Raw genomic sequence first — 57671 nt, 5'->3', positions numbered from 1 at the left:
GAGGGCTACTGGACTGAGGGAGAAATGTATCCTGCCAGTGTTGTTAGTGGTGGGTTCGTTCTGGTAGGCGATGACGATGCGCCTAACGGCGAAGGCTGGAGTGCAGCGCCGATGGAATATCGGGAAGACGGTTCGATCGTTTATCAGATTGGTGGCATTGAGGGTGAGGTTTTATTCGAAGAGGCCGCCCAATGACAGCACTTAACAAACAGGAGTGCGCAGCATGACAGTGCATACAATTAAGCAATGCCGTCCTGACCAGAAAGAAACCGAGTATTTCTGGAAGTTGTTTCATGCGGCACAACGCAATGACGCTCGCTGGCACGGTAGTGAAAGCAGCATTATCGCTGATGAACTATCCCGAACGGATTTAGACCGTAACCAAAAACTGTTTCTTCTCCGCGCCTGGCAAGTGCTTGTAGACGACAAAGGTGGATTCGGGCGCTTTATGGGTGCCTTTGATACTTACGTCTACAACATGCAGGACCCGGATGATGACTGCGTAGCGTGGAAGCCTGAACTTAGCAAACTGCTGTGTGACGGGCAATTGTTGGACGTGGTTATCGATGCTTATCAGTCTGCTCGGCAGCGCATAGCAGAACTGGAGGCGCGGACGGTTGCAGTAAAGCAATTCGATGACTTCCAGATTGTCCACTATGGCGGTTCTGAGGATTACGCGAAAGGTTATATCGACTGCCAAAACAACTACAACAAAGCTCTGACCGCCGCTGGCATTGGCGTGAAGGGGGAATGAGATGGATAAATTAATCAAACCTACCACCAAAGGTAAACATGACGGCTCATGTGATTATCTTTGCTCGGACGATGCGCGATTTATTGTTATGCGCGGCGATTATACGGAAGCGGAAATAATTCAGGCTTCGGTGTCACAAGATGTAATCGACCCGGATGGTGCGGCTGATTTTGCAAGTAGCGCCCGCTATTACCAGTGCTGGTACAAAGTTAGCCCAATTGGTGGTCAGGATGGGTATTCGGGCTGGCATCATCCTCGTGACACGCCGTGTCGCGGTGCATATTTCGCATCAGTTTTGCAATGGGATTAAGGAGACTAACCCATGACGAAATCACCGATGAAACTCATGCTGCGGGCATGGAATAAAGAGCTTAAAAATCCAGAATGGGGCATGGGCAATCGTAAACACCGCAAAGCCTGCGCTCGTGATTTTGCAGGAGCCAGCATAGAAACCGATGCTGATATTCCTAACCAAGCCGAAGCAGATGACCGCCTGGCGGAAGAACTTACTTACTGGACGGACTAACCCATGACAACTAACCACCCGGCGCACGGTCATGTATCACTCGATCGCCTGCACCAGATACGCGAAACACTCAGCAAAGCAGCAGCACAAAGCGACGGCGGTAATCTCGGCTACGCAATGGCTGATGCTGTGAAGGTGATTGACGGGGTTCTGGAGTCGATAGTCCGTGAACAAGTACGCCGTGAACATGCAGCATGGTCACTGGCTACTTTCGGCGATGTCGGTCCAGTTGGTCCGCTGAAGCACCTTTCCAAAGAAGCGCTCGAGGCCGCTGCTGAACCTGGCGACCTTAGCGAATGGGCTGACATGCAATTCCTGTTATGGGATGCGCAACGTCGTGCCGGTATCAGTGATGAGCAGATTACCCTAGCGATGGTAGAGAAGTTGGCGGTTAACAAACAGCGCGAATGGCCTGAGCCGAAAGATGGTGAGCCGCGTTTGCACATTAAATCTGATCATCAGCCAGAGACAGAACGAAAAAAGTAGAGCGCTGCGATACCTGTACTGAAGGCGCTCGCGGCGGATGTGGAACATGTATTTTTAACGGTAATTTTTGATGAGGTGCTCATGACTACTACCGATTTTATGGAAGAACAGGAAGTATTTAACCTGCTTGGAAAAAAGAAAACCGCGGTATGGCGTTTACGTAAAGACCATGGTTTCCCTATGCCTGTTTTGACATATCCAACACGCTACAGTCGTAAGGCCGTAACGCGTTGGTTAGAAGATGGGGGAATTAATAAATCTAGCTAAGTTAGTACAGTTCACATCAACTATGTATTAGTTTGATCTTCAAGCATTTTTTGCAACTCTGGGTTGTCGTTCGCTTGAGTTGCTCTGTGTGAATTGTACTCTTCAAGAGTTTCATTACGTTCTTTTAATTTTTGAGTGTAGGTATTGCTTATAATATCGTGGCGATCTTGTAACACCTGTTCAAGTTGCTTACAGAAATCGGCAATCTTCTCTTTAGAGATAATGTCTTTATACTTTTCAATATTTTTTCTAAGGAGTTTTTCTTTTCTTTTATTAATACTTAATAATTGTCTATTTACACTGCCTAGTGACCATTTGAACCCAAGCGTTTTAATCCAATGAGACAAAAACATTGCCAAGCATGGGAGTGCAAGTAATATCCATGACTTAAGCGATGATAAATCTGAATCTATAAACGATAAATGACCATCCCAAGATGCTACAACTAAGGTAACAGCCCCAGTCAAGCCACTAGCAACAGCATTCGAAATAAGAGGTACTTTTTCGTAACTTTCAGGTGTTGATTTTTCAGTCACCTGCACCTCCTTTGACTGCTTTTCCGTCACGGATTGCAGCCATAGCTACTTCATAGAACTCATCATCAGTTGAAACATCAACAAACTGTTCATGGCTAACACCCTCATCATCAACGTATTCTAACAACAACCTATGCTGTGGAGTGCACATGTAGCGTATACGATCAAAGAGAATCTTGAAGGCCCAGTATAGCACGGGGAGGACGCTGAAAAAGGCCAGCCAGAAAGCAAAAGCTGTCATGATCCCCCCCTAATTTAACTTGGTTATAAAAGTTCGTTCACTCTATCAACTATGTAGGTTTTGTCCAGAGAATTCAAGTTTTCCCGAACAAGCAGGTCAACGTAGTAAACATCGCTAAAAATCCTTGATTCTCGGCCTGTACGAACCCGTTGCAAGAAGTCTTCATCTTCTATTGTAACTGTTACAGTTTCGTCTTCATAATTCGCGCGCCATCCGGTATTTTTGTCCTTGTGAATAGTAAGGAAGGTAATTGGTACATCGTCGAATTTTTGTTCAGAATATGACTGTTCCACAGGAACTCTGCGATATCTAAACGGCTCAGCTTCTTTTTCGTTAACTACCACAAAGTCCTTACCTTGAGAGTTAGAAATTTTGAATGTTTCATACCCCTCTTTTTGTAATGGGTTGTGTATTATTTTAGATAACGCCTTCCGTATACTAGGTGATGACAGTAATGGCCTAAAGTACGACGGAGCGACAATCTCTTGCCCATCTTCAAGAATAATTTTGCAATCGCCATCTGCTGTTAAAGCTATTTTTTGAATTTGCCGCCCACTAATAGAACGGATTATTTCAATTAAAGTACTTCCAGCTGCGACTACGCCAGTTCCTCCTATTCCTATGATGCTTAAAATATCTAAATATTGTGTTGGGTTTTGTATTACATCAATTAAATATTCAAATGACCCTTCGCGAAATGGCTCAACATCAACATTGAGGTTCTCACTGGTACCATTGACAATTAAGTTGACCTCTTTAAGTAAATTATTTAATCCGTTAAGAGATTCAGTTAAAACATCAAGGTCTATCTTATGATTCTTTAGAGCTTCACCATCATATTTAACTACCAACTTATCAACTACTTCGCCTTCATCCGTTACATTTCTTTTATTTTTCATAATAACAATTCCTATTTAAGAAATAAATATGACTTCTGTTGACTCTAAACATTTTCGTTCTAAAAATATACACTAACATACAGCTAAAAAATTAACATATTTGCTTAATATGCCAGAAGATTTTGTCTGCATACAACTCATATGCCTCTTTCTGCTCCACCAGCCAATCGTGTTTGTTATAAACCGCCATCACCCCTCCCAGTTCATGCCCCAGCATCTTTTCGGTGACATGGGGCATAACCCCTTCTCCTGACAAATTGGTTACCAACGACCGCCTGAAGTCGTGCGTTCGCCATTCTGGTATATCAATTTTATCCCTTAACTTTTTCATGTAGAGATTTGCTGACGAACGATCTATGGCCTTGTCCAGTTCCTGCCCGGGGAAGAGAACATCGTTACCTGAATTAAGCAGCCTTTCCACGAATGGATTTACTTGGTCGAAAACAGGCCTGCGAATCACATTTCCCATCTTGGAGTGCTCTGATGGAGTTGTCCAAATCAAATCATCCATATTGAACTCGCTGGCGGTAGCAAGGCGAAGTTCCGACAACCTTGCCCCCCAAAGCAACAGAAGCTGATGAAGTACCTTGTTAGAGGTAACGATCTTGTTGTTTTCCAGCGCTAACCATATTTTTGCCAACTCGGTATAGGTGAGAACCCGGCTACCAACATCAGGTTTCTTTCCTATGTTCTTAACACTGAGCTTCAAGACTTCGCATGAAGCGATCAACTGTCGGCTTATACACCAGTTCATTACAGATCGGAGCTGGAGAAGCAGCACTCTGGCCTTTTTTCCGTTTTTCTTTTCCTGCTTGTCGAAGAACCTTACCCAGGCTGAAACAGGAATATTTACAACCGGTGCATCCGGGAATTCTGTGTACATGGTGTTGTACACAACAGACTTGTACAACGTTTGCGTATTTGGTTTCAGCGTTTCAACATACTTGCTCCACCACTGATCCAGACACTCTTTAAGTGTTAGCTCACCATCTTCTTTAGCAAAATAATTTTTAGGGTTTAGTCCCTTGAGGTACAATTCGCGCATCTCACCCACGATGACACGAGCATCTTTCAGAGGCATTGCCGGATAGCGCCCTATAGTAAGGCGCACTGGCTTACCGTTCCAACGGTAGCGATGTTGAAACGTAATCGTTCCTGTCGGGGTTATGCGTACACTTAGACCGTCACCATCTGTCACTTCGGGTGCGCCGTTGTAGGGCTTAGCATTGATGCTGCGAAGTTTGGTATCACTGAGGGCCACGGCTCTGTATCCTGTACACACTGAATTTCAGCATTCTGTACTCAATCTGTACGCAATGGCAAGTGAACGAAGTGATTTTCTAAGCGGAAGAATGAGAAAGGATAGGAAATAAAAGGAATGAAATGCTTGATGATACGGGGAATGATAGGATAACATGCGACTCAAGCTGAATGCTTGAAAATCAGTTAGATATATGTCCCCTTAGTTAAATGGATATAACGAGCCCCTCCTAAGGGCTAGTTGCAGGTTCGATTCCTGCAGGGGACACCATTAAGTCATTTCACATCACTTCAGCTCACTTCAAAAAACCAGCAACACCAAGCCTCTCAGCAAACTTAAGCTTTAAATAGCTCTCATATCTCTTCATGACATTACAGCATCATGATGGTATAAGTGATGGTACTCACCAGTTCGATATCCAGATACCATCAATTACCTCTCAAGGGGTGCCACTTATGGCTATAAACGAGCTTTCACCCAAACAGATCGAGAATGCCAAACCACAGAATACCGATTACAAGTTATCCGATGGTGGCAGCTTGTACCTATTGATCAAAAAGACAGGAGGTAAATACTGGCGTATGAATTATCGCTTTGCTGGGAAGCAGGCGACATTAGCGTTAGGTGTTTATCCAGATGTGCCGCTTGCAACAGCTCGTAAACGCCGAGATGAAGCCAGGCAAGTGCTGGCCGATGGCAAAGATCCACGCGAGCTAAAAAAAGCTGAAAGCAATGAGGCAACTTCACCGTCATTTGAAACTATCGCTCGCGAGTGGCATCGTGGATCTATGGGCCATCCAGAGTGGAAAGAGATCACCCGTAATAAAATTTTGAGGGAAATGGAAAACCACATATTTCCTCTAATCGGTAGCAAACCCATCGACAGCTTAAAAACACGGGATCTATTGCCTTTGCTTATCAGCATGAACGAACAAGGCATCGGTGCTACGACGGGGAGAGTTAAGACAACGATGAGTAGCGTTTTCCGCTATGCGGTCCAACGTGGAGTTGTCGAGTACAATCCAGCCCATGATCTGAAAGGCGCTTTAACGAGTCCCAAAATTAAACACCGCCCTGCCCTTGCCCTGGATCGTCTACCTGAATTGATAGCTAAAACTGAAACGTATACCGGCAGACCACTCACCAGACTCGCAGTGTTACTTTCACTTCATACATTTGTCCGTTCGAGCGAACTTCGTCACGCTCGCTGGGACGAGATAAATTTTGAAACTGCAATGTGGACAATCCCTGGCCAGCGAGAAGAAATTGCAGGTGTAAAATTCTCTGAACGTGGGGCTAAAATGGGCAGTGCGCATTTTGTGCCGCTATCATCGCAGGCGATGGACGTATTGAAGTCGATCAAATTCATTAGCGGTGAATACACGCTGATTTTTCCTGGTGATAGCAATCCTTATAAACCTATGAGCGAGAATACGGTTAACAAAGCGCTCCGTACTATGGGCTATGATACTCAGGCTGACGTTTGTCTACATGGTTTCCGGGCAATGGCCTGTTCAGCTTTAACCGAATCAGGATTATGGTCAAGGGATGCAGTAGAACGACAAATGAGCCATCAGGAACGTAACGAAGTACGGGCGGCTTATATTCATCTGGCGCAGCACATGCAGGAACGCCGCCGAATGATGCAATGGTGGTCAGACTATCTTGAAGCAAACTCTGATAAACATGTTGCACCATACGACATGAAGAAATTGCGGGTAGTTGGTAGCTAATGAATAAAACTGGGGCTAGCCCGGCCAGGCGAAAAGCAATGACACCTGCTGCCCACCTCAGTGTTGATCAGGTGAACGTATAGGTGACGTGATGACTAAAAAAGTACCTGTTCCTCTAAAGAATCATGAAGAAGCCAGCATTTGGGAGATAAATAATCTACCGGCACTAGAATATTGTGATCTTCACCGTGCAGCCAAATTACTCGATTGCAAAGTGGATGACTTACTTCATTGGGCTGAAATTGGGGCTATCGAATTATGCTTAAAATTCAATGGATTTAGAGCATCAATAAAATCTTTTGAACTCAATACTAAGTATCGAAATAATCCTAATAGCTGGATTAAAGAAAAGATTGATTCTGGCATTTTAAACAAATACATAATAAATAATTACAAGCAACTTAGTTTATTACAATTAATCCCTGATCCAATAAAAATTGGCAATGATGGTAATATTGAGCAGGAATACTGCATTGAAAGTTCATTTCCTTCCCCAATATGTCATATTTTTGGTTTATGGGGTCTGATATCAAACCCACATGATAATTTATTTTCAGTATTACAATCATCAAAAAAAGCACAAGTTACTGCATTAAACTTACAGTTAAAAGCAGCAGATGAAGAATTAACAGCAGACTCAATCCGAGTACAACCTGTTTGGTCTGAACTGTATGATAACTTTACTGAATTAGGTAATCCTATTGGACCAGCACCTATTATTTTTATAATTACTCCTTCGGATTTATTTATCACCAGAAAGCATATTGAGCAAATTGGCCGCTATCGTGGGAAATTAATTCCTAGCTACATAAATGGCGGAGTGTATCGTCCAGAGTCGGAAGACTCCATCAAAGAACATGGGAATGTCGAAGCCTCTGCAGCGAAGAGAGAGGCGGTCTATCAAGCGGCGATTTACTGGTTAAAACATGATCCATCGGCTTGCAAAGGTAAGCGTGGCGACTTGACTATTGAGGCTTGGGCAGAAAAAATCATCTCTGAAAAAAACAATCCTAAAGCTAAGATTGAGCTTGGAATAGATAAGGTAAAACAATGTCTTAGAATAGCCATTTCAGGGAAAAACTAATGTGGTGATAATTTATTCCACAATAAAAACAAAATGCTGCCACTGATACACGCGCATTAATCTTGCCATCATCTACCTGTCGATTACACAAGCTACATAACATGACAGGTAGGAACCTATGATTACACAACCATATCCTCACTCCGGACACGCTCGCCCACGAGCTACTGCTGACTTTTTAAAAGTCAGTACCGTCACCCTTTGGCGTTGGGAAACAAGCAAGCCTGATTTTCCAAAATCTATTCGCCTCTCTGAACGTGTCACTGTCTACGATGCAGCAGAGATCCGTTCCTGGCTGGAAGCTAAGAAACACAACTAACCCCCCGGAGTAAAACCATGAAATTAAAAAATTCTGGCTTAACTGCCAGCGACCAAACTCACGCTAAAAATAGTGATGCCCTAATTATCAAACACAACAAAGGAGCATCCGATGCGTAATATCGACCTTATCCACGAAGTGACTCGTATCGCTGCTGGGCAATGGCCTTTCGTACTGGCAGGCCTCAATATCGATGTCCCTGATTCACCGCGTAAGCACACCTCATGCCCTGCTTGCGGTGGCAAAGATCGCTTTCGATTCGACGATAACGGACGTGGTTCGCATATTTGCGGTCAGTGTGGCGCAGGAGATGGTTTAGACCTGATCCAGAAAGTAAACAACTGCGACACCACACTGGCCGCACGCCTTGCGGCTGATGTACTGGGTATTGATTACCAGGCAACGGAAACAGACCCGACGACAGCCAGCCTGAGACGGAAGCGGCTGGGAGCCGAACAGCAGCAGCGCAAACAGGAATGCCAGAAACAAGCCGTAGAGGACGCAAAACAGCGCCGAGATATGTTTGTCCGTCTGTATACCGGAATACACCAGCAAGCTGTGCAGGGTGAATCTGATTATCTGCGATCAAAAGGACTGGGTGGGTTCACTTTCCCCATACTGACCGATGGTTCAATCCTCCTGCCGCTGGTGGATGAATCTGGGGCTGTTGTGGCAGCACAGACCATCACTCCACAAGGAGAAAAACGCCTTGTGTCGGGGTCGGCAAAGCGTGGGGCATATCACATCGTAAACACACCAGAGCAATCGCAGGAAGTGATTATTGCCGAAGGGCTAGCAACAGCCCTTTCTGTCCATCTGATGCGCCCTGACGCATTGACGGTGTGCGCTATTGACGCCGGGAATCTATTACCCGTGGCAGAAGCCATGCGCCGGAGCCACCCAATACTGCAAATTATCATCGCCGCCGATAACGACTATCACGACGACAGCCAGCCGAACATCGGGAAGATAGCCGCTGAGAAAGCAGCTCTGTCCGTGGCGGGCTGGATTGCTTTACCTCCGACGGAGGAAAAGACCGACTGGAACGACTACCACCAGCAAAAAAAACTGAAAGCCGCTACCGCAGCATTTACCGATTCGATGTATCAATCACTGGAGGAAGACGTGACAGCTGAACTCAAACCTATTGAAGGCAATAACCCGCGCCGTAAAACTGACAGCGGCGATATTTCGCAGATGGCGGTCAGCCAGAAGGCAAAACTTCTCGCCGGACGTTGGGAAATACTGGCCGTCAATCCTAACAGCGGGACTGTTTATTGCTACATGGCAGGGATATGGGAAAAGCTAGCAGATAGTGAGCTTGAGCGCGTCATGGTGTCAATTTTTGAAGAACACAAAGCCCATTACACTGAAAAGGGGATTAAATCCGTCGTAGCGACAATGAAACTACAGCTTGCAGTTATTGGTGATCAGCGCGGTGATTTGATTGGGTTCGAGAATGGTGTTTATGACCTGATTCGACAGACATTCCGCAATCACGGTCCGGAAAACTGGTTAATGAATCACAACGGGATCATCTATACCCCACCGGTGCCCAGTGAGAATCTCACGACTCACGCACCGAACTTTAGTCGCTGGCTGACCCATGCTACCGCAAACGACAGCCAGAAAGCTGATCGGATAAAAGCGGCGTTGTTTATGGTACTGGCGAAACGGCACGACTGGCAGCTATTCATTGAGATTACGGGGGAAGGTGGCAGCGGAAAATCAGTATTCAGCAGCATCGCTACTGCTCTGGCGGGCGAACACAACACCGCTAGCGGAAGCATGAGCACGTTAGATCTCGCCCGAGGGCGTGCGCAGTTTGTCGGAAAAAGTCTGATTATTATGCCAGACCAGACACGCTACGTGGGTGAAGGAGCCGGGATTAAGGCCATTACAGGTGGTGACCCGGTAGAGATTGACGGTAAATATGAGAAGCAGTTTACAGCCGTTTTAAATGCCGTAGTACTGGCAACCAATAACGAACCTATGACCTTCACAGAGCGTAACGGAGGCATTGCCCGCAGGCGCGTTATATTCCCATTCAACCACACGGTGTCAGATGCCGATAAAGACCCGGACTTAACCGCGAAGATCCGCCGTGAAATCCCTATCATTATTCGTCACCTGCTAAAAGCATTTACTGACCAGAACAGTGCAAAGAGATTACTCATCGAGCAGCGTGATTCACTGGAGGCACTGGATGTGAAGCGTGGTACTGATCCGGTAATCGATATGTGTGCTGCACTGTATTTCATGAATGAGCCTAAAGGGTTGATGATGGGTGGCGGCACATGGACAGGCCAGCCAGAACCTCGTAAATATCTGTATCACCTTTATCTGGCTTTTATTGAATATCACGGGCTGGGCAAGCCGCTTTCTGTTAATAAATTCTCACGCGCTATCAAATCAGCCGCCAGAGAATATCGAGCCACCTACCAGACGCGAAGTATTAATGGCAGAGCACAAACCAACGTGGGATTTACAGGACTGGCAGAGGAATTTATCCCCCGCGCTTTTGGTGTATCTCCACCTCATGAAAATGAGTGAGAATTTTACGACAGGACTTATCCCTACCACTCTACCAAAATGAAGATTAAGCCAGCAATCACAAGGTTTTAGGCATGGTAGATATATCTATATTTATCCCTACTTATCCTCATATACCCCTACTAAGTAATTTACTCCGTGTGGTAGGCTTTCGGCATTTGGTAGGGTTATGTAGGGTCATGAAAATATTAGCCTACAAGTCTGAAACTAGCGTTATTACTGGGTTTGTTCAGTTTGGTAGGGCAAGTAGGGATATACATGCTGCAAAAAAATTCACAGGAGGTGTAAACATCCTGATTCAGCTACAGATAAGTACCACAACTGGCAGACGCCGCGCAGGTGAGTTACGGGTATCGATGCCCTCAATACGCGAACGCTCAGCAAAATTTTATAGACTAAGCCCCATCAACCCCCACGCATCTTTCCAATTAGCAATGCGTTTTGCTGAAATAGCATGATGAGTCGACTCATCATTTTGCGCACGGTGCCCACCGTGTTTCTCCAGATAACCCATAAATGCCGTATAAATATCATTCCTGATCCACGATAGCGGCGTGACATAGAAAGTATTCGGTTCTCGACCAAGATCTATAAATACCCAAAACTCATTATCATTTTTATCAAGGGTACACTGGGCAGCATAGTTTGTTGAGGTTTGCCAGGTCCCTGACGTTTTCGCTCTGGTGGTAACTTTATACGTTTTACCGTTTGGGGCATCAAATGTGATGGATGACCTGTTGCCCTCTTTCTGGACGATGGCATTACTGGCACCAAGGCTCGTGAGTTTCTGCAATACCATTAACTGCCCTAATTCTGCTGTAGTCATATTTCCCCCTGAGCTGTTTAAAACAAATTAAGCGATCACATCAAATTTGAAGCGATGAAATAATCCCGTGAAAAATAGCAAAACAACGCCCAATGATTACTAAAAAAAGCATCATAAGGAACGTGGAGAAATCGACCAAACAGTTTGCAGCCAAGTTAACCGCTGTTGCAATTGTGGGATGAACTCATTGAGCCAAAACAGGGAAGCAACATAACCCGAAGATCCGCCACCACGACTGAATCGCTCGACGTAAAAGTCGTTGCCGCCCACCCGATTGATTAACGACTTCCCCGTCAGTGACTGAAATGCTGCCGAAATAATATTCGCTAACTCATCTTTATCTTCCGGGATACAAACCTGACATAAGGCTTGTCGCATCTCCAGCCACAAGAACAAACTCCCTCTCAATCCCCATTGCGTCGGAGCAGGTTCAAACAAGTCTGATACAACGGCCCACTCACGTTCCGGAAAGCTAATCTTTTTTGCCGCTGCTTGATGTACCAGCGGGAAAAATTTCAGTCTGAAAAACTCAGCTTCTACCGTAAATGTAAAACCTTCAGCTACTTCAAAGTGAATGGTATCAGCCGTTGATATCGCTTTCCCCATCAACGCAAAAAAGAGGTGATTTAGCCTGGTATCCAGTTCGTTAAGGTCATCAGGACATTGCTCAACACCGCAAGCCGCAATCATTTTATCGACCAAAATTTGGTTGCCATCATAATCAGTGAACAATTGCCGCTCAGTGGAAACCACTTTTCTGAAAATTTGTGCGATGGTCAATTTTTGCGGGAACAGAAGAAATTGCAGATCAGACCGTTTATGCCTTTCAACGACGATATCATAAGCAGTGTGCCGCTTAGCATTTGTTGTCGCACTTCGGTCAGCGCCAAGAGTTAACAGTTCTCCAATAACCGACAAATTAGCCCCATGCCATGCAGCCTGATGCAGCGGGGTATAACCTTTAGGTTCACTGGGGTGATTTACCAGATCAGGATAATCACGAAGAATAGGTAAAAGCGTATTCCATTCGCCCTGGAAGGCGAGTTTCAATACTTTATCGCTAACAGACATCATTCCAGCCTCTCTTATTCTGCCCGTTCAGTGTCCCAGCGTAAAAAAATACGCTTTAGCTTATCGACTGTGTGCCGCCATTTTGGTGTGGTCGGTTTGCATACCGTATTCTGATTGCCAAAGAAGCCAATCTCATTAACCGCTTCTTGTTCGCTGCGGGTTTCCAGCCACTTCACAGGGACAAAATACTCTGATTTGTCAGGGTCATCAGCATTTTGGCGGTACAGTTCGCCATGTTTAAGCATATCCATAGCCAGCTCTTCGCCGTCATCAGTGTTGATGGTGAAGCTACTGGCAGGCTCAACGGCACTCTGCACTATGCCGACACCGACATAACCCTTGGCCGGGATTTTTGCCCAAATTCGGTCACCCGGCTGAAGCTGTTTTAAGGTCTGGCTGTACCAGCTTCCGCCACCAGCACTGATAAACCCGTAGCGACGAGCCTCTTCCCAGTTGCGGCTCTGCGGGTCACCAAACGAAACATAGTACTCACCGTTCCAGGGTTCTTTTGCGTTGGCATTTATGGCAGTGGCCTGTGCGGCATTAGTTTGCGTTTCGCTTGGGTCGAGAAGCCAGGCGCGACTTAAGAACTGCTCATCACCGTGTTGGAAAACTTTGAAGAACAGAACGTTAATCGAGATGCCGTTCTTACTGAGGTAATCGACGATGCGTTCGGTGGACGGGTCCAGTTCCGCTGCAACAATGATAATTTGATGCGACTGGTTGATGGACTCTTCTTCCAGTTCAGTATTGAAGCGTTGTTTGAACGCCTCACCCAAATTGCCACCACCGGAGAATTTCTCATAAATCTGCGACAGACGATCGGCGGTTAAGTCATCCACCCAGGAGGCGTAATCCAGCGCCTGCGCGACCACTTCACGCGGTGTGCGATCACGCTTCAGCTCAATCAGGATCAGCGAGGCATCCGGCGCGATAGCCAGCAGATCGATACGCCCTTTATCGAGCGTATTTTCCTGATGGCCGATAATCATCCACTGGTCAGAAAGAATGGTGGGATCGTTTAAGATCATCTTCTCCAACAGTTGCTCGCTGGCGAGTTTGCTGATGGTTAGCGGCTGAGGATTCTCCCCCACCCGCCAGATAGCATGACGAACCGGCATTGTCTGTCCTTAGCTCAAGGCATCGTCAGTGAGGGCGTCCGCCAGGTGAAGTTTGGTTTGTTGGGCGGATTGCAGGCGGGACTTGAGGTGTTCACATAGTAAATCCAATGCATTTATTTTATCAATAATGCGAAATTGCTCACTCATTGGAGGCAAAGGAAATATCAGTTTTTTAAGTAAGCCTAAATTCAGAACATGCATTGTTGAGCCATGACTCTCGTGGAACAATTCATCTTGAATTAATTTACTTGCTAAAACAGCTTGAATGTAGTTCCTACAAACATCTTTAAATAAGCTTATTTTTACCAATCGAGGATTAATTATTCCCTCTTGGCATTTATTTGATAAGACGAGTACTTTCCCTATAGTACCTACCAAGCTAATAAGCATATCTCCAGGCTGGACCTTGCATGAAATGAGTGACTCATATTTTTCTCGGTCAACATAATAGTCCCCAAGATTTTCATCACCAGAAATAACCTGCTCTTGACCATAGATCTTATAACCCGTTGGAACATACATTGATTTTTTCAATGCTGAGCCAAAAGGACCTGCCTTAAGTGCATTTGCTTCATTTTTAGCAATATGATCAAACTGACACCACACCCACCCCACCGGTAACTCAAACGGCTTTTCTTCATCACTCACTTTCGGCAACGGTTTTTGTTTTTTAATTTTGCCTTCTTTCACCAGTTGCGCTTTTTCCTGCTCAATACGTTTAAGCAGTTCAGAGGCGGGTTCATCATTCGGGTCTTGCGGCACCAGTTTACCCATTACCGCCAGTTGCAGAATGGTTTGCTTAAGCGCGTCGATACTCGCTTCGGTGGTAAATAGCGTGTCGAAATGCTGGCTGATTCGCGCCCAATTTTCGGCGAGTTCTTCGGCATTTTGGCTAGCGGTCAGCGTTGCCAGTAGCGTTTCAACAAGCTGAGAATGCGTATCCAGACTGGTCAGAGATTGCTGTTCCAGTTGATCGCAAAGGGACATAAGATCATTGACCTTTACAACAATTCTCAACTGCTCATTACTTGATGGTACTGGTATTAAAAATGGCTCTATATCACTTTTTGATACAGCTGAAAATGTTGTACCTGTTGCTAATTGTTCAAGCCTAGATTGAAGTGCGCGGAAAACAAATAATAAATAATAATGGGAAAATTCATTGAGGCAACGTATTGCAGCTAATCCACGCCCGATACAGCATTGATATGGAGATAAATTTGTCGGACCTACAGGAGCCCTAACAGATAATAATATGTCATTTTTCTCTGATAATTTCGTAGGCAACGTACACCAATATCGAGCCGTAGGGAAAACATCTCCAAAATCAGCTTTCCCTTGGAAGAAAGGTAAGCCAACTTTTGATTGATTGTAATGTGATGATGAAGGACTTTGCCCCATTTCCAAATAACAAGCCTCAGCTAACCGCACCCACTCCCACCCACTCGGCAATTCGAAAGGCTTCTCCTCTTCGCTAATCTCCGGCAGCGACTTCTGCTTTTTAATCTTCCCCTGCTTAACAAGTTCAGCTTTTTCAGCAGCAATACGCTTTAACAACTCAGACGCCGGTTCATCATTCGGATCTTGCGGTACCAGTTTGCCGCGCACTGCCAGTTCTAAGATCAGCTCGCGCAGTTTCTTAATGCCGTACAAGTCGATTTTACCATTGCTGCCACGCCCGGCGGTTGAGCGGGTTTTCAGAGCGGAAGTCCAGGTATCGATATGTTGGGTGATCAGTTGTTCAACAGCCATCAGTTTGCCCCTTTGCCTGCCAGTGCCGCGCCGAGAATATCGCGCAGTTGGTTGCGCAGTTCGCTGATTTCCGCCTGTTGCGTCTGATACTGCGCCAACAGTTCGTCCGGGTCGTGGCTGATGGTTTCGCCCTGGTACGGGTTTTTGATGTCGAGGTTAAAGTTCCGGGCGATGATGTCGTCGATGCTGACTTTCCACGCCTGGTTGTTCTCTTCGCGGCTGGCAAAGCCGTCGGCTTCACTGCCCCACCAGTCGATCTCGGTCTGGAACTCTTCAAACTTCATCGGTTTGGTTTTGCTGTAGTTCTTTACGCCATCCGGGTACGGATGCTCATAGAACCAGATGTCTTTGGTTGGCTGGCCTTTGGTGAAGAACAGAATATTGGTTTTGATGCCGGTGTACGGGTTAAACACACCGTTTGGCAGACGCACGATGGTGTGCAGGTTGCACTCTTCAGTCAGCAGTTTTTTGATTTTGGTTTTCACGCCTTCGCCAAATAGCGTGCCGTCTGGCAATACCACTGCCGCACGGCCTTTATCGGCCAGCACTTCAATAATCATTTGCAGGAACAGGTCGGCGGTTTCGCGGGTCTGCATTTCTGCCGGGAAGTTTTTCTCGATGCCGTCTTCTTCGGTGCCGCCAAACGGTGGGTTGGTAACAATCACATCAAGCTGCTCATCCCAGGAAGAAAGCGGTTTGTTAAGCGTGTTGTCGTGGCGGATTTGTACTGGTACTTCAATGCCATGCAGCAGCATGTTAGTAGTACACAGCAGGTGTGGGAGCTGTTTTTTCTCGACGCCGAAAATCTGTTTTTGCAGCGTTTTATGGTCTTCTGTGGTTTTAACGTAGTGCTCTTTCACATGGTCGAATGAACACGCCAGGAAACCGCCCGTACCGCAGGCCGGGTCCATAATCGACTCGCCCAGTTTCGGGTCAATGCGGTTGACCATAAAGCGCGTCACCGCACGCGGGGTATAGAACTCGCCCGCATTGCCCGCATTTTGCAAGTCACGCAGGATTTGTTCGTAGATGTCACCAAACAGATGGCGCTCAGAGCTGCTGCTAAAGTCGATTTCGTTAAGTTTGTTGATCACCTGGCGCAGCAGCGTGCCATTTTTCATGTAGTTATAGGCATCGCTAAACGCTTGTTTCACCACAAAACCGCGTGGGTTTTTATCGATTGGCGCAATCATGCTTTTCAGGGTTGGGAAGAGATCGTCGTTAACGAACTCCAGCAGTTCGTCGCCGGTCATCCCTTCGCTGTTTGCCGCCCAGGTGCGCCATAGGTAGCGTTTAGGGATCGGCAACTGGTAATCATCCTGCTCCAGTTCCAGCTCCTCTTCCTGAGTGTCAAAAATTTTCAGGAACAGCAGCCAGGAGAGCTGGCCTAAGCGTTGGGCATCGCCGTCCACGCCTGCGTCTTTGCGCATGATGTCCTGGAGGGATTTTATGACTGAGCTGATCGACATGTTTTCTTTCCGTTTTTATTAAAAAATCCCCTCACCCTTGCCCTCTCCCTAAAGGGGCGAGGGAATAAGTCAAAACCGGATGAGAGTGTTGGTTGGGTTATCAGGCGGAGCGTGGTGGCAACTGGTAGATTTCGTTTTCCAGTTCGTTCACTGCCTCTTCGTAAGCCTGCTTGTTACCAAAGCTGCTTTTGATAATTTCCAGCGGGCGACCCAGCGTGTCGAACGGTTTGAGCTTCAACACCTGAATATCTTCGATTTCCTGCACGCCTTCGTCAGCGTATTTATCCAGAAGTGTGTTTAACACGTTCTGCGCAGGCGCGGAATATTTGGTGAAGTAGTTACGCTTACGCACGTTGTTGGCACGTTCCTGGCGCGTGAGCGGCGGCTGGCCATAAACCACATGGCAAAGCAAATCGAACGGGTCGAGATCTTTACCCACCTCTTCGGCTAACACATCCCAAAGCACGCCTAACTGTTGCAACTCTTCGATGATCACCTGCTTGCGGTCGGCAGATTGCCATTTACGGGTGAAGTCATCAAGTGATGCGTAGTCTTTATCTTTTAGCAACGTTTTGCGGGTGTAATCCTGGAAGGATTCCGTGACCAATTTGCCGTCGGCATCGTAATACTGAACGCGTTTCGCCAGCACTTTGACCGCAACGCCGTTAACGTGGAATTTGCGGATTTTGTTTTCGTCGTCTTCTTCGAAAGCGCCAGTTCCATCGCCTGATGTCGGGTCATACGTTGCAGGTGTTTCTTCCATCCCAGTAAACACGTCAGGCAATTCGCTCTCTGCCGTGTCGTCTTCCAGTTGCTCGTCAAAATCAGAGTCCGGATCAGTAATCTCTTCTGCCGTGGTACGAATCACTTTTTCCGGAACGCCATCAAAACGTTCATCGGCAAACAGTTCGGTCGCTTTTTTGAAATCAAGAATGGTGAACCACAGCTTGCCGTGTTTTTCGTTGATACGCGTTCCGCGCCCGATGATTTGCTTAAATTTGGTCATCGACTGAATGTTTTGATCCAGTACCACCAGCTTGCAGGTTTGGGCATCGACGCCCGTGCTCATCAGTTCAGACGTGGTTGCAATTACCGGGTAAGGCTTTTTAGGATTGATGAAGTTATCCAGTTGCCCTTTGCCGATCTCGTCATCGCCGGTGATTTTCATCACATACTTTTCGTTCTTCTTCACCTGTTCCGGGTTCAGGTTGACCAGCGCCCGGCGCATTCTGTCGGCATGGTCGATGTCGTTACAAAAAACGATGGTTTTATCCATCGGGTTGGTGCGTTTTAAATAGTCGGTGATGGTTTGCGCCACCAGCAGGGTGCGCTCATCAATGACCATGGTGCGGTCGAAATCTTTCTGGTTATAAATACGGTCTTCAATCAATTCGCCGTGTTTATCCACCTGCCCTTTGGTCGGACGCCAGCCTTGTAAATCCACGTCGATATCCACACGCACCACTTTGTAAGGGGCGAGGAAGCCATCTTCGATGCCTTCTTTCAGGGAATAGGTATAGACCGGTTCACCAAAGTAGTCGGTACTGGAGACTTCTTCGGTTTCTTTCGGCGTGGCGGTGAGGCCAATCTGGGTGGCACTGCTGAAGTATTCGAGGATTTCACGCCAGGCGCTGTCTTCCGACGCGCTGCCACGGTGGCATTCGTCGATAACAATCAGGTCAAAGAAATCGGGCGCGACTTGTTTAAACGCTTTCTGATGTTCTTCTGGCCCGGTAATGGCCTGATACAGCGCCAACTGGATTTCATATGCCGGGTCGATGGTGCGCCCGGTGATTTTTGTCATCGCGCTGCCGAAAGGTTGGAAATCGTTAGTTTTGGTCTGATCAACCAGGATATTGCGGTCAGCGAGGAATAGAATGCGTTTCTTGTTTTTGGCTTTCCATAAACGCCAGATAATCTGAAAGGCGGTGTAGGTTTTCCCGGTTCCGGTCGCCATCACCAGCAACACGCGCTTTTGCCCGGCAGATACGGCTTCTATGGTTTTATTGATGGCCTGTAGCTGATAGTAACGCGGGGATTTTCCTGAGTTGTCATCGTAGTAATCCTGGCTGATGACGGGCATTTGTTCAGTAGTAAAACCTTTCCAGGCGCAGTATTTATCCCAAAGCTGCTCAGGGCCTGGGAAATCTTCCAGCTTGATTTCAGATTCAAGCTGAACAGGGTTGGTTTTATCGTGAAAGATAAAGCCATCACCGTTGGAGGCAAAAACAAACGGCACATCAAGCAAGCGCGCGTAATCCAGCCCTTGCTGCATCCCTTTGCCTATCTCATGCTTATTGGCTTTTGCTTCTATAACGGCAAGCGGTAATCCCGGTTTGTGGTAAAGCACAATATCGGCTGATTTCACCGTCAGGCGCGCCGCCAGTTTGCCGCGTACAACTACTTTGCCATCACGGAGTTTTACCTCCTGGCGTATCTGCGTCATCACGTTCCAGCCTGCGTCTTTGATCGCAGGTAGGATGAACTTGGTGATGATATCCGTTTCAGTCAGATGCGTTTTGTTTACGCCAGCCATAGCAGAGCTCTCAACGATATTGGGTTAGGTCTGATTTTACACAGATTACTACGTCAGGTAATGACCTGAAACGATGTTTTGAGCCAACGCTGTGAAAACCCTTATTCGTTAGCAAGGCTTCTGCTTTTGATTGACTCATGTAACCGCACAAACAAGTCAACACAACGCCTAGAAAACTCACCGTTGTTCATTTCAAGCCAGGCCCGGTTATGCGCTAACCAATCACTGTATTCGATGGGATCAAGGTCATGAGATATGTACCCATTAAATCGTCTATACCATGGCCACCACAAACTCGATTTAGTCCCTACAGGGAAATCGGCTTTCAGGCATTCGGCTGCCGCAAAACCTGACTCATTATTATTTGATGCGTTATCAAGCTTAATACCGTAAATCCAATCCTGGTAATACCCTCTGGCTGGTTCAATGCAGAAATGCCAGCCAACAGCGCCAGGAGGACGCAGCCCTATTCCGAACTCTGGGTATAACTTTCGACAGACTTCCCAACCGATGGGTGGTATTAAATCAGCAGTCGCTTTTTTAGTCAGGGTTTGATAAATGCTATTTTGCAGGCTTAATAAACTTAACGTCGTATCCAGTGTGGATTCGTCATTAAAGATTTTGTCTAACAACACATCCACAACCTTCCCCTCCCTACAATTCAGCACATTCACCGCAATAAAACGCTGTAAATCGAATAAAAAGACTCGCAAACGATTAGGTATCTCATCGTTTTTACACAGCCCATCAAGCCACGCAACAATACTTTGGTAAGACAGGAGGACAAGCTCACCAGACTGAATAGCGGCATCACATTGGTGCTCATCAATACTAAAAATACTTGGTCTGCTCCCTTCGGGAGTCAGGTAAATCAGCAGCGTATCGTTTAGTACGCTGCGGCGCTTCCTTAGCTCATGCAGATAATCCAGAACCTGATTAGGTTGATCGGCGGCACTGGGTTTGTTCTCTATCCCAAGTGTCCATCGCTCTCCCTGCACTACGATATCAATTCGACGTTTAGTGCCCAGTGCATCGGTTTGCTGCTCACACTGTACAAACCTGCAAGATGTTGCATCCCATGCGCCTCTTCCAACCAATTCCAGAAAACTACTTAGAAAGAGTGTTTGCTGACCATGAACATCGCGCACATTGAGTAAATCCGCCATGATGCGTGAAAGGCCATTTTCGTCGGCAGTGATATACCGAAAGACATTAAACTCAATCGCATCATTTTTGCTGATGCTTTCACGGACCTGCCGGGCCTCTTTCAAGCACACTGTCATTTGGTCCAGCCAATCAAGACTCACCATATCCCTCTGCCATCTTTAATTGCTCGAAACAGCCATTGTAACAGCCCACAAACCCAACCGATGGGATGACCCGCTCATAAAAAGGCAGGGTGCAAATTCAATGCCTGTTACTTTCCCAGGTTCTCTTCCCGTGATACCCAGAATTGGATCAGTCACCATCACTTGATGGTATCTGTGATGGTACTGAGAAACCCAATACAAGATAAATATCTTTATATCAATGAATTAAACGATAATTCGATTCCTGCAGGGACACTCTGATATTAATGCATCCTTTTTAAATCCAATCAATTACCAGCCAGTTCATCACTGGGCCAGGCGGTAGAACGGCACATTCCTCACTGTTGCAGTAAGATTGTCGGACACCATTGTCTGCTCTGTAGCTATCCGCATCCCTGCTTTTCTCAGCCTCAACACATCAGCGGCAATACGCTGGCTGCCAAACCAGAAAAGCCCGTCCAGAGCAGTGACATCAAGGCCCGATTCAAGTGCCAGCTTCAGACGTTCGCGTGGTGCTTTTACTGTTTTAGCAATCTGCTGATATGGCGCTTCGCTTGAACCTGCAGGGCTAATGCGCCGGATTCGATGCGACAGGCGGTACTGAAATTCATCCGGTATCCCACCGAGACTCGCTTTCAGGCTGTAAACACAACCAAAGCGTTTGCCGTTAAAGATGACGTTTTTCTGACTAAGCTGCAGCTCTTCACGCACGCTGGCAATCAGTTGCGGGGTACGGAGTAATAACAGGCGGAAAGGCAACTCAAAACTGGTCACGTAATCCACATTCAATAAAGCAATACGCAGACGCTCTTGCGGTCCCGCCTTCAATTCGCGACATTCAGTAATAACATCAGCCCACTGGCCGGTAAGGCGGGAACTCTCAGTCGCCTCAGTAAAGCTGTATTTTTCAGTCTCATAATCAATACGTTCAGTCACACGGAATTCCCTTCTGGCCACATCTCGGTATCGGTTGTTCACTTTACCAGCGACAAGATTGCTATGTCAGGAATCTTTTCTTAACCCGCCCAATATTTGCTTCATACCATCACACTAAGATGACGACAACTGACCGATCCGGCGCGTTTACCGGATCGGTACAGCGGCGTCATGTCAGACAACAAAACGATTGACCAGCCCCTTCATGGTGACCGACAGATTGTCCAGCCGCTGGCTGTCGCTCGCGGCCTGAGAAACCAGCGCCGCATTTTGCTGCGTAACCTGCTCCATCGGTCGCAGAGCTTGGTTTATCTGGGTTACCCCTTGCGACTGTTCCGTCGCCACACGCGCGATATCCGCAATATATTGCTTCATACTGGTGGTATTGTCCGCTGCCGCTTCCAGCGCGGTAGCAGACGCCGTGACCCGCTCAACGCCCTCACTAATTTTAACCATATTCTGCGCAACCAGCTCGCGGATCTGGTTAGCTTCTTTGGCGCAACGCTGTGAAAGATTCCGCACTTCACTGGCCACAACCGCAAACCCCCTGCCCATCTCTCCTGCCCGCGCAGCTTCCACTGCCGCATTCAGCGCCAGTAAGTTAGTCTGAAACGAGATATCATCAATTGAGGTCACAATATTCGATATTTTCTCACTGGAAGCGCGAATATCCCCCATACTCTGGTTCGCCGCAGAGGCAACGTTACTGGCCTGTCGGACCTCTTTTTCCAGCCTGATTGTCAGATGCTCCGCTTCGCGGGCATTATCCGCTGTTTGCGTAATCGCAGTTGATAGCTGCTCCATACTGGCCACGGCTTGTACTATTGATGCAGCCTGTTCATCTGTACGTTGAGCCAAATCCTGATTTCCCACCGTAATACTGCTGCTGGCATCGGACAAAACCACGGCACCTTGTTTAATCTCCTGTACGATATGCTGAATACTTTCCAGCATCGTGTTATAGGCACGATTAAGTGAGGAAAGCTCATCTTTACCCGGCGTCGCCAGACGTTGAGTCAGATCGCCATTCATCCCCGCAATCTTGCGCAGCGTGTCGCTGAATTGGCGATGCATATTGATTGCGATGGCTCCAGCGAAGGTCAATGATGCCAGTAGCGCTAACAAGCTGACGACCATATATATTTGCCAGTTTTTTCGTGCATCCTGCGCGAGTTTTTCTGCATTCGCCAACAGAAGATTTGCCGTCACATTTTCTATCTGCCGCATCACTTCAATACGCTGGGTTTGTACTTTGAACCAGGTAGTAGGATCGACACCAAATCCACCGTTCTCGACATGATTAAACGCGGTTTCACGAAATGAGAGGGCTTTTGACGCTTCTGCAGATTGTAAGCGATTTTTCAACATGGCCGCCTGTTCCGGCGAGCTCAGGCGCAACGATTGTGCCAGCCAGACGTTCTGTTTACTGACGACATCACTGAGCTGATGTAACTGTCCGTCGGCGAAATGACCGGAGGAAAAGATATTTGATAACAGTGCCCGTTCAATACCCGCTTGTTCTTTCAAATTCAGCAGATTGTAGTAGGCGGCGAATGCGTTTGCCATTTCGCCAGAATCCGTCAGCTGCCCCAACTTGCCGACAAAACTCAGCACATCAGCAATGACGTTGGTGTAAAACTTAACCACATCTGCGGCTGGAAGCCCCAACTGCGTGACATTTTCCCGGATGGTGGCGAGCGAAAGAATGTTTTTCTTAAACGCAGCGACAGAGGTAGCAACATCCCCTTCCGGTAATGCAGTATCGGACAACGAGCGCACGAATACCTCGATCTCGCGATCGGTCAAAGCCCGCTGTGCGTTTAACTCATCTTTAAACGTAGTCCCTGCAGCCCCCAGAAATCCGACACTCATTCCCCGTTCTTTTTGCAGTTCATGCACCACATTTCCGGCACTGCGTGCGAGCGCTGTCAGTTGGGCAATATTCTCCATCTGCCGTTCTGTCTCAATGCGCGTCAATATTCCTGAACCTGCAAACCAACACAACGCCAGTAATAGTGGTTGTAGCGCGATTATTAACTTCATTTTCATCGGCATTCGATAAACCCACCACATGCCACTTCCCTCCATTGTCCATATTTTCATTATGGTTATCGGCGTAAAGAAGCGGCTCTTTAAATTTGAGCAATGGGCAACTGTTTGTTTTTTAGATTAAATATTTACCAGAATAACTCTATTTAATTACTTCAATCAGAATAAAACGCTGACTAATGTGAATCTGCAAACCTATGCTCCATTTTATTAACTTATTCGGCATATTATTTTTTATTAAAAAAATCAGGTAATCATCAACTGATTCAGCAAGGGAGAGAGACTCAGGACAGTGATAGCAGTCGAGATAACAACCGTGACTGCGGCCATCATTATGGCGTCCCGCCGAACGTTAAGGTTATAATCCTTACAACGATTTTTTGGATTAGAAGCGACAATGACAAAACTTACCCTACAAGAACAGATGCTTAAAGCGGGTCTGGTCAGCAGCAAAAAAATGGCGAAAGTGCAGAGAACGGCGAAAAAATCGCGCGTTCAGGCTCGTGAAGCCAGAGAAGCGGTTGAAGAGAATAAAAAAGCGCAGATCGAGCGTGATAAACAACTCAGCGAACAACAGAAGCAGGCCACGTTGTCTAAAGAGTATAAAGCGCAGATCAAGCAACTAATTGAAATGAATAAAATCACCATTACCCGTGGCGATATTGGTTACAACTTTACTGACAATAATCTGATCAAAAAAGTCTATGTTGATAAGGTGACTCAGTCTCAGTTGATCAAGGGCCGCCTGGCTATTGCCCGTCTGACGGCTGAAAGTGGTAGCGAGAGCGAATACGCCATCATTCCGGCAGTCGTCGCCGACAAGATTGCCCAGCGCGACGCAAGCTATATTGTATTAAATTGCGAGCTGAGCCAGGAAGCGAAGGACGAAGACGATCCGTATGCTGATTTTGTCATCCCTGATGATTTGATGTGGTAAGAAAAAACCAGATATCCGTTATGTATTTCGGTGAACGCTCACGCCGCCACCGAAATACTGTCAACGTCTCTTCATCCCCACATTCCACCTGCTAAAACTTATAGTGTTCTTTGCTCAGTCCGTATTTTCTCATGCGTAAATAGAGTTTTTTACGCGGGATTTGTAAATACTCCGCGACTTCATTAATACGCCCCTGATGGATATTTAGCGCTTCAGTAATGATCTGCCGCTCGTACTCGTCGACCCGACGATCGAGCGGTGTCGGTTGAGGCAAATGCAGTTGCGGATTCGCGGTTTCAGCCAGTGGCAATAGCCCAACGGCAAAAAGCTCGGCGGCATTGGCCAGTTCCCGAACATTGCTTAACCACACGCGACGCCGCATACCTTTTAGTAATTCCCCGTCAACCTCAGGCACAGGATGGTTCAGACGCAGACAGGCTTTCTGCAGATAATGGCGAAACAGCGGTTCAATATCATCCGGGCGCTGAGACAACGGCTGGCAACCAATTTGCGTCATCGCAAAACAGTAATAGAGTTCGGCCACAATCTGGTTGGTTGCCGCCAGTTCCACCAACGAAGTGGCGCCAATGCCAATTAAGCGAAACGGACGTCGCTCCTGGCTTTGCAAATGCACCAGCTGGTGTTGCTGTTCACGCGTCAGGCACTCAATATGGCTCAGAACCAGCGTTCCCCCTTGCGCCTGGGCAATAAGGTCATTGAGTTGTTCCGAGTTCCCGGGCGTCAGTTCACCGCGAATAAACGCGCCTTCAGCGCTGCGCCCAAGTTGATGTAAATAACGGGCCCCGGTCATACGCCCGGTTCCCGGCTCGCCATAAAACCAGACGGCAATATCCGTTTCCGCCAGTTGCCGTAAACGCTGGCGATACTGATTAACCCAGTCACTGTAGCCGACCAGTTCAACTTGTAGCTTTTGCTGGCAATAGTGACGACGTGCAATAACAGATTTTCTCTGACGCAACGCATCCTCTACCAACACCAGCAGTTTGCCAGGATCAACCGGTTTTTGCAGAAAGTTCCACGCCCCTTTCTTCACCGCGTCCACCGCCATCGGAACATCTCCATGCCCGGTGATCAACAGGATCGGAAGCTGATTGTCATCCTGATGAAACAACGTCATCAGGTCGATTCCATTACAGCCAGGCATACACACATCGCTCAGGACAATCCCTGGCCAGTCGGCCTGCAACCAATTTCGGGCATCAAAAGGGTTACTGCATGCGAATACATGATATCCCTCCTGTTCAAGCAACAGAGTGTAAGCGTCGAGAACATCGGCATCATCATCAATAAGCAGAACAGAATATTCATCACTCAACATCGTTTACATCCGTCAGATTAAATTGCAGAACGACGCAGGCATTGCGCCCCGGGGTTGACGCCAGGCGCAGTTCGCCGTTCATTTGCATCATTAACGATACACAAATCGATAAGCCAATACCGAGGCCAACATCCTTACTGGTGGTAAACGGTTTTAACAGTGATGGTAATAATGCCCCAGGCCAACCGGGGCCGTTATCGCTGATAAATACGCACAACCGGCTGCCTTCGGCCTGCCAGTGAACATCTATTTTCGCCGCTACCGGACAGGCATCCAGCGCATTTGCCAGGACGTTTACCAGCACCTGCTGAATACGCACTTCATCACCAGCCACCCACACGCTCCGGTCTGGGAGCGTCAGCGTACCCTGCTGTGGCATATGCCGCATGGACAACAGTTCCCAGGCAGCATTGAACGTTTGTCGGAGATCGACCGGATGCAGAGGCGTACCTGGCTCGGCCCGGCGCGCAAATTGACGCAGCGAACGGATAATGGCATCAATGCGAGTAATCAGTCCCTCCGCTTTGGTTAATGTGCTTCTGGCCTGAGCGGATTGCCCCTGTTCAATTGCCCTGCCCGCCGTAAACAGGTACATCGACAGCGCATTCAGCGGTTGATTAATCTCGTGCGCCAGCGTGGTCATAGTCTGGCCGACCACCGCCAGTTTTGCGGTTTGGATCAGCTCATCCTGCGTTGCGCGAAGATCGGATTCAATCTCTTTGCGCTCAGTCACTTCCTGCTCCAGCTGATTTTTTTGCGCGCTCAACTGGCCCAGAGTATGGCGCAGCAAGCCTGCGATACGCCCCAGTTCATCGCGTCCATATACCGGGATAGTGGCATCCGTTCTGCCAAGACCAATTTGCACCACGGCCTGGTTGAGCGCAGTAAAACGTTTCACCAGACGCGAACGAATGAAGTAGTGATTAAGCCCCCAGGCGAGAAGTAGCGCCAGCAGCGTCGCCAGCAGGATAAGTCCACCGCTGACACGAACAATTTGTTCCAGCCGTTGGTTAAACGTCTGCATTTGCTGATGGCTACTCCCCAGTTGCGCTTCAAGCAGTGTTCGAAAGCGCCCAAGTGTGGCCTCTCTGGCATGGCTGGCATCAACGAGCGCTTTTTGCGCGGCGACATAATCGCGCATGGTATCGGGCATTTTATTTTTCATCATCCCGATTTCCAGCAGCTCATCGATAGTTTGTCGCAGTGTGATAGTGCTGGGCCAGTCATCAAGGGTACGGATATTTTCATCCGCCGTTTTCTTCAGATTTTCCAGGTAGCGGATGTGATTCTCCACCAGCATTCCGTCGTCGCTACCCGATTTCAGTTCATTAAGCCTGTCGCGTAAATCATCAACGATCTGGTTTTCACTTCTTGCCAGGGTGTAAACCTGCTGCTGCTCGTTTTGCACCTCTCGGGCACGTTTGAGATACAGCGCCGCATCACCATTTTTGGCCTCGATTTGATCCAGCAACGTCCCCTGCTGCCAGGTAAAATCCTGCACCAGTGAATTCAGCTCAGTAGTAAAATCATCATGTAGCCAATCAATGCGCGCGGAAAGTTCGCTCACTTTTTCGCGTACAAGGAACATGTTGTAGAGCACCCGGTCCAGTTCTGCCATCAGCGCCCGGCTGTCTTGCAAAATCACCGCCAGCTGCTGCTGTTCTGCTGGTTGCAACCCCCTGCTCAGCACTTCGATTTTATCCAGATGCGAGATTATCTGATTGCGCAGTTGCAGCCTTACCGTCGTATTGGGAGCCAGCAGGAATTCATTAAGCTGGTCCACAACCAGGTTGAGATTCCCTTCAATCAAAAAAGCGGAATGCACGCGCGGGAAGTAATCATCAAGCGAATAGCGTATCTGCGAGCTCTGCTCATGCCAGGAGTACAAACTGACGCAGCTTACGCTCAACGTCAGTAATGCGCCCGTCAGAAAGGCTCCTCGCAGACTGCTGCTGATGCTGAGCTGACGCAGACGGTGCAGTATCGATCCACCTTTCATTTTAATTCTTCCAGTTTTGATATCGCCTGACGCTGATTTTTAAGAAACCAGAGCTGCCACTCCATCATCTGCTGTTCGGCAACGCTTTTATTATCAAACTGCGCAAGCCAGGCTTCATCTTCACTACTTTTGGCATCTATCGGAACGCTGGTCAGTAAGGCTCTGATTTCGGGTAGCGGGCGTTTCAGGCGAGCTTCCGCACTGTATAGCGCCCGCCATGCATCCTTTAGTTGCGCAAGACGAAAACTGATTGCGGTATCAAACATCCGCTGCACCAACTGTTGCCGCTTAAGGATCAGCCGATAATTAAGCGCAGGCTGGTTCATTAAAATGGCCTGCTGAGCAGCGCGGGGATTATCAGATGCGAGCTGCGTTACCGGGTATTTCCCCGTATTCGCATCCGCAAGGATCCGCTGTCCCTCCGGGCTTAACAAATAGCGGATAAAACGACGCGCTTCATTGGGATGCTGGCTGTTATTGAGAACAGCAACATAGGTTGGCGATACCGCCGAGCGTGGAAAATAGGTAAACGCCAGGTGAGGATCGTTAAGCAACAAGTTGGCATAATTATCAATGACCGGCCCCGCAACGCCAAGGCCGCTCTTAATTTTGTCGGCTACGCCAAAACTGCGTGATGAAATCGTCACCAGATTTCCAGCACTCGCCAGTAATGTCGCCCAGCCCTCTTCCCACCCTTTTTGCTGTAGCAACGACTCAACCATCAGATGGTTGGTATCGGAACGCGACGGGCTACTCATTAACAAAGCGTTCTGATATTTAGGATGCGTTAAATCCCCCCAGTCAGCAGGAGGCGACAAATGACGCGCCGCCAGCGCAGAACGGTTAATCAATAGGCCAAAACCAGATATCGCAACAGCCACGGAGGTAGAACGAATCGAGTCCGGCACCAGCCGCTGGCTTTCCGGCAGCACATTATCGAAGGGCGCCAGCTTCTGATGCTCCTGAAGATGCTGCAACAGCATGGGCGACGAGGTCAAAATCAAATCGACGTTCTCCGCATTGGCAGTATCAAGCAGTTGTTCCAGTGAACTGCTGGTCCGGTTTAATGTGCGAATCATCACCGACCCCGGTTCCGTCTGCCAACGCTGAATAATCCAGGCCGTTGCCCCCGGTGAAAAGGTTGTCGCCATTACCAGCTCTTTACCCTGCGCCAGATAACTCACCGACAGCGACATAAAACAGAGCAAGATCGCCCAACAACGCCCCCGGCCCAAAAGTCTGTTTGTGATCCCGTTCATAAATACCAACATGTGCAAAAAATAATATTGAGACAAAACTTACCCGTTTATCACTGCCAGAGGGAAGAATAAGGTTATTCGTAGAATAACCAAACGGAAAGTGACGGCATCGGTAAAGAATACCCGAAAACGCAGCCTGAATTTGTTAATATCCGCACACGCCGATGATAAAAACGTCCGTAAAAGAATAGAATTGAAAATCCATTATTTAAAAAGAGTCAAAATCAGCCACGCAATCCACAAATTGTGTCAATAGTGACTCATTTCATCAACTTGAGTTTCTCTGCCGCCTATTTCACTCTTCACTGCGAAAAATCCTGATATTCACATCAATATAAATTTAGGTGATGATATGTTATCAATATTTAAAACAGAGCCAGCGGCAAATAAAGTCCCGGCGGAGAAAGTCCAGGAAACGTATGGCCGATACCGCATTCAGGCATTACTCAGCGTATTTCTTGGCTATCTTGCGTACTATATTGTGCGCAATAACTTCACGCTCTCAACACCGTACCTGAAGGAACATCTGGATCTCAGTGCCACACAAATTGGTCTACTCAGCAGCTGCATGCTTATTGCTTATGGGATCAGTAAAGGCATTATGAGCAGCCTGGCAGACAAGGCCAGCCCTAAGGTCTTTATGGCATGCGGCCTGATTCTGTGCGCCATTGTAAACGTCGGTTTAGGATTCAGTACCGGATTCTGGATTTTTGCCGCTCTGGTCGTTTTCAACGGTTTATTCCAGGGTATGGGCGTTGGCCCTTCATTTATTACCATTGCCAACTGGTTTCCACGTAAAGAACGTGGGCGCGTTGGCGCATTCTGGAATATCTCTCACAATGTTGGCGGTGGTATTGTTGCCCCGATCGTGGGTGCCGCCTTTGCCATTTTGGGGAGCGAGCACTGGCAAAGTGCCAGCTATATTGTTCCGGCCGGTGTGGCCGTCCTGTTCGCTTTTATTGTGCTAATGCTGGGGAAAGGTTCACCGCGCCAGGAAGGCTTACCGGCTCTGGAACAAATGATGCCGGAAGAAAAAGTCGTATTAAATTCCCGACACGCTGTCCAGGCGCCAGAAAATATGAATGCCTTCCAGATCTTCTGCACTTATGTGCTGCGTAATAAGAATGCCTGGTATGTTTCACTGGTAGATGTCTTCGTCTATATGGTGCGTTTTGGCATGATTAGCTGGTTGCCTATTTATCTGTTAACCGAAAAACATTTTTCGAAAGAGCAAATGAGCATCGCTTTTCTGTTTTTTGAATGGGCGGCAATCCCTTCCACATTACTGGCGGGTTGGCTTACCGATAAACTGTTTAAAGGCCGTCGCATGCCGCTGGCCATGATTTGTATGGCGCTGATTTTCGTCTGTTTGATCGGCTACTGGAAAAGTGAATCCCTGCTGATGGTCACTATTTTTGCCGCCATTGTGGGTTGCCTGATCTATGTTCCACAGTTCCTCGCTTCTGTTCAGACGATGGAAATCGTCCCCAGCTTCGCTGTGGGGTCAGCGGTAGGTTTACGCGGATTTATGAGCTACATTTTTGGCGCGTCGCTGGGAACCAGCCTGTTTGGCGTAATGGTCGACAAAATGGGATGGCATGGCGGATTCTATCTGTTGATGGGTGGAATTGTCTGCTGCATCCTGTTTTGCTACCTCTCTCATCGTGGCGCGCTGGAGCTCGAACAACAGCGAAAAAATGCTCAGCAAGAGGAAGCCTCACTCCAGTTGGCGGATGCCCGGTAATTCATTTCGCTCTCACAAAAAAGTGCCAGCGATGCTGGCACTTCAATAACTCAGATAAATAACAAAAAGCTCAACGTGATAATTTATTGCTAAACGTAACATTCCAAATTATTGCTTACCGTAACCCACCATAAAGCGAATAATCAAACCGCAAGCAGGAGCAAGAAACAGGAATAACCCGGTTACCATTTCGTTACCATTGGTCAATCGCATAGTAAAAAAGTAAATTAATGCCGTAAGGATGGCCATGCCGAGAAAAGCGCTGATTGACGCCGCAGCGCCCATAACCTGCCAGATATAGCAACTGACGCACAAAATGCTCAGAGCGAGAAAGATCCAGAAATAGAGCATAGCGATACCTCCTGTTTGCCGTAAACTTAACGTAAGTCCTTACACTCCCTTAACTTTATATTCTAAGACAATTCCTATCCTCGTGCAATTTCAGCAACATCTTAGTTACAAAAATCCTTCACCTGCATACTATTACTCTCTCGGGCAGACATTTATTTAATCTGCATAAAAACAACGGATTATATATAGGTTAATTTTTGTTCTTAATCGCCTTAAAAACATTTACGAATCTTGAGTAATTATTTCTGGCTGACATTAATTTTCGGGTGTACATTGTGCGTCCGATCATTCATGCCCCCTCGTGGTTTTGTCCTGACTCAGTTTTACACTCTTTACAGGAACCAATGTCGTTCATGGCGGCCTAACGATCAGTACAGAGTGTAAAGCGAAAGACAAAGAATCTTCGCGATACATCTATTTCGTATCAACAACAGGTGCTTATGTTCCCCCAATGTAAATTTTCACGCGCGTTTTTGCATCCGCGCTACTGGCTCACGTGGTTTGGTGTTGGAGTGCTCTGGTTACTGGTACAGCTTCCCTATCCCGTATTGTGTTTTCTTGGTACCCGTACAGGAACGCTGGCTCGTCCATTTTTAAAACGCCGTGAATCTATTGCACGTAAAAATCTCGAACTCTGTTTCCCAAATTTGTCGCAGGAAGAAAGAGAGAAACTGGTCGATGAGAATTTCCGTTCACTCGGCATGGGGCTACTTGAAACAGGTATGGCCTGGTTCTGGCCGGACCGTCGAGTGCGTAAATGGTTTGATGTAGAAGGACTGGACAACCTGAAGCGCGCCCAGTTGCAAAATCGTGGCGTGATGGTTGTCGGCGTACACTTTATGTCGCTTGAGTTGGGTGGCCGAGTAATGGGGCTTTGTCAGCCAATGATGGCGACCTATCGCCCGCACAACAATAAGTTGATGGAGTGGATCCAAACCCGTGGTCGTATGCGCTCCAACAAGGCGATGATCGGCAGAAATAATCTGCGTGGTATTGTCGGTGCTCTGAAAAAAGGAGAAGCCGTATGGTTTGCCCCCGATCAGGACTACGGTCGTAAAGGAAGCTCGTTTGCCCCCTTCTTTGCCGTCAAAGATGTGGCAACCACCAACGGTACCTACGTGCTGTCGCGTTTGTCTGGTGCAGCGATGCTGACCGTAACCATGGTGAGAAAAGCAGATAACTCTGGTTATCGCCTGTTCATCACGCCTGAAATGGAAGGTTACCCGTCTGATGAGTGCCAGGCAGCGGCCTATATGAATAAAATTATCGAAAAAGAGATCATGCGCGCCCCCGAGCAGTATCTCTGGATCCACCGTCGCTTCAAAACGCGCCCGATGGGTGAAGCCTCGTTATATATCTGAAAAGAAAGGCCGCAAGGCCTTTCTTTTTTTCTACGGCTGAATTACTTCACGCCCCATTTATTGTGGAGTTCAGTCATTCGTTCGCTATAGCTTCGGGCAATGCAGGCTGGCTCATCATCCTTCTCCTTCCAGCACTCGTTGCGTCCTTTGATCCAACCGCGCTGCTCTGCTTTTAACATCGGATCATTCTTCGATTTAGCCAGTGCCTGTTTAAAAATTTCGTTCAATTTCAGATCCATTGCAGAGAGCGATGGGCTCTGGCAAATAATATCTTCCGCACTTCCCTTTTGAACAGCAGAGCAGGAGTAAGACGGACCAGCGTTGGTCGATTTTTTCGCTGGAGAGTAATCAATATTGTCCTCCGGCAGGCAAACCCCGTGCTTACGATTAGGTCCAGTCCAGGATACGTCCGGATTTCCGTCATCTTTGCGGGAGATAGAAACGGTATTTTTACCACTTGTCGCCTCCCAATAGTTTTCATTGAAAGCCTTCACCGTCGCCTTCCCGCCATCAATCCAGACATTGCCTTTACCATCACTATTCACACCACCAATACTTGCGCAGCTGAAATTGAACGCCAGCGGCGAGGCCGCCATCGACGTCAACGGCGTAAGAGCGAGTGCTAACATCATTAACCTGGTCATTTTTAACCTTTTCATTATTAAATTCCGCGAAAAATTAACCGCATTAACATCATGGCGATATGAGAACTATCCGAGTAAGCATTCCGTCGCTCAATAGCAATTTATTACCGAAAGAAATTAAACTGTCGCCGAATCACGACACTTGTAAGTTATTAAAATTAAATAAAAAAATGCCTCTTGTCTCACCTCATTTTTAGGCGTACATTAGCGCCGTCTGGAGCATTAAAGCTCAGAATTCTGAGGTGATGCAGCCAAGTAAACGAGGGGAATTCTCCATTTCGTTTATGCGTGCATCAGCTCTCTGTCAGGTAAGCATATGTTCATTTAGACATACCCAAGGTATGCGGAGAGATGAAAAGTGAAATATTTCTTTATGGGCATTTCTTTTATGGTCATCGTTTGGGCCGGTACTTTCGCCCTGATGATCTAAATTAAAAGACGCAGCAAAAAACAGGAGCCATCAGGCTCCTGTTTGCGTTTTGGGGGAACATTCGGTCAGTCGGTACTTTCAGAAGTCGATTTTGCACTGGTCGGTAACAGGCCATCTGCACGGAACATTGCTTTGATACCGCGAATAGCCTGGCGGGTACGGTCACGGTTTTCAATCAACGCAAAACGCACATGCGTATCACCATAATCACCAAACCCAATCCCCGGCGAAACGCATACCTTCGCTTCATTCAGCAGTTTCTTGGCAAACTCAAGTGACCCCATCCCGGCATATTGCTCTGGAATTTTCGCCCAAACGTACATCGAGGCTTTTGGCACCTCGACCATCCAGCCAGCTTCATGCAGCCCTTTGACCAGCACATCACGACGACGTTTATACTGCTCTGCAATATCTCGCACGCACTGCTGATCGCCTTCCAGCGCGGCGATGGCCGCAACCTGTAACGGTGTAAAGGTTCCGTAATCGTGATAGCTCTTAATTCGCGCCAGCGCGTTCACTAGCGTTTTATTGCCCACCATAAAACCGATACGCCAGCCCGCCATGTTGTAGCTTTTCGACAGAGTGAAAAATTCAACTGCGACATCGCGAGCGCCCGGTACCTGCATAATCGATGGCGCTTTCCAGCCGTCATAAACAATATCAGCGTAGGCCAGGTCGTGAACCACCAGCACGTCATAGCGTTTAGCCAGAGCCACAACTTTTTCGAAGAACTCCAGCTCGACGCATTGTGCCGTCGGGTTCGACGGGAAACCTAAGATCATCATCTTCGGTTTCGGATAGCTTTCGCGAATCGCGCGCTCCAGCTCATTAAAGAAATCGACGCCTTCGACCAGCGGCACAGATCGTACCTGCGCGCCGGCAATCACCGCGCCATAAATATGGATGGGATAACTTGGGTTGGGTACGAGGACCGTATCACCGTGATCGAGCGTTGCCAGCATCAGGTGCGCAAGTCCCTCTTTGGAACCGATGGTCACAATGGCTTCGGATTCAGGATCGATCTCAACGTCATAGCGTTCCTGGTACCAGCGGGAAATCGCCCGACGCAGACGCGGAATACCGCGAGAAGTGGAATAACCGTGCGTATCCGGGCGCTGCGCCACGGTACACAGTTTTTCAACAATGTGAGGAGGCGTGGCCCCATCCGGGTTCCCCATGCTGAAGTCGATAATATCTTCGCCGCGCCGACGCGCAGCCATCTTCAGTTCAGCCGTGATGTTAAAAACGTACGGGGGAAGGCGATCAATACGCGTAAAGCGACGTTCAGGGCGGGAGTCAGCCATAATATCCTCAGATTAACGTTAGCGCCCGGACCGTCCGAGCGACGCTGCCACGATGGTGGCACGTTTAGAAAATAGCCTGAATAATTTCCTTCTGTCGAGAGGCAAAACAAAATATTTTTTCCTGACAAAAAAGAGGAACAACATAGTAAAATGAGGAAATATTCATTTTCACAACCCGCTTAAAATTACCATCATTTAACATTTTGTTGTTAAATACATTACCTTGAATGCAGCGCTGACAGGACAGGTATTGTAAATACAACAATCATGCAACAATCCCCTTTTAATATTATGGTTTTTCCTCATTAGGCACAGGCTGCGTGGGTGCTGGTCATCCTGGCCCAGGTTACCTATCATAGAGGTTTAACCCTTGCGCAAGAGTCACCCGTGCACGAAATATTCAATATGCTGCTGGCGGTATTTGACCGGGCAGCACTGATGCTGTTCTGTCTGTTTTTCCTGATTCGTATCCGCCTGTTCCGCGAACTGTTGCACAAATCAGCCCACTCCCCAAAAGAGCTGCTCGCCGTTACCGCGATTTTCTCAATGTTTGCCCTGTTCAGTACCTGGTCCGGCGTACCGGTTGAAGGCTCACTGGTTAACGTGCGTATTATCGCGGTCATGTCAGGGGGGATTCTGTTTGGCCCGTGGGTCGGTATCATTACGGGCCTCATCGCGGGTACCCACCGCTATCTGATCGACATCGGCGGCGTCACCGCCCTGCCCTGTTTTATCACCAGTATTCTGGCAGGCTGTATTGCCGGGTGGATCAACCGTAAGATCCCTAAAGCGCAGCACTGGCGAGCGGGCATTTTAGGCGGAATGCTGTGCGAATCCCTGACGATGATCCTCGTCGTCGTCTGGGCCCCCTCTATCGCACTGGGACTGGATATTGTCTCAAAAATCGGTATCCCAATGATCCTGGGCAGCGTCTGCATTGGCTTTATCGTCATGCTGGTGCAAAGCGTGGAGGGCGAGAAAGAGGCCAGCGCTGCGAAGCAGGCTAAGCTGGCGCTGGATATTGCCAACAAAACCTTGCCGCTTTTTCGGCAGGTTAACAGCGAGTCGCTCCGCCAGGTATGCGAAATTATTCGCCATGACATCCATGCGGACGCCGTCGCAATTACCAATACCAAGCACGTTCTGGCCTACGTTGGCGTGGGGGAACTTAACTACCGTGATAACGATGATTTCGTCAGTCCTACCACGCAGCAGGCGATCAATTACGGAAAAATCATCATTAAAAACAATGATGAAGCGCATCGCACACCGGAAATACACTCCATGCTGGTGATCCCGCTGTGGGAGAAAGGTGTTGTCACCGGTACGCTAAAAATCTACTACTGTCACGCCCACCAGATAACCTCCTCGCTGCAGGAAATGGCTATTGGTCTGTCGCAAATTATCTCGACTCAGCTTGAAGTTTCCCGGGCGGAACAGCTACGCGAAATGGCAAATAAGGCAGAGCTACGCGCACTACAAAGTAAAATAAATCCTCATTTCCTGTTTAACGCCCTGAACGCGATTTCATCCTCGGTACGACTTAACCCAGACACCGCACGCCAGCTCATTTTTAATTTGTCGCGTTATCTTCGCTACAATATCGAATTAAAAGACGATGAGCAGATCGATATCAAAAAAGAGCTGTATCAAATCAAGGATTACATCGCCATCGAACAAGCGCGTTTTGGCGACAAACTAACGGTTATTTATGATATCGATGAAGAGGTAAGCTGTTATATTCCCAGCCTGCTGATTCAGCCGCTGGTAGAAAACGCTATCGTCCATGGGATTCAGCCCTGCAAAGGGAAAGGTGTGGTCACCATCAGCGTGGCGGAGTGTGGTAACCGGGTACGGATAGCCGTGCGGGATACGGGCCACGGTATCGATCCAAAAGTGATTGAACGGGTCGAATCCAATGAAATGCCGGGCAATAAAATTGGTCTATTGAATGTGCACCATCGCGTTAAGCTGCTCTACGGTGAGGGATTACATATCCGCCGTCTGGAGCCCGGCACTGAGATTGCCTTTTATGTACCGAATCAGCATTCGCCCGCAGCCGCACCGGCCACATTGTTGCTTTAACCAGGAGTGAAGTCGTGAAAGTCATCATTGTTGAAGATGAATTCCTGGCCCAACAGGAACTGAGCTGGCTGATAAAAGAGCACAGCCAGATGGAGATTGTCGGCACGTTTGACGATGGTCTGGACGTGCTGAAATATCTCCAGCACAACCGCGTTGACGCCATTTTTCTGGATATTAATATTCCCTCGCTGGACGGCGTATTGCTGGCACAAAATATCAGCCAGTTCGCGCATAAACCCTTTATTGTGTTTATTACCGCGTGGAAAGAACACGCCGTTGAAGCCTTCGAACTGGAAGCTTTTGACTACATTCTGAAGCCGTACCAGGAATCACGCATTGTCAGCATGCTGCAAAAGCTGGAAGCCGCCTGGCAACAGCAGCAAACGGGAACTTCGCTCGCCAGTCCGGTGGCCCGCGAAAACGATACGATCAACCTGATCAAAGATGAGCGGATCATCGTGACCCCGATCAACGACATCTACTACGCAGAAGCCCATGAAAAGATGACGTTTGTCTACACCCGGCGCGAATCGTACGTGATGCCGATGAACATCACCGAATTTTGCAGCAAACTGCCGGCTTCGCATTTCTTCCGCTGCCACCGCTCGTTCTGCGTGAATCTGAATAAAATCCGCGAGATCGAACCCTGGTTTAACAATACCTATATTTTGCGCTTAAAAGATCTGGAATTTGAAATCCCGGTTAGTCGGAGTAAAGTGAAAGAGTTCAGACAGTTAATGCACTTATAGCGCAGAGAAAGAGCGATGAAAGAGCCAGGCCTTCCCGCAGACCAACAGTTTTTCGCCGATCTGTTCAGTGGCCTGGTGTTAAACCCACAGCGTCTGGGGCACGTGTGGTTCGCAACCCAGCCCGCCACGTTACCGACCGGCAGTTTATGTATTGATCTTCCGCGCCTTGATATCGTGCTACGTGGGGAATACAGCAACCAACTGCAAAAACAGCAGCATAACCTGGCAGAAGGCGACATGCTGTTTATCCCGGCGAAAGCGGCCAATCTGCCCGGCGGCGACAAACCCGTGATGCTGCTGAGCCTGGTTTTTTCTCCGGCATGGCTGGGACTCTCTTTTTACGATAATCGAACCGCATCGCTGCTTCGTCCGGTACGCCGTATTGAGTTACCCCATCCACAGCGCGGCGAAGGCGAGGCGATGCTCACCGCATTAACGCATTTAAGCCGCTCTCCTCAGGCCCAGGATATCATTCAGCCGTTGGTGCTTAGTCTGCTGCATCTGTGTCGTAGCGTGGTGAATACCCGCCCAGACACTGAGCGCCCACGCGCTGAATTTCTCTATCATAGTATGTGTAATTGGATACAAGATAACTATGCCCAGCCGCTGACTCGCGAAAGCGTGGCGCAGTTTTTTAATATCACACCCAATCACCTGTCAAAAGTTTTTGCCCAGCACGGCACTATGGGGTTCGTCGAGTATCTGCGGTGGGTAAGAATGGCGAAGGCGCGCATTATCTTGCAGAAATACCATCTGTCGATTAGCGAAGTCGCACAGCGGTGTGGATACCATGACAGTGATTATTTCTGCCGCCTGTTCCGGCGTCAGTTTGGCCTGACGCCGGGAGAGTACGGCGCGCGTTTTCAGTCAGCGCGTTGATTATGTCAACACCTGCCAAGGCCGCCGCATCTTTGCTTTATGGTGAGTCGTTACAGCCGATGTCTGTGTGTTTAGCCCAATTGACCATTCCTTGGAAATCAACAATCACCACGGATTCATCGCCAACCACCCAGGCATCATGGCCTGGAGGAATGCGCGACAGCTCACCGGGCTTACAATCAAATTCGCTGCCATCATCCATTTTTATCCGCAGCACACCGGAAACGTGGTACTGAAAATGAGGGGCTTCGCAACTCTTCGTTCCAGCGATAGGTTGAACTGACGTAGACCACCGCCAGCCTGGTTCCAGGACCGCACGGCCGACAATTGCACCTCCCACATCGAGAAGCTCCAGTCGCCCGTGAGGGAACTCACGAACTTCGTCTGGAAGACCAAATGACTTCACTTCTGCTTTGTCCATTGCGCACCTCCTTAGGTTGATTACGCGCATGGCCGCTCTTAAATTATATCAGCAGCGGTCATTTATTGTACGATTCGTAATCTCAGCCAGGATCGTTGTAAAATAACGGCCTTTAGCTAAACCCTGCAGGCTTACTCAATAAAGTGAATATACGATGAAGAACAGACGTGTACTCTCCCTGATGTGTTTTCAGATGCTGGAATCAGGTGCGGATCGTCGGACCGTGAAAAGAGCCCTGACCTCCCGCCGTGTTAAAGGTCGCCAGGCGGTAGTTCTGCTCTGCAAACAAGAGATGACGTTGTTGAGGGCCGGGAAACTACCGTTCTCTGATTGATAATTTCCCTTTCTGACCCTCTTATCCACTCTTGCTGTCAAACTTAAAGCGTCAGTTCTGCCTCCAGCAGCGCAAGAATGCTCTCAGCATTTTCAGCGGCAAACAACGACTGGCGGAACTGCTTGTTCACCAGCTTGCGCGCCAGCTGCGAAAAGACCTTCACGTGGTTTATGCCTTCATCGGCACCCAGCGTCAGCATGATCACCAGTTCCACATCACCCATCTCAGACTGCCAGTCAACGGGCTGCTGAAGCCGGGCAATGCTGATGCTGGAATGGCGGATCCACTGGGATTTCGTGTGCGGAATAGCCACGCCGAAGCCGACGGCGGTGGTGACGATCTCTTCACGCTGCCAGACATCCTCTTCCAGTTCAAACGGATGTTCAGTCCGTCCATTAACGCTAAGATTGCCGCACAGGAACTGGATCACCTGCTCTTTGTTACTCAGAGATTCGCCGACAAAGATGTTCTCCAGCGCCAGCAGCGGACGCACATCTTTCTGCGGTGCAAACTGGTTTAGCAGATCTTCTATCTCCTGAGCGCTACGGCATTCGCAGGCCTGCATGGCGAGCTCACGACATGCCCGGCCGTCCAGTTGACGAAGCTGGCTTTTTACCGCCGGAATACGTGGGCTGCTCATGCTCAGCTCATCCAGCCCGAGGCCCAGAAGCAGCGGTAAATAACGTCCTTCACCGCCCAGTTCGCCGCAAATACCCACCCATTTACCGCGTTCGTGCGCCACGCGAACAATCTGCTGTAACATGCGCAGGAACGACGGCGTAATCGGGTTGTACAGTGGCGAAACGCGCGGGTTATTGCGATCAACGGCGTACAAATACTGGGTCATGTCATTTGAGCCAATACTGAAGAAATCCACCTCATCACAGAAATGGTCGATGATGTAACACACCGAAGGGACTTCAACCATAATCCCCAATGAGATTGTCGGAGCATGACGTAAGCCATCCGCTTTCAGTGCCACCAACGCTTTTTGCAGTTCGCTTTTTACCCATAAAATCTGGTCGAGGCTGTGCACCATCGGGATCATCAGTTGCGCATTGCCGAAGGTCGCCGCCCGTAAAATCGCGCGCAATTGAGTGCGAAAAAGCCCGGCAAACTCCGGATAAATCCGCACCGCGCGATAGCCCAGGAACGGATTCTCTTCCTGCGGAATATTAAGATAGCGGATGTTCTTATCGCCGCCGATATCCATGGTGCGAAAGATAACCGGCTTGTCGCCCGCGGCCAGTAAGACCTGCTGGTAGGCTTCAAACTGTTCTTGCTCATCAGGTGCGCTGTCGCGGTCCATAAACAGCATTTCAGTACGAAACAGCCCAATCCCTTCCGCACCATTGGCAAACGCTCCCGGCGCTTCCAGCGCGGTACCGATATTCGCTGCAACGTCAATACGCTGATTATCTTTGGTCAACGCAGGCTGGGCGGCATCAAGCGCCTGCCGCCGCTGGCATTCATCGGCCAGCTTCTGCGCAATCGCGTAATAGCCGCGAACGGCATCGTCTGGATTGATGGCTAATACCCCACATCGGGCATCCAGTATCGCATGCTGCCCGGAATACCGGTTAATGGCCGCTAGCGGCAAGCCGCTAAGTACCGGAATAGCTGACGCACGGGCAAGGATCAAGGTATGTGAAGTGCGCCCCGTTTTCTCCAGGATCATGCCAGACAGATGCTGCAAATCGAGGCTTAAAAACTGGCTGGGCGTCAAATCCTCAGCAACCAGAATCGTCGGTTTATTCAGCACCAGCGCATTACGCGGTCGTCTTTCAGGCCAGGTGATGTGCAGCAACTGTTCGCTGATATCACGGATATCACTGACGCGTTCGCGCAGGTAATCACTACCGGAGGCCAACAGCTTGTCGCACACCAGCTCCATATTGGCAACAATTGCCGCCCCTAGCCCCAGATGTTGCTCCAGCATTAAGCGGCGAATATTCCCGGCAAACTCGTCATCCTGAATCAGAGACAGATGCGCGCTAAGGATGGTTTTACTCTCGCCGTCGCGCTCGCGCAGCTGCTGATTGAGCTGTTCGGCAAGCGTCGCCAGACTATGCTCCAGCCGGGTATTGTCTTCCGCACTCGCCGCAATCGCACGATAACTTTCCAGGTTATCACTCTGCCAAAGCGTGAGCGTACCTGCTCCCACGCCACCTGCCAGTACGCTGCCGTACAGCAGGTCCGGGTTGAGGCGAATCAGCGAACGCGGCAACGGGTGCGCCGCCAGTTCCGCCGGGGTCGGCTGAACGCTATCGCTGTCAATAAACCGGTGCTGCAGGTACTCCTCCAGCGCTCGCCGGGCCTGTTCTTCATCGCGACCAGTAATGGTCAGGCTGCAATTGTCGTTAAACAGCGTTCCGGTACCTATCAGCGCCAGCGAGCTTTTCGCATCCGCCCTCGCATTCTGGCGATGATTAATAAATATCACCTCACTTTGCCACTGGCAGCACTGTTCTTTCAGCTCCCACGCCGGACGCGCATGCAGACCATTGGGTAACGGGCAAAGAAATTGAATCGTTAGCATAACAACTCCTGATTAGCGCGAAATCAGCACCTGAAATCCGTCAGGTGAGCCACGGTTTCGCACGTAAGATGTGAAATAAGAGCCGACAACAGCTGCTGCGTCTGGATGATGTCCCGGCAGTCGGCAATCGACGCCGCGCAATGTCCATACCGTGTGGCGGGTCCCATGACAACCGTCGGGATCCCTGTGCCGCTTACGTGCACCGCCCCGCCGTCGGTGCCGCCGTTACTGAACATATCGAGCTGCAGGGAAATACCCGCGTCAGCGGCCACGCTTTCAACCCACGCCGTCAGCTTTGGCGGTGCAATCAGCGATTTATCGCTTAACACCAGCATCGGGCCTTTACCGAGCTGCCGATGGTTGGCCACACTGTAATCAAAGTTTTTGGCCCAGCAGGCGGTATCCAGCACAAATGCCACATCCGGTGCGACAACGCGTGCAGCCGTTTGTCCTCCGCGCAGTCCCACTTCTTCACTGGAACTGGCCACCAGCCAGACCTCGCAAGGAAGTATGGCGTTATGCCATTCACGCAGTAGCGCCACCAGCAAATAACATCCAAGACGGTCATCAAAGGCTTTGCCCATGATTCGCTGGTGCGGCAAGACCTGAAAGGTTGTGTCGAATGTGACGCGATCGCCGGGGCGTACGCCGGCCTGGAGTACCTCATCATAAGATCGCGCGCCAATATCTACTCGCAGCGTATTGACCTCATTACCGCAGCGCTCTCCGTCGAGCAGACCGGGAATTTTACTCTCTTCACGGGTGGTGATCCGCACCGGCTGCAGTTGTCTGGCCGCCATACGCACATTTCCCACCGGCAATACATCGATCGCCCCTTCGCTGGAAATACTACGCACGATAAATCCCACTTCATCCATATGCGCGCAGATCATCACCTTCGGACCGGTTGATTCATTGAGACGGATCAGCACCGATCCCAGACCATCGAAGCGCACCTCTTTATTAAGACGATCCGCCTCCTCAAGCAGGATCTGCCGCACTTCCTGTTCTGATGAGGCGATCGCGTCCGCCTCGCTCAGCGCCTTTAGTAACGATAAATCCATTACGCCTCCCCCGTGTGTAGCAATGTTTTCGCCATGGTATAGAGCACCTCGCCGCCGTCAGGCGTAACCAGCACGACATCTTCAATACGCACCCCCCCCTGCCCCGGCAGATAAATACCCGGCTCAACGGTAAGCAGCATGCCAGCAACCAGAGGTGTTGTGTCATCGGGGGAAAAACGTGGGTTTTCATGCACTTCAATGCCGATAGCATGTCCGGTGTTGTGACCAAACGCATCACCATAGCCCGCCTGGGTAATGACCCGCCTGGCTGCGGCGTCTACCTCATTGCATCGCGCACCTGGTCGAATTGCCGCCACCGCGGCACGCTGCGCCGCAAGGACAATCTGGTACACGACAAACAGCGTGCTTTCTTCCGCTGGCTGGTTCGCATCGGGGATGCGAAAGGTTCGCGTCATATCCGAACAATAACCCTGATACAGCGCGCCAAAATCCAGCGTGATGAACTCACCCGCCTCAACACGTTTGTCGCTGGCTTTGCCGTGTGGCAGCGCGCCGCGCCAGCCGCTGGCGACAATGGTGTCAAAAGAAGCTTTATCTGCGCCGAGCGTGCGCATAAACCACTCCAGTTCAGCGGCAATTTCGCCCTCACTGAGACCGGGTTGAATAAAGCGTCGTATATGTTCCGCGCTGAGGTCAGCTATCCGGCAGGCTTCGCGGATGCAGGCTATTTCCTGCGCCGTTTTCACCTGCCGGAGCACATCCGGTACGGCGCTCACCAGTCGGGCGCGCAGTTTGTCCGACCACGCGTTCGCCGTTTCCCAGCTTACTTGCTCACCTTCGAATCCCACCGTCTGCAGCTTTTCGTGCGCAATAATGTGATTCACCTGCGAAAACAGCGTCTGCGTTCCATCGAGCCGATGGATCTGATAGCCCTGAGTACGCGTGGCAATATCGGTGTAGTAACGGGCATCAACCAGGATATGCGCACTTTCATGGCTGATAAACACAAACCCTGAACTGCTGGAGATCCCCATATGCGGCTGTTTGTTCTGCCGTGATGACAACAGCATCGCGTCGAGTTGTTGCGCAGTTAACCAGTCGCGCAGTGAAGCAAGTAAGCTCATAGTTACAATCCTTTTAATCAGAGGCTTTCAATCAGCAACTTGCCTTTGCGATACATCAGATGGCGAAGGAACACCACCATCAGCGCCGTAATCACCGCACCTAACAGGATCCCCGCCATATAGACGCCGAGGTTAGTTACCAGCGGCCACGCCCAGATAGCGGATTCCGGGAACCACTGCACGGCCCCCAGCCAGACGGCAGCCGTCGACCCAACAATGGCGCCAACCATATAAGAAGGAATTGCGGTGATGGGACTTTCCAGAGCAAACGGGATCGCCCCTTCGCTGATGCCCATAAATGCGAGGAACATTGCCGTTTTCCCCTGCGGGTAAAGCTGTGCGCTGAACAGGCGCTTGCCGGTTAAGCGACGGTCAATAAGCGTGGCCAGCCCGAGGCCAATCGGCGGAATGACAATCGCAATAGAGCGCGCGGTGACCGGCAGAACGTGATCGGTGGTAAAGCTGAAGGCGACAAAACCTGCGGCTTTATTAATCGGGCCGCCGAGGTCAATCGCCGTTGCCGCGGAAATCCCCATCGCGTACATCAGCGTGCCTTTCTCGCCAGCCGCCGTCAGCAAAGTACGGATCCCGCCGTTAATCCAGCCGCCAAACGGCGTTATCACGTAATACATCGCCAGCATGACGAAAATGGCGGAGAGAATGGGCAGTAAAAAGGTGGTTTTGAATGCCAGCAGGAAATCAGGCAGCTGGATTTTTTGGTTCATCCACTTCACCAGATACCCGGCGACAATCGAGATAATCAGCGCACCAATAAAGGTTGACGGAACCGGAGCACTGGTTACCCATTGCAGCGTTGATGGGTCAAAATTCAGTATTTGTGTCGGCTGAGTAGACATCAGCCCGCCGATGAACCCCGCCGGAAACGCCAGCTTGCCGCCGATGGAGTTGGCAACGAACGCGGCAAACATCGGAATAGCAAAACCAAACAGCACGCCGCCAAAAGATTGCGTCAGCCAGGCAAACTTCAGTAATGAGAGATTAAAACCGGTAAATTTTCCGCTGTTCAGCGCATCCATGATGCCAGTGTCAGCAGGAATATCGAGCCAGCTATAGGCGATCAGTTGCGAGAAGGCGAGAATTACCCCGCCCATAATTAACGTCGGCACCATGCGTGAAATACCCGACATCACATGTTGCGGAAGTTCGCCCCAGAAGCTATTGCGGGAGGCCGGTGGATTTTTTATTGCCGCTGCCGCACCAGATGCGCCAGGCACAACGGTTGCACTGCGTTTTTTAATGGCCATACGTAATTCCCTGTCGATGATTATTGTTGTTCAGCGGCAACCATCTCTTCGATCTCTTTAATGATGCCGGCAGCATTTTTTATCGCGTCCTGTAGCGTAATTTCGTAGACATCACGCGACTCAAAACGCTCGTTATCTTCTGGAGTTACGGCAACTGAATGGATGATTAACGTCGCCTCAGCAATATCCTGCGCCGTCAGGCGATTTTGTATTCCGTCAGCACCCTGGGTTTCGATTTTCACTTCATAACCGGCTTCAACCGCGGCTTCTTCCAGCGCCTGAGCTGCCATAAAGGTGTGGGCCAGCCCCATTGGGCACGCGCAGACGGCAATTAATTTTTTACTCATAATCATTTCCTCGTAATAGTTAACGAGTGAAATTATGGTCCGAGGAAAGTAACAACCGTTATCAGACAAATAATGCTTTTACTGGACAAATAATCCAGCAATCAGGAAGTGTGACGAAGGTCGGAAAGGTGGGCGGCAGGCATAAAAAAACCGCGTGATTTACGCGGTTTTGCAGATTTCTGATTGAAGAATTAAAGAATATGGCCCAGCGTCTGACGCAAATGCGCACCTGCGCCAAGTAGTCCAGGATTATCGTGCACAATCAGGTACACCGGAATATCCTGCACGTAGGCTTTAAAACGGCCTTTATCTTCAAAACCACCGCGGAAGCCTGAAGCCTTAAAGAAGTCGAGGAAGCGCGGTACGATACCACCGGCGATGTACACACCGCCAAACGTCCCAAGGGTTAACGCCAGATCGCCACCAAAACGCCCCATAATGACGCAGAACAGCGACAGCGCCCGACGACAGTCAATGCAGGAATCTTCCAGCGCCCGTGCGGTGATATCCTTCGGCTGCAGATTTTCCGGCAACCGCCCGTCTGATTTGACGATGGCGCGATACAGATTCACCAGCCCCGGACCGGACAGCACGCGTTCTGCGGAAACATGGCCAATTTCGGCGCGCAGGACTTCAAGGATAATTCCTTCTTCTTCGCTGTTAGGCGCAAAATCTACATGACCGCCTTCACCGGGCAGGCTCACCCAGCGTTTGTCCACGTGCACCAGATGCGCCACGCCGAGCCCGGTTCCTGCGCCATAGACGGCTATCGGTTTACCTTCAACAGGTTCCGCGCCACCAAACTGGATCAAATGCTCTTTTTTCAGCATCGGGATCGCCATCGACACGGCGGTGAAATCATTGATGATTTCCAGATGGCTAAAGCCCAGATTTTTTTTCATCTCAGCAATAGAGAATGCCCAGGTATGGTTGGTCATTGCCACCCAGTCGCCAGTAATCGGACAGGCAATGGCAATGCAGCCATCTTCGACGCTGACGCTATGCTCATCCAGGTACACGCGCACCACGGCTTCCAGACTGGGGTAATCAAGCCCGGAATAGGTTTTTGCCTGCGAAATCTCGCCGCTGGCAATATCGCACAGAGCAAGACGCGCGTTGGTGCCGCCAACATCCCCTACTAAAGCATATTTTGTCATTCTTCCACTGCTCCGCTAAAGTCAGATTAAATCTTTGCCACACTGTAAATTCATGGGGACATAACAACAACGGTCTGAAGGCTGATGCCCGTGGAAAATCGATCCAGATCACACAATTACTTTATCGTTTCAGCACCATTTGCAGCGATGCCGTCAGGCATGCTGTGCAAACTATGTCTATGACTCTGTTTTAAGGAATAGAAAATGCTCCATCCGCGAGCCAGAACGATGCTCTTGCTATCAACCCCAGCGCTAATCATTGGCATAGCGTCCAGCCTGGTGTTGATCGTTGTGATGAAAGTGGCTTCCGTTTTACAGCAGTTTTTGTGGGAACGTCTGCCTGTTAGCATCGGTATAGCCCAGGACTCTCCGGTCTGGATTATCGGTATGCTGACGCTCACGGGGATCATGGTCGGGTTAGTTATCCGTTACAGCCATGGTCACGCAGGTCCGGATCCGGCCTGTGAACCGTTAATTGGTATGCCGGTGCCAACGTCAGCAATACCGGGCCTGCTGGCAGCGCTAATCCTTGGCCTCGCGGGTGGCGTCAGTCTGGGTCCGGAACACCCCATCATGACCGTAAATATCGCTCTGGCAGTGGCACTTGGTAGCCGCATGTTTCCCCGCATTGCGAAACTGGACTGGACCATTCTCGCCTCTGCCGGCACCATCGGCGCGCTATTTGGCACCCCCGTTGCCGCTGCGCTGATATTTTCGCAAACGCTGAATAGCTCAAACGATGTGCCCTTGTGGGATCGCCTGTTCGCGCCGTTAATGGCCGCGGCCGCGGGTTCGCTAACCACCAGCCTGTTTTTTCACCCCCATTTTTCACTGCCCATCGCGCACTACACGCAGATGCACTTGATCGATATCCTCAGCGGCGCGGTTGTTGCCGCCATCGCTATTGCTGCCGGAATGGTAGCCGTCTGGTGTCTGCCACGTTTGCACCATTTAATGCATAGATTAAAACACCCGGTACTGATCCTCGGGGCAGGCGGTTTTATCCTTGGAATTTTGGGTGTTATCGGCGGGCCGCTTACCTTGTTTAAGGGACTGGACGAAATGCAGCAGATGGCGTTTAGCCAAACGCTGGGGACATCGGATTATTTCATGCTCGCCGTAATTAAGCTGGCGGCGTTAGTAGTTGCGGCAGCGAGTGGTTTTCGCGGAGGGCGAATCTTCCCGGCGGTATTCGTTGGTGTCGCCTTGGGTCTGATGCTGCACGCCCATGTTGAAGCGGTGCCGGCTGCCATCACGGTTTCTTGCTCTATCCTCGGGCTGGTGCTGGTCGTCACCCGCGACGCCTGGCTGAGCCTGTTTATGGCAGCAGTGGTGGTACCAGATACCACCCTGCTGCCGCTGCTGTGCATCGTCATGCTGCCCGCCTGGCTGCTGCTGGCAGGCAAGCCGTTGATGGTCGCTGAGCGCCCTGATAAATAGCTATCCGCTGTTGCGAGATTCCAGCGCACGGGTCACCGTGCGCAATAATTCAGGAAGATCGGCTTTCGGTAGCACCACCTCAATTAACGATAATCGTTGCGGATGGGACAGCCTGGCCAAAACTTCCTCCAGCTGTACCGCCTGCGTCACCCGCCAGCATTCCGCCTGACATTCACGACTAAACGCCTGCGGCACCAACGTCCAACTCCAGGCGGCGATATCGTTATAGCGCTGATTTGCCCCGTGTATGGCCCGCTCCACGGTATAGCCGTCATTGTTGAGGAGTAAAATAACGGGTGATTGCCCGTCTCTGAGCATGGAGCCCAGCTCCTGAATGGTGAGCTGCGCCGCGCCATCGCCAATAATCAGGATCACCCGACGGTCCGGACAGGCCGTTTGCGCGCCGAATGCCGCCGGTAGCGCGTAGCCAATAGATCCCCACAACGGTTGAACCAGTACTTCCGCCCCGCAAGGTAATGAGAGCGCAGCCGCGCCAAAGGCGGCGGTTCCCTGATCGACGAGGATAATATCATTAGGCGCCAGATACTGCTGCACCGTATGCCAGAAGTTTTCCTGCGTCAGAGGCCCCTTCTCAACCTGAATGCGCGCAACTGGCGGACGTTCTGGCGGCAGTGAAAACGACATTTCCAGACACAGCTCCCGCAATGTGGTGACCGCCTGCTCCATCGGGATGTTAAACCAGCTGGTTCCAATCCGTGAGGCATGTGGCTGAACATCAATGGTGCGCTCCTGCGGTAGCTGTTGCGTAAACCCGGCGGTCAGGGTGTCGACAAATTGTGTGCCGACACAAAATATCGTGTCAGCATCTTCGATAGCCAGACGAACATAATCGCTACTGGCTCCGGCACTGTACGTGCCAACAAACGCCGGATGACGTTCATCGAACAGCCCTTTGCCCATCAACAACGTAGCGTGGGCCATCGGCGTTTCCGCCATCCAGCGCTGTAAAACCGGCTGCAGACTAAAACGTAGCGCGAGAAAGTCCGCGAGCAGCGCGACGCGCGGGCTGTCCAGCAATCGTTCACGGGCATGGTAGCGAAACGCTTCTGCCACACTGCTCTCCGGCTCGCTCAGAGGAACAATCAGGATGTCATTCGGTGGTGTGGCGGGCTGTTTTGCCACATCAGCAGGTAACATCAGATAGCCCGGCCTGCGTTCGATGAGCATTGCTCGCAACACGCGGTCAATTTCATAACAGGCGTTTTGTTCATCCAGTACCGCGCTCGCCGTCGTCACCGCCTGCTGCATACGGTAAAAATGTTGAAAGTCACCATCGCCCAGCGTGTGATGCATCAACTCCCCACGACGCTGTGCACCGCGACAGGGCGCGCCAACAATATGCAAAACAGGAACATATTCCGCATAACTTCCTGCAATACCGTTAATCGCACTTAACTCGCCCACACCAAACGTGGTGAGCAGCGCCCCTACCCCAGAGACCCGTGCATAGCCATCTGCCGCATAAGCCGCATTCAACTCGTTCGCACACCCGACCCAACATACGTTGGGATGTTCAATCACGTGGTCAAGAAACTGCAAATTATAATCGCCTGGCACACCAAAGAGATGGCCGACGCCACAGCCTGCCAGCCTGTCCAGCAGATAATCAGCAACGGAATACGGGGTTTGCATGACAGCTATCCTTCTGACGGTAACCTCATGTTGAGTATCGAAGAACTGTGATGACTGTCCAGGAAAGTCGCTGTGAAGGGGTGGAAAGCAGGATTTACAGTTTTGGCGGTAAAAATTCATTGAAGAATAGACGGTGTAACCGTATACACTGAAAGACACACGCATTGTGGAAGGGGGGGACATGGTTTATCACGCAGATGAAAATCGTTATCAGACAATGGAGTACCGCCGCTGCGGTCAGAGCGGCCTTAAACTGCCGATTGTCTCGCTGGGTTTGTGGCACAATTTTGGCGATACCACACAGATCGAAAACAGTCGGGCATTATTACAGCGCGCATTCGATCTGGGGATCAACCATTTTGATCTGGCAAATAACTATGGTCCACCGCCGGGTTCGGCAGAACGGAATTTTGGTCGGATCCTGCAGGAAGATTTTTTACCGTGGCGAGATGAGCTTATTATCTCCACTAAAGCGGGCTACACCATGTGGGAAGGTCCCTACGGTGACTGGGGTTCACGCAAATATCTGATTGCCAGTCTCGATCAAAGCCTGAAGCGCCTGGGACTGGAGTATGTCGATATTTTCTACCACCATCGCCCCGACCCTGAAACACCGCTCAAAGAAACCATGCGCGCACTGGATCACATCGTCCGTCAGGGCAAAGCCCTGTACGTCGGGTTGTCTAACTATCCGGCAGATCTTGCCAGGCAGGCGATTGAAATACTCGACGATTTAGGTACGCCATGCCTTATTCACCAGCCCAAATATTCCATGTTTGAACGTTGGGTCGAAGGCGGTCTGCTGTCGTTGTTACAGGAAAAAGGCGTCGGCAGTATCGCCTTTTCACCGCTGGCAGGCGGGCAGTTAACCGACCGCTACCTGAACGGCATTCCTGCGGATTCTCGTGCGGCAAGCGGCAGCCGTTTCCTGAACCCGGATCAAATTACGCCAGAGAAACTGGAGAAGGTGCGGGCGCTGAATGCGCTGGCAGAACGACGCAGGCAAAAGCTTTCCCAGATGGCGCTGGCATGGGTGTTACGGGATGACAAAGTCACGTCAGTGCTGATTGGCGCGAGTAAAACGGCGCAGATTGAAGACGCTGTCGGCATGCTGGCAAACCGTCACTTTACGTCTGAAGAGTGCGCGGAGATTGATGCTATCCTGAGTTGATTGAAATAAAGACACATTTATTAACAAAAAGTGCTCTCACTTACGATTTAAGAGTTAAGGCGATGAAACGGGGCTTTACTGCCCCGTAATATTACGTTAACAGGCCGGCTACGGCTCGATCGTGAAGGAGAGAAAACATGTTCAGGTCACTGATTCTGGCGGCAATCTTATTGGCTTTTACACCGCTGGCCGCGAACGCTGGCGAAATCACCCTGCTGCCATCAATAAAATTGCAAATTGGCGATCGCGATAACTACGGTAACTACTGGGATGGCGGCCGCTGGCGCGACCGGGATTACTGGCACAATAACTATGAGTGGCGTAAAAATCGCTGGTGGCGTCATGACAATGGCTATCATCGGGGCTGGGATAAACGCAAAGCTTATGAGCGCGGCTACCGTGAAGGCTGGAATGACCGTGACGACCACCGCGGTCGCGGGCGTGGTCACGGACACCACCATTAATGTAACAAAAGGGCCTGTGGGCCCTTTTGTTTTTACAAACCGAGTGCAGTTCCTACCAACAGCCAGATATTGAGCGTCACCACCAGCACAACAATCACCCAGCCTACCTGTTTTACCCATCGGGTATTCACCAAATCGCCCATCAGCTGACTGTTGCTGGTGAAAATCAACAGCGGCACCAGCGCCAGTGCAATACCAAAACTGAGCAACACCTGGCTCATCACCAGAATACGCGTTGGATCTAATCCCATCAGAATCACAATAAAGGATGGCATCATGGTGACCGTACGGCGAACCCAAAGCGGAATGTGAAAACGGATAAACCCTTGCATCACCACCTGCCCCGCCAGCGTACCGACCACGGTAGAGGAAAGTCCCGCAGCCACCAGGCTTAAACCGAACACTGTCGCCGCAGCGTGACTCAACAGCGGTTCAAGGGTCAGATACGCTTGATCGAGATCGGCAATACCGGTATGCCCGCTAAAATGAAATGCAGCGGCAGCCGTCGCCATCATCGCCAGATTGACAAATCCGGCAATCGTCATGGCGATAGCCACATCCCATTTCGTGGCCGCATAGCGCTGTTGACGTGTTCCGCCGTGCAGATGCTGGGTTAAGGAAGAGTGCAGATAAATGACATGCGGCATGATAGTCGCACCGAGCACGCCAGCGGCGAGGAACACCGCTTCGGAATTAGGTAGGCTCGGGATAACCATCCCCTTGCTAAGTTGCGCGAAGTTCGGCTGGGAAAAGATCAATTCCACAATGTAAGCCGCAGCCACAAACAGCAGCAAGCCGCCAATCACTTTTTCCAGCGGTTTTTGCCCGCGGCGCTGCAACATCAGAATCAAAAAAGTCGCGATACCGGTGAGCACGGCACCCTGCAATAACGACACGCCGAGGATCAACTTAAAGCCAATCGCGGCACCAATGAATTCAGCAAGGTCTGTCGCCATGGCGATAATTTCGGCCTGCACCCAGTAGAACCACACCACCGGACGAGGATAGTGATCGCGAATTTGCTCCGCCAGATTTTTACCCGTGGCAATGCCAAGCTTTGCCGATAGCACCTGGATCAGCATCGCCATCAGGTTTGCCCAGACCACCACCCACAACAGTTTATAGCCAAAGCTGGCCCCTGCCTGGATGTTGGTGGCGAAGTTGCCCGGATCGATATAGCCGATCGCCGCGATGAACGCAGGTCCCATTAATGCGAGCTTCAACTTGCGCGCTGCCCGTCCACTGCTACTCTCAACGCGATCGTTAGTCATTTTAGTGCCTCAGAAACATAGCCTTTGCTATGTTTCAAGCTACGCCTATTGAGAATGATTATCAAATTCATTTTGATGGGTGAAGTTGATTTCTCTGATAGTGTTTGTCTATGGATCGATAAGGATTCTGGGAAAAACGGTAAGATGTTTAATTATTGTTATAGATTAGCACAATGACATAACTTTTCACTTCGATACTAAGCATAACGGAAGTGTATCACCGATCACTAATTTTGAATCTCGTCACAGGTCCTTATTATAGTGTGTGTTTGATCTCGTTTTCTTTATAGTTGTTACATAGAATGTGCACGAAAACTAAACCTGCCTCATATTTGGAGCAAATATGGACCGCGTCCTTCATTTTGTATTGGCATTGGCCGTTGTTGCGATCCTTGCGCTGCTGGTAAGCAGTGACCGTAAAAAGATTCGCATTCGTTATGTTATTCAACTGCTTGTTATTGAAGTGTTACTGGCGTGGTTCTTCCTGAACTCCAACGTCGGCTTGGGCTTCGTAAAAGGCTTCTCCGAAATGTTCGAAAAACTGCTCGGTTTTGCCAACGAGGGGACGAACTTCGTCTTCGGCAGCATGAATGATCAAGGCCTGGCATTTTTCTTCCTGAAAGTGCTGTGCCCTATCGTCTTTATCTCCGCCCTGATCGGTATCCTTCAGCATATCCGTGTGCTGCCAGTTATCATCCGCGCAATTGGTTACCTGCTTTCCAAAGTGAACGGTATGGGCAAGCTGGAATCCTTCAACGCCGTCAGCTCTCTGATCCTGGGTCAGTCCGAGAACTTTATCGCCTATAAAGATATTCTCGGCAAAATGTCTCGCAACCGTATGTACACCATGGCTGCAACGGCGATGTCTACCGTTTCCATGTCTATCGTCGGCGCGTACATGACCATGCTGGAGCCGAAGTACGTTGTTGCGGCGTTGGTACTGAACATGTTCAGCACCTTTATCGTGCTGTCGCTGATCAACCCTTACCGCGTTGATGCCAGCGAAGAAAATATCCAGATGTCTAACCTGCATGAAGGTCAGAGCTTCTTCGAAATGCTGGGTGAATACATCCTGGCGGGTTTCAAAGTGGCAATTATCGTTGCGGCGATGCTGATTGGTTTCATCGCGTTAATCGCTGCCCTGAACGCCCTGTTTGCCACCGTGACCGGCTGGTTTGGCTACAGCATCTCCTTCCAGGGCATCCTGGGTTACATCTTCTACCCGGTTGCATGGGTAATGGGTGTACCGTCCAGCGAAGCGCTGCAGGTGGGCAGTATCATGGCGACAAAACTGGTTTCCAACGAATTCGTTGCGATGATGGACCTGCAGAAAATCGCCTCTACGCTCTCTCCGCGCGCTGAAGGCATCATCTCTGTGTTCCTGGTCTCCTTCGCTAACTTCTCTTCTATCGGTATTATCGCCGGTGCGATTAAAGGTCTGAACGAAGAGCAAGGTAACGTAGTTTCCCGCTTTGGTCTGAAGCTGGTGTACGGCTCTACGCTGGTGAGCGTACTGTCTGCATCTATCGCAGCACTGGTGCTGTAAGCGTAAGACAACATCGTAGTGATGAGGCCGGGGAATTTCCCCGGCTTTTTTATGCCTACTATTTAGCAGAGCAGAGAGATATCGGTAAGAATCGACAGGATGCAGAAACAAAAAACCCCCGCTTTTCAGCGAGGGTTTAAATTTTGGTGGAGCTAAGCGGGATCGAACCGCTGACCTCTTGCATGCCATGCAAGCGCTCTCCCAGCTGAGCTATAGCCCCACGATGCTTTTACGTATATACCAAATTCGTTGGGATAAAATTTGGTGGAGCTAAGCGGGATCGAACCGCTGACCTCTTGCATGCCATGCAAGCGCTCTCCCAGCTGAGCTATAGCCCCATTACGTAAAGCTTGTCGAGTTGACGGGCGGCATCATATGAATTCCCTTCGCGTGTGTCAACGGCAAAATTAACTCATAGAATTCAATCGCTGAAAAAGCAATCAAATGAAGAACATTGCGTAACAACTCGCATTCAGTAGTTAAACGCGTCACGGTTTCTACTAAAATGGTGCTATAAAATGAGCCACTAATTAACCCCACGACTATTCAGGGAATCGTTATGTTCAAGGAACGGATGACGCCAGAAGAACTTGCTAATCTGACCGGATACAGCCGACAGACCATCAATAAATGGGTGCGCAAGGAGGGTTGGGCTACATCACCAAAACCAGGCGTACAGGGCGGTAAAGCGCGTCTGGTTCACGTCACCGAACAAGTTCGTGAATACATTCGCAGTGCTGAGCGTTCAGCCGAAGGTTTATCAGATAATTTATCGTTATCAGGCGATACCTCTATCGAAGCTCTACTGATTAGGCTCGCCAAAGAGATGACTCCGTCAGAACAAAAAATGTTTACGTCACTGATCCTGCGTGAAGGCATTACGGGTTTATTACAACGCTTAGGGATCCGCGACAACAAATAATATGAAAAAATTACGCAGCAAAATGACGACCGAAGAACTGGCGGACTGTCTCGGAGTTGCCAAACAAACCGTCAATCGTTGGATCAGAGAACAAAACTGGACCACCGAAAAGTTTCCCGGCGTTAAAGGGGGTCGTGCAAGGCTGATTCATATCGACTCCAGCGTCCGCACGTTTCTGCTCAATATTCCGGCTTTTCGTAAAGTCCCTGAAATTTATCAGGCAGAGGAACCGTTGGCAGAATACAACCACGTGGTGCGTAGCCACGCCTGTCGCCAAATAATTAGCGCACTGGACAACATGTCCCCAACGGAACAAGAAAAGCTGGCAATGTATATTTCTCGCGAAGGTATTCGCACTTTCCTTACCCGTCTGGGAATTGATGAGTCTGAATAACAGGCAAAAAAAACGGCAGGATGCGCTCCTGCCGTTGTTTCATCGCTCAACCGATCTTACTGCTGGCTTTCACGCTCAGCAATAAACGCCAGCGCTTTATTAATACGCTCAATGCTGCGGGATTTACCAATCGCATGCACTGTGACGTCTAACGCCGGAGACTGACCCGCACCGGTTACGGCTACGCGCAGCGGCATCCCAACTTTACCCATACCCACTTCCAGCTCATCAGCGGTCGCCTGAATCGCGTGGTGCACGTTTTCTGCCGTCCACTCGCTGATAGCAGCCAGTTTATCGCGAACCACTTCCAGCGGCTGACGTGCTACCGGACGCAGGTGTTTCTTTGCGGCGTCCGCGTCGAACTCAGCAAAATCTTCGTAGAAGTAACGGCAGCTCTGCGCCATCTCTTTCAGCGTTTTGCAGCGCTCACCCAGCAGTTTAACCAGCTCAGACAGCTGCGGGCCGACGCGAGTATCGATATTTTCCTGCTCAATGTGCCATTGCAGATGCGTTGCCACATATTCCGGTGCCAGCGCATTAATGTAGTGATGGTTCAGCCACTGCAGTTTTTCGGTGTTGAACGCACTGGCAGACTTGCTCACCGCACCAAGGGAGAACAGTTTGATCATCTCTTCACGGGTGAAGATTTCCTGATCGCCGCTGGACCAGCCCAGACGCACCAGATAGTTCAGCAGCGCTTCCGGAAGGTAACCGTCGTCGCGATACTGCATAACGCTGACCGCACCGTGACGTTTAGAAAGTTTTTTACCATCGTCGCCGTTGATCATCGACACGTGTGCATAAACCGGTACCGGCGCATTCAGCGCTTTCAGGATGTTTATCTGACGCGGAGTGTTGTTGATATGGTCTTCACCACGAATAACGTGAGTGATTTCCATATCCCAGTCGTCGACCACCACACAGAAGTTGTAGGTCGGGGAACCGTCGGTACGGCGGATGATCAGATCGTCCAACTCCTGGTTGCTGAATTCGATCGGCCCACGGATCTGGTCATCAAAAATAACGGATCCATCCTGCGGGTTGGCAAAACGCACCACACATGGTTCATCAGCAGCATGATGTTCATGACCGTGGCGGCAGCGACCGTCGTAACGAGGTTTCTCACCGTTTGCCATCTGCTCTTCACGCAGCGCGTCCAGACGCTCTTTGGAGCAGTAGCATTTATACGCGGTACCGGCTTCGAGCATCTCATCAATCACGGCGTTGTAGCGATCAAAACGTTTGGTCTGGAAGTACGGGCCTTCATCCCATTCCAGATTCAGCCAGTTCATGCCATCCATAATGGCTTCAATAGCTTCCGGAGTGGAGCGTTCGAGATCGGTGTCTTCAATACGCAGCACAAACTCACCGTCATGGTTACGTGCAAAAAGCCAGGAATATAGAGCAGTACGCGCACCACCGACGTGCAGGTAACCTGTCGGGCTTGGCGCGAAGCGAGTTTTGATTTTCATGAAATGGCCTTACGTTTATAAAGATGCCGACAACCGGCAAATCCTGGGAAGATTATCAGGCTCGTATTCTATCACTGTGGTCTGATTCCTCAATGTTGTTCAGGTTGGAACATCACGCTTTGCCATTTTCGTATACAAATCATGCTGCATGGATTGATTTGCGATCGTTTTGTTTAAATTTACGACGAACGAACAAATTCTTTAGAAAATGCGTTGACTCATTTTCAACTCTCCCTATAATGCGACTCCACACAGCGGGGGTGATTAGCTCAGCTGGGAGAGCACCTCCCTTACAAGGAGGGGGTCGGCGGTTCGA

Annotated in this window: 53 protein-coding genes, 3 tRNA genes and 1 pseudogene (1 of these 57 running past the window's edge); 25 read left to right on the top strand and 32 right to left on the bottom strand. The window is 49.6% G+C overall.

The window, feature by feature from the left end; translation table 11 throughout:
• The 6 genes and pseudogenes from OGV71_RS13055 to OGV71_RS13030 all read left to right on the top strand — a co-directional run.
• A protein-coding gene (locus OGV71_RS13055) for a hypothetical protein (RefSeq protein ID WP_070810430.1) crosses the window boundary here: on the top strand, window positions 1-195 show its 3' portion. The gene continues 39 nt to the left of window position 1, outside the view; 195 of the gene's 234 nt are visible here — the last part of the coding sequence; its start codon lies off the left edge, out of view; it ends in the stop codon at window positions 193-195.
• Between the two features lie 28 nt (window positions 196-223).
• Complete coding sequence (locus OGV71_RS13050; RefSeq protein WP_086550267.1) at window positions 224-754, top strand: hypothetical protein; 531 nt, start codon at window positions 224-226, stop codon at window positions 752-754.
• A gap of 1 nt (window position 755) precedes the next feature.
• Entirely contained in the window at window positions 756-1064 is a 309-nt protein-coding gene (locus OGV71_RS13045) for a hypothetical protein (protein ID WP_053263736.1), read from the top strand.
• 12 nt (window positions 1065-1076) lie between these two features.
• On the top strand, window positions 1077-1280 hold the full coding sequence (locus OGV71_RS13040; protein WP_286533457.1) for a hypothetical protein: 204 nt from the start codon (window positions 1077-1079) through the stop codon (window positions 1278-1280).
• Between the two features lie 3 nt (window positions 1281-1283).
• A pseudogene (locus OGV71_RS13035) lies at window positions 1284-1837 on the top strand (DUF550 domain-containing protein).
• A 10-nt stretch (window positions 1838-1847) separates the two neighbouring features.
• Window positions 1848-2033, top strand: a complete 186-nt coding sequence (locus OGV71_RS13030) for a hypothetical protein (RefSeq protein WP_061353926.1) — start codon at window positions 1848-1850, stop codon at window positions 2031-2033.
• A 20-nt stretch (window positions 2034-2053) separates the two neighbouring features.
• Here the strand turns inward: OGV71_RS13030 and OGV71_RS13025 are convergent, their stop codons facing one another.
• From OGV71_RS13025 to OGV71_RS13010, 4 genes are all read right to left on the bottom strand, one after another.
• Window positions 2054-2569, bottom strand: coding sequence for a hypothetical protein (locus OGV71_RS13025; RefSeq protein ID WP_249508509.1), 516 nt, complete (start codon window positions 2567-2569; stop codon window positions 2054-2056).
• Window positions 2562-2810, bottom strand: a complete 249-nt coding sequence (locus OGV71_RS13020; RefSeq protein ID WP_061353891.1) for a hypothetical protein — start codon at window positions 2808-2810, stop codon at window positions 2562-2564. The genes OGV71_RS13025 and OGV71_RS13020 overlap by 8 nt, the downstream gene beginning before the upstream one ends.
• A 23-nt stretch (window positions 2811-2833) precedes the next feature.
• Complete coding sequence (locus OGV71_RS13015; RefSeq protein WP_181500216.1) at window positions 2834-3709, bottom strand: LAPAL motif-containing putative phage structural protein; 876 nt, start codon at window positions 3707-3709, stop codon at window positions 2834-2836.
• 91 nt (window positions 3710-3800) lie between these two features.
• Window positions 3801-4970 carry a tyrosine-type recombinase/integrase gene (locus tag OGV71_RS13010; RefSeq protein ID WP_286533451.1) on the bottom strand — a complete coding sequence of 390 codons (1170 nt, stop codon included), beginning with the start codon at window positions 4968-4970 and terminating at the stop codon, window positions 3801-3803.
• Window positions 4971-5165: 195 nt separating this feature from the next.
• Between OGV71_RS13010 and OGV71_RS13005 the strand changes: the two genes are divergently transcribed.
• From OGV71_RS13005 to OGV71_RS12985, 5 genes are all read left to right on the top strand, one after another.
• Window positions 5166-5240, top strand: a tRNA-Arg gene (locus OGV71_RS13005).
• Between the two features lie 185 nt (window positions 5241-5425).
• Window positions 5426-6703 carry a tyrosine-type recombinase/integrase gene (locus tag OGV71_RS13000; RefSeq protein WP_286533449.1) on the top strand — a complete coding sequence of 426 codons (1278 nt, stop codon included), beginning with the start codon at window positions 5426-5428 and terminating at the stop codon, window positions 6701-6703.
• Between the two features lie 91 nt (window positions 6704-6794).
• Window positions 6795-7787, top strand: coding sequence for a hypothetical protein (locus OGV71_RS12995; RefSeq protein WP_286533447.1), 993 nt, complete (start codon window positions 6795-6797; stop codon window positions 7785-7787).
• A gap of 118 nt (window positions 7788-7905) precedes the next feature.
• Complete coding sequence (locus tag OGV71_RS12990; RefSeq protein ID WP_120132159.1) at window positions 7906-8106, top strand: helix-turn-helix transcriptional regulator; 201 nt, start codon at window positions 7906-7908, stop codon at window positions 8104-8106.
• A 111-nt stretch (window positions 8107-8217) separates the two neighbouring features.
• The gene (locus tag OGV71_RS12985) at window positions 8218-10659 is read left to right on the top strand and encodes a phage/plasmid primase, P4 family (protein ID WP_286533441.1); all 2442 of its coding nucleotides are present in this window, start codon (window positions 8218-8220) and stop codon (window positions 10657-10659) included.
• Window positions 10660-11047: 388 nt separating this feature from the next.
• Here OGV71_RS12985 and OGV71_RS12980 read toward each other — a convergent pair whose 3' ends face one another.
• The 9 genes from OGV71_RS12980 to OGV71_RS12940 form a co-directional block, all read right to left on the bottom strand.
• Window positions 11048-11485 carry a hypothetical protein gene (locus OGV71_RS12980; protein WP_286533439.1) on the bottom strand — a complete coding sequence of 146 codons (438 nt, stop codon included), beginning with the start codon at window positions 11483-11485 and terminating at the stop codon, window positions 11048-11050.
• Window positions 11486-11596: 111 nt separating this feature from the next.
• The gene (locus tag OGV71_RS12975; protein WP_286533437.1) at window positions 11597-12559 is read right to left on the bottom strand and encodes an ankyrin repeat domain-containing protein; all 963 of its coding nucleotides are present in this window, start codon (window positions 12557-12559) and stop codon (window positions 11597-11599) included.
• 11 nt (window positions 12560-12570) lie between these two features.
• Entirely contained in the window at window positions 12571-13677 is a 1107-nt protein-coding gene (locus tag OGV71_RS12970) for a DUF8606 domain-containing protein (protein ID WP_286533435.1), read from the bottom strand.
• A gap of 9 nt (window positions 13678-13686) precedes the next feature.
• Window positions 13687-15429 carry a restriction endonuclease subunit S gene (locus OGV71_RS12965; RefSeq protein WP_286533433.1) on the bottom strand — a complete coding sequence of 581 codons (1743 nt, stop codon included), beginning with the start codon at window positions 15427-15429 and terminating at the stop codon, window positions 13687-13689.
• Window positions 15429-16898 (bottom strand): N-6 DNA methylase, encoded by a 1470-nt coding sequence (locus tag OGV71_RS12960; protein ID WP_286533431.1) that lies wholly within the window; start codon window positions 16896-16898, stop codon window positions 15429-15431. The genes OGV71_RS12965 and OGV71_RS12960 overlap by 1 nt, the downstream gene beginning before the upstream one ends.
• Window positions 16899-16998: 100 nt before the next feature.
• Entirely contained in the window at window positions 16999-19434 is a 2436-nt protein-coding gene (gene hsdR / locus OGV71_RS12955; protein ID WP_286533430.1) for an EcoAI/FtnUII family type I restriction enzme subunit R, read from the bottom strand.
• 101 nt (window positions 19435-19535) lie between these two features.
• A complete protein-coding gene (locus tag OGV71_RS12950) occupies window positions 19536-20744 on the bottom strand; it encodes a PDDEXK-like family protein (RefSeq protein ID WP_286533428.1) in 1209 nt (402 codons plus the stop codon).
• Window positions 20745-21050: 306 nt separating this feature from the next.
• Window positions 21051-21680, bottom strand: coding sequence for an ECs1377 family protein (locus tag OGV71_RS12945; protein ID WP_071696939.1), 630 nt, complete (start codon window positions 21678-21680; stop codon window positions 21051-21053).
• Window positions 21681-21854: 174 nt separating this feature from the next.
• Complete coding sequence (locus OGV71_RS12940; protein WP_003845056.1) at window positions 21855-23753, bottom strand: methyl-accepting chemotaxis protein; 1899 nt, start codon at window positions 23751-23753, stop codon at window positions 21855-21857.
• A 373-nt stretch (window positions 23754-24126) separates the two neighbouring features.
• On the opposite strand from OGV71_RS12940, the gene OGV71_RS12935 reads away from it, so the two are divergent.
• Entirely contained in the window at window positions 24127-24666 is a 540-nt protein-coding gene (locus OGV71_RS12935) for a DUF2058 domain-containing protein (protein ID WP_003839289.1), read from the top strand.
• Window positions 24667-24757: 91 nt separating this feature from the next.
• Here the strand turns inward: OGV71_RS12935 and pgtA are convergent, their stop codons facing one another.
• The 3 genes from pgtA to pgtC are packed head-to-tail and all read right to left on the bottom strand — an operon-like array spanning window position 24758 to window position 29200.
• Window positions 24758-26005, bottom strand: coding sequence for a two-component system response regulator PgtA (gene pgtA / locus OGV71_RS12930; protein WP_204583392.1), 1248 nt, complete (start codon window positions 26003-26005; stop codon window positions 24758-24760).
• Window positions 25995-27989: a two-component system sensor histidine kinase PgtB gene (gene pgtB / locus OGV71_RS12925; protein ID WP_204584398.1), complete on the bottom strand. Its 1995-nt coding sequence runs from the start codon at window positions 27987-27989 to the stop codon at window positions 25995-25997. Before pgtB ends, pgtA begins: the two co-directional genes overlap by 11 nt.
• 11 nt (window positions 27990-28000) lie before the next feature.
• The gene (gene pgtC, locus OGV71_RS12920; RefSeq protein ID WP_103414868.1) at window positions 28001-29200 is read right to left on the bottom strand and encodes a phosphoglycerate transport regulator PgtC; all 1200 of its coding nucleotides are present in this window, start codon (window positions 29198-29200) and stop codon (window positions 28001-28003) included.
• 415 nt (window positions 29201-29615) lie between these two features.
• On the opposite strand from pgtC, the gene pgtP reads away from it, so the two are divergent.
• On the top strand, window positions 29616-31007 hold the full coding sequence (gene pgtP / locus OGV71_RS12915) for a phosphoglycerate transporter PgtP (protein WP_204583391.1): 1392 nt from the start codon (window positions 29616-29618) through the stop codon (window positions 31005-31007).
• A gap of 108 nt (window positions 31008-31115) precedes the next feature.
• On the opposite strand, the gene OGV71_RS12910 is transcribed toward pgtP, so the two are convergent.
• Entirely contained in the window at window positions 31116-31358 is a 243-nt protein-coding gene (locus OGV71_RS12910) for a YfdY family protein (RefSeq protein WP_003028231.1), read from the bottom strand.
• A 440-nt stretch (window positions 31359-31798) separates the two neighbouring features.
• Between OGV71_RS12910 and lpxP the strand changes: the two genes are divergently transcribed.
• Window positions 31799-32719, top strand: a complete 921-nt coding sequence (gene lpxP / locus OGV71_RS12905) for a kdo(2)-lipid IV(A) palmitoleoyltransferase (protein WP_032949710.1) — start codon at window positions 31799-31801, stop codon at window positions 32717-32719.
• A gap of 41 nt (window positions 32720-32760) precedes the next feature.
• Here lpxP and OGV71_RS12900 read toward each other — a convergent pair whose 3' ends face one another.
• Window positions 32761-33378, bottom strand: coding sequence for a lysozyme inhibitor LprI family protein (locus tag OGV71_RS12900; protein WP_003839265.1), 618 nt, complete (start codon window positions 33376-33378; stop codon window positions 32761-32763).
• Between the two features lie 343 nt (window positions 33379-33721).
• Here OGV71_RS12900 and ypdK point away from each other — a divergent pair, with 343 nt between their 5' ends.
• The gene (gene ypdK / locus OGV71_RS12895) at window positions 33722-33793 is read left to right on the top strand and encodes a membrane protein YpdK (RefSeq protein WP_010723117.1); all 72 of its coding nucleotides are present in this window, start codon (window positions 33722-33724) and stop codon (window positions 33791-33793) included.
• 65 nt (window positions 33794-33858) lie between these two features.
• Here the strand turns inward: ypdK and alaC are convergent, their stop codons facing one another.
• Window positions 33859-35097, bottom strand: coding sequence for an alanine transaminase (gene alaC / locus OGV71_RS12890; RefSeq protein ID WP_003028236.1), 1239 nt, complete (start codon window positions 35095-35097; stop codon window positions 33859-33861).
• 387 nt (window positions 35098-35484) lie between these two features.
• Between alaC and OGV71_RS12885 the strand changes: the two genes are divergently transcribed.
• From OGV71_RS12885 to OGV71_RS12875, 3 genes are read left to right on the top strand one after another with little or no spacing between them, the layout of a single operon-like run.
• A complete protein-coding gene (locus tag OGV71_RS12885) occupies window positions 35485-37182 on the top strand; it encodes a sensor histidine kinase (RefSeq protein ID WP_204583390.1) in 1698 nt (565 codons plus the stop codon).
• 14 nt (window positions 37183-37196) lie between these two features.
• Window positions 37197-37931: a two-component system response regulator YpdB gene (gene ypdB / locus OGV71_RS12880; RefSeq protein WP_003028240.1), complete on the top strand. Its 735-nt coding sequence runs from the start codon at window positions 37197-37199 to the stop codon at window positions 37929-37931.
• Window positions 37932-37946: 15 nt separating this feature from the next.
• A complete protein-coding gene (locus OGV71_RS12875) occupies window positions 37947-38810 on the top strand; it encodes an AraC family transcriptional regulator (RefSeq protein WP_003845017.1) in 864 nt (287 codons plus the stop codon).
• 37 nt (window positions 38811-38847) lie between these two features.
• On the opposite strand, the gene OGV71_RS12870 is transcribed toward OGV71_RS12875, so the two are convergent.
• Window positions 38848-39231, bottom strand: a complete 384-nt coding sequence (locus OGV71_RS12870) for a cupin domain-containing protein (RefSeq protein WP_080953243.1) — start codon at window positions 39229-39231, stop codon at window positions 38848-38850.
• A gap of 154 nt (window positions 39232-39385) precedes the next feature.
• Between OGV71_RS12870 and OGV71_RS12865 the strand changes: the two genes are divergently transcribed.
• Window positions 39386-39565, top strand: coding sequence for a hypothetical protein (locus tag OGV71_RS12865; protein WP_204583389.1), 180 nt, complete (start codon window positions 39386-39388; stop codon window positions 39563-39565).
• A 43-nt stretch (window positions 39566-39608) separates the two neighbouring features.
• On the opposite strand, the gene ptsP is transcribed toward OGV71_RS12865, so the two are convergent.
• The 6 genes from ptsP to glk form a co-directional block, all read right to left on the bottom strand.
• Window positions 39609-42104, bottom strand: a complete 2496-nt coding sequence (gene ptsP, locus OGV71_RS12860; protein ID WP_204583388.1) for a phosphoenolpyruvate--protein phosphotransferase — start codon at window positions 42102-42104, stop codon at window positions 39609-39611.
• Window positions 42105-42127: 23 nt separating this feature from the next.
• Window positions 42128-43168: an aminopeptidase gene (gene ypdE, locus OGV71_RS12855; RefSeq protein ID WP_046670117.1), complete on the bottom strand. Its 1041-nt coding sequence runs from the start codon at window positions 43166-43168 to the stop codon at window positions 42128-42130.
• On the bottom strand, window positions 43168-44253 hold the full coding sequence (gene ypdF, locus OGV71_RS12850) for an aminopeptidase (protein ID WP_204583387.1): 1086 nt from the start codon (window positions 44251-44253) through the stop codon (window positions 43168-43170). Before ypdF ends, ypdE begins: the two co-directional genes overlap by 1 nt.
• A gap of 17 nt (window positions 44254-44270) precedes the next feature.
• Window positions 44271-45518: a PTS fructose transporter subunit IIC gene (locus OGV71_RS12845; protein ID WP_204583386.1), complete on the bottom strand. Its 1248-nt coding sequence runs from the start codon at window positions 45516-45518 to the stop codon at window positions 44271-44273.
• 20 nt (window positions 45519-45538) lie between these two features.
• Window positions 45539-45865 carry a PTS fructose transporter subunit IIB gene (locus OGV71_RS12840; RefSeq protein ID WP_003028254.1) on the bottom strand — a complete coding sequence of 109 codons (327 nt, stop codon included), beginning with the start codon at window positions 45863-45865 and terminating at the stop codon, window positions 45539-45541.
• Window positions 45866-46056: 191 nt separating this feature from the next.
• Entirely contained in the window at window positions 46057-47022 is a 966-nt protein-coding gene (gene glk / locus OGV71_RS12835) for a glucokinase (protein ID WP_003028256.1), read from the bottom strand.
• A gap of 204 nt (window positions 47023-47226) precedes the next feature.
• Between glk and OGV71_RS12830 the strand changes: the two genes are divergently transcribed.
• Window positions 47227-48462 carry an ion channel protein gene (locus OGV71_RS12830; RefSeq protein WP_174500725.1) on the top strand — a complete coding sequence of 412 codons (1236 nt, stop codon included), beginning with the start codon at window positions 47227-47229 and terminating at the stop codon, window positions 48460-48462.
• On the opposite strand, the gene OGV71_RS12825 is transcribed toward OGV71_RS12830, so the two are convergent.
• Complete coding sequence (locus OGV71_RS12825; RefSeq protein ID WP_286533421.1) at window positions 48463-50115, bottom strand: alpha-keto acid decarboxylase family protein; 1653 nt, start codon at window positions 50113-50115, stop codon at window positions 48463-48465. It lies immediately after the preceding gene.
• 181 nt (window positions 50116-50296) lie between these two features.
• On the opposite strand from OGV71_RS12825, the gene mgrA reads away from it, so the two are divergent.
• Together mgrA and ypeC are read left to right on the top strand one after the other, a co-directional pair.
• Window positions 50297-51286 (top strand): L-glyceraldehyde 3-phosphate reductase, encoded by a 990-nt coding sequence (gene mgrA, locus OGV71_RS12820; protein WP_204583385.1) that lies wholly within the window; start codon window positions 50297-50299, stop codon window positions 51284-51286.
• A 137-nt stretch (window positions 51287-51423) separates the two neighbouring features.
• On the top strand, window positions 51424-51750 hold the full coding sequence (gene ypeC, locus OGV71_RS12815; protein WP_286533418.1) for a DUF2502 domain-containing protein YpeC: 327 nt from the start codon (window positions 51424-51426) through the stop codon (window positions 51748-51750).
• Window positions 51751-51782: 32 nt separating this feature from the next.
• Here the strand turns inward: ypeC and OGV71_RS12810 are convergent, their stop codons facing one another.
• Together OGV71_RS12810 and OGV71_RS25585 are read right to left on the bottom strand one after the other, a co-directional pair.
• The gene (locus tag OGV71_RS12810; RefSeq protein ID WP_003028272.1) at window positions 51783-53021 is read right to left on the bottom strand and encodes an Nramp family divalent metal transporter; all 1239 of its coding nucleotides are present in this window, start codon (window positions 53019-53021) and stop codon (window positions 51783-51785) included.
• A complete protein-coding gene (locus tag OGV71_RS25585) occupies window positions 53018-53092 on the bottom strand; it encodes a hypothetical protein (RefSeq protein WP_418219455.1) in 75 nt (24 codons plus the stop codon). Before OGV71_RS25585 ends, OGV71_RS12810 begins: the two co-directional genes overlap by 4 nt.
• Window positions 53093-53364: 272 nt before the next feature.
• On the opposite strand from OGV71_RS25585, the gene nupC reads away from it, so the two are divergent.
• Entirely contained in the window at window positions 53365-54567 is a 1203-nt protein-coding gene (gene nupC, locus OGV71_RS12805; RefSeq protein ID WP_003028275.1) for a nucleoside permease NupC, read from the top strand.
• Between the two features lie 144 nt (window positions 54568-54711).
• Here nupC and OGV71_RS12800 read toward each other — a convergent pair.
• Together OGV71_RS12800 and OGV71_RS12795 are read right to left on the bottom strand one after the other, a co-directional pair.
• Window positions 54712-54787 (bottom strand) — tRNA-Ala (locus OGV71_RS12800).
• A gap of 42 nt (window positions 54788-54829) precedes the next feature.
• Window positions 54830-54905: transfer RNA gene (locus tag OGV71_RS12795), tRNA-Ala, on the bottom strand.
• A gap of 221 nt (window positions 54906-55126) precedes the next feature.
• Between OGV71_RS12795 and OGV71_RS12790 the strand changes: the two genes are divergently transcribed.
• Both OGV71_RS12790 and OGV71_RS12785 read left to right on the top strand, forming a co-directional pair.
• Complete coding sequence (locus OGV71_RS12790) at window positions 55127-55489, top strand: YfeC-like transcriptional regulator (protein WP_003028277.1); 363 nt, start codon at window positions 55127-55129, stop codon at window positions 55487-55489.
• A 1-nt stretch (window position 55490) separates the two neighbouring features.
• On the top strand, window positions 55491-55883 hold the full coding sequence (locus tag OGV71_RS12785) for a MerR family transcriptional regulator (RefSeq protein ID WP_003028279.1): 393 nt from the start codon (window positions 55491-55493) through the stop codon (window positions 55881-55883).
• A 56-nt stretch (window positions 55884-55939) separates the two neighbouring features.
• Here the strand turns inward: OGV71_RS12785 and gltX are convergent, their stop codons facing one another.
• Window positions 55940-57355, bottom strand: a complete 1416-nt coding sequence (gene gltX, locus OGV71_RS12780) for a glutamate--tRNA ligase (protein ID WP_003028281.1) — start codon at window positions 57353-57355, stop codon at window positions 55940-55942.
• Window positions 57356-57671 lie beyond the last annotated feature (316 nt).

This window comes from Citrobacter sp. Cf088 (assembly GCF_030334295.1).
In the GTDB taxonomy this organism is placed as follows: domain Bacteria; phylum Pseudomonadota; class Gammaproteobacteria; order Enterobacterales; family Enterobacteriaceae; genus Citrobacter; species Citrobacter freundii.
Note: the sequence above shows the minus strand (reverse complement) of the source record. Positions and strands in the feature narration are given on the sequence as shown.

Coding starts and splice junctions, on each gene's coding strand:
- OGV71_RS13050 (WP_086550267.1), top strand. CDS start 224: ATGACAGTGCATACAATTAAGCAATGCCGTCCTGACCAGAAAGAAACC.
- OGV71_RS13045 (WP_053263736.1), top strand. CDS start 756: ATGGATAAATTAATCAAACCTACCACCAAAGGTAAACATGACGGCTCA.
- OGV71_RS13040 (WP_286533457.1), top strand. CDS start 1,077: ATGACGAAATCACCGATGAAACTCATGCTGCGGGCATGGAATAAAGAG.
- OGV71_RS13030 (WP_061353926.1), top strand. CDS start 1,848: ATGACTACTACCGATTTTATGGAAGAACAGGAAGTATTTAACCTGCTT.
- OGV71_RS13020 (WP_061353891.1), bottom strand. CDS start 2,810: ATGACAGCTTTTGCTTTCTGGCTGGCCTTTTTCAGCGTCCTCCCCGTG.
- OGV71_RS13015 (WP_181500216.1), bottom strand. CDS start 3,709: ATGAAAAATAAAAGAAATGTAACGGATGAAGGCGAAGTAGTTGATAAG.
- OGV71_RS13000 (WP_286533449.1), top strand. CDS start 5,426: ATGGCTATAAACGAGCTTTCACCCAAACAGATCGAGAATGCCAAACCA.
- OGV71_RS12995 (WP_286533447.1), top strand. CDS start 6,795: ATGACTAAAAAAGTACCTGTTCCTCTAAAGAATCATGAAGAAGCCAGC.
- OGV71_RS12990 (WP_120132159.1), top strand. CDS start 7,906: ATGATTACACAACCATATCCTCACTCCGGACACGCTCGCCCACGAGCT.
- OGV71_RS12985 (WP_286533441.1), top strand. CDS start 8,218: ATGCGTAATATCGACCTTATCCACGAAGTGACTCGTATCGCTGCTGGG.
- OGV71_RS12980 (WP_286533439.1), bottom strand. CDS start 11,485: ATGACTACAGCAGAATTAGGGCAGTTAATGGTATTGCAGAAACTCACG.
- OGV71_RS12975 (WP_286533437.1), bottom strand. CDS start 12,559: ATGATGTCTGTTAGCGATAAAGTATTGAAACTCGCCTTCCAGGGCGAA.
- OGV71_RS12970 (WP_286533435.1), bottom strand. CDS start 13,677: ATGCCGGTTCGTCATGCTATCTGGCGGGTGGGGGAGAATCCTCAGCCG.
- OGV71_RS12965 (WP_286533433.1), bottom strand. CDS start 15,429: ATGGCTGTTGAACAACTGATCACCCAACATATCGATACCTGGACTTCC.
- OGV71_RS12960 (WP_286533431.1), bottom strand. CDS start 16,898: ATGTCGATCAGCTCAGTCATAAAATCCCTCCAGGACATCATGCGCAAA.
- hsdR (WP_286533430.1), bottom strand. CDS start 19,434: ATGGCTGGCGTAAACAAAACGCATCTGACTGAAACGGATATCATCACC.
- OGV71_RS12950 (WP_286533428.1), bottom strand. CDS start 20,744: ATGGTGAGTCTTGATTGGCTGGACCAAATGACAGTGTGCTTGAAAGAG.
- OGV71_RS12940 (WP_003845056.1), bottom strand. CDS start 23,753: ATGTGGTGGGTTTATCGAATGCCGATGAAAATGAAGTTAATAATCGCG.
- OGV71_RS12935 (WP_003839289.1), top strand. CDS start 24,127: ATGACAAAACTTACCCTACAAGAACAGATGCTTAAAGCGGGTCTGGTC.
- pgtA (WP_204583392.1), bottom strand. CDS start 26,005: ATGTTGAGTGATGAATATTCTGTTCTGCTTATTGATGATGATGCCGAT.
- pgtC (WP_103414868.1), bottom strand. CDS start 29,200: ATGTCGCTGTCGGTGAGTTATCTGGCGCAGGGTAAAGAGCTGGTAATG.
- pgtP (WP_204583391.1), top strand. CDS start 29,616: ATGTTATCAATATTTAAAACAGAGCCAGCGGCAAATAAAGTCCCGGCG.
- OGV71_RS12910 (WP_003028231.1), bottom strand. CDS start 31,358: ATGCTCTATTTCTGGATCTTTCTCGCTCTGAGCATTTTGTGCGTCAGT.
- lpxP (WP_032949710.1), top strand. CDS start 31,799: ATGTTCCCCCAATGTAAATTTTCACGCGCGTTTTTGCATCCGCGCTAC.
- OGV71_RS12900 (WP_003839265.1), bottom strand. CDS start 33,378: ATGAAAAGGTTAAAAATGACCAGGTTAATGATGTTAGCACTCGCTCTT.
- alaC (WP_003028236.1), bottom strand. CDS start 35,097: ATGGCTGACTCCCGCCCTGAACGTCGCTTTACGCGTATTGATCGCCTT.
- OGV71_RS12875 (WP_003845017.1), top strand. CDS start 37,947: ATGAAAGAGCCAGGCCTTCCCGCAGACCAACAGTTTTTCGCCGATCTG.
- OGV71_RS12870 (WP_080953243.1), bottom strand. CDS start 39,231: ATGGACAAAGCAGAAGTGAAGTCATTTGGTCTTCCAGACGAAGTTCGT.
- OGV71_RS12865 (WP_204583389.1), top strand. CDS start 39,386: ATGAAGAACAGACGTGTACTCTCCCTGATGTGTTTTCAGATGCTGGAA.
- ptsP (WP_204583388.1), bottom strand. CDS start 42,104: ATGCTAACGATTCAATTTCTTTGCCCGTTACCCAATGGTCTGCATGCG.
- ypdE (WP_046670117.1), bottom strand. CDS start 43,168: ATGGATTTATCGTTACTAAAGGCGCTGAGCGAGGCGGACGCGATCGCC.
- ypdF (WP_204583387.1), bottom strand. CDS start 44,253: ATGAGCTTACTTGCTTCACTGCGCGACTGGTTAACTGCGCAACAACTC.
- OGV71_RS12845 (WP_204583386.1), bottom strand. CDS start 45,518: ATGGCCATTAAAAAACGCAGTGCAACCGTTGTGCCTGGCGCATCTGGT.
- OGV71_RS12840 (WP_003028254.1), bottom strand. CDS start 45,865: ATGAGTAAAAAATTAATTGCCGTCTGCGCGTGCCCAATGGGGCTGGCC.
- glk (WP_003028256.1), bottom strand. CDS start 47,022: ATGACAAAATATGCTTTAGTAGGGGATGTTGGCGGCACCAACGCGCGT.
- OGV71_RS12830 (WP_174500725.1), top strand. CDS start 47,227: ATGCTCCATCCGCGAGCCAGAACGATGCTCTTGCTATCAACCCCAGCG.
- OGV71_RS12825 (WP_286533421.1), bottom strand. CDS start 50,115: ATGCAAACCCCGTATTCCGTTGCTGATTATCTGCTGGACAGGCTGGCA.
- mgrA (WP_204583385.1), top strand. CDS start 50,297: ATGGTTTATCACGCAGATGAAAATCGTTATCAGACAATGGAGTACCGC.
- ypeC (WP_286533418.1), top strand. CDS start 51,424: ATGTTCAGGTCACTGATTCTGGCGGCAATCTTATTGGCTTTTACACCG.
- OGV71_RS12810 (WP_003028272.1), bottom strand. CDS start 53,021: ATGACTAACGATCGCGTTGAGAGTAGCAGTGGACGGGCAGCGCGCAAG.
- nupC (WP_003028275.1), top strand. CDS start 53,365: ATGGACCGCGTCCTTCATTTTGTATTGGCATTGGCCGTTGTTGCGATC.
- OGV71_RS12790 (WP_003028277.1), top strand. CDS start 55,127: ATGTTCAAGGAACGGATGACGCCAGAAGAACTTGCTAATCTGACCGGA.
- OGV71_RS12785 (WP_003028279.1), top strand. CDS start 55,491: ATGAAAAAATTACGCAGCAAAATGACGACCGAAGAACTGGCGGACTGT.
- gltX (WP_003028281.1), bottom strand. CDS start 57,355: ATGAAAATCAAAACTCGCTTCGCGCCAAGCCCGACAGGTTACCTGCAC.